Below are 57,509 nucleotides of genomic sequence, written 5' to 3' on the forward strand. Positions count from 1 at the left end.
AATCGATAATTAGATTTGTTAGGTATGTCTATAAAATATAGGTTTGCAAGAATGTGGCGTAGCGCGTCACATCAAATCGTGAGCGCCGATTCTAAAAAGGCGCGTCTGGGAGGACACACATGACACTCAAATCAATTTTACTGTCTGCCACGGCAGCCACACTTATTGCATCGGGAGCATTTGCAGAGGGAAACGTTGGCATCTCAATGCCCACCAAATCTTCTGCACGTTGGATTTCCGACGGTGACTCAATGGTATCGCAACTTGAGGCCGCAGGTTTTAAAGCAGATCTTCAATACGCAGAAGACGACATTCCAAACCAATTGGCTCAGATCGAAAACATGATCACCAAGGGCGTGGATGTGTTGGTGATCGCCGCAATCGACGGGACAACCCTATCGAATGCTTTGGAAAACGCTGATGCGGCAGGCATCGAAGTCATCGCATATGATCGCCTCATCCGTGACAGCGCTCATGTTGATTACTACGCGACTTTCGACAATTTTAAGGTCGGCGTCCAACAAGCATCCAGCCTTGTCTCAGGCCTAAAGGCGCGTTTTGGCGAAGGCCCCTACAACGTCGAATTGTTCGGCGGCTCACCTGACGACAACAACGCCTATTTCTTTTATAACGGCGCGATGTCAGTGCTTGATCCGCTCATCGAAGCGGGTGACGTAAACATCGTTTCTGGCCAAATGGGCATGGAAACTGTGGGCACTTTGCGCTGGGATGGCGCAGTCGCACAAGCACGTATGGATAACCTGTTGTCAGCCCATTACACGCAAGACACCATCCACGGCGTACTCTCGCCATACGACGGGCTATCCATTGGTATTTTGTCGTCATTGAAGGGTGTCGGGTACGGATCTGGCGATCTCAAAATGCCGATCGTCTCGGGGCAAGATGCAGAAGTGCCTTCTGTAAAATCCATGCTCGCGGGCGAACAATATTCAACAGTCTTTAAAGATACGCGCGAATTGGCGCGGGTCACAGTTGGAATGGTCGAAGCATTGGTGAACGGCACAGAGCCTGAGATCAACGACACCGAAACCTACGATAACGGCGTCAAGGTGATCCCGTCATACTTGCTAGAACCCGTGTCGGTTGATGCAAGCAATTGGAACGAAATCCTAGTCGATTCTGGCTATTATTCCGCTGACCAATTCTAAGCATTTTCCCTGACAAAGCTGTTCGTGGTCCCATCCACGAACAGCCCTAAAAACGAGTCCCCACCATGTCCCTTTTGTTGGAAATGAAGTCCATCACCAAGGAATTTCCTGGAGTGAAGGCATTGGACAACGTCAGCCTGACCGTTGAAACTGGCGAAATCCACGCAATTTGCGGTGAAAACGGGGCTGGGAAATCCACCCTGATGAAGGTTCTGTCTGGCGTTTACCCGACGGGTTCCTACGACGGAGAAATCCATTTCGATGGCGCGCACAGTACGTTCAAAGCCACTTCCGACAGCGAAGCCAAAGGCATCATTATCATCCACCAAGAGCTTGCGCTTGTGCCGTTATTATCGGTCGCGGAAAATATTTTCCTAGGCAATGAACGCGCCAAAAATGGCGTGATGAATTGGCACGAAACTTTTGATCGCACCAAGGGCCTACTGGCCAAAGTCGGGCTGTCAGAAAACCCCGCCACCTTGGTCGACACCTTGGGTGTGGGCAAACAGCAACTGGTCGAAATCGCCAAAGCGCTGTCCAAAGATGTGCGTCTTTTGATCCTTGATGAACCGACTGCGGCTTTGTCAGAAGCAGACAGCACTACACTTTTGGACCTGATGCTTGAATTGAAACGCCAAGGTGTCACTCAAATCATCATCAGCCATAAACTGAATGAAATCAAACGTGTGGCCGACAAAATCACGGTTATTCGTGATGGTGCCAGCGTGTCGACTCTTGATCTTGTGCAAGGCGAAGTGTCTGAAGATGACATCGTGCGCGACATGGTTGGTCGCGATATGTCGCAGCGCTACCCCACCCGCAGCCCGCGCGCAGGCGATATGCTGATGGAAGTCAGCGATTGGAACGTCTGGCACCCAGATCACGGCGATCGTCAAGTCATCGAAGGTGCAGGTTTCAATGTGCGTGCGGGCGAAGTCGTGGGTATCGCAGGCCTGATGGGCGCAGGGCGCACGGAACTTGCCATGAGCCTTTTCGGGCGCTCATACGGACAAAAAATTTCGGGGCAGATCAAAATTAGAGGCAAGGATACAGTTTTGAAAGACGTGCCAGCAGCAATTGATGCAGGCTTGGCTTACGTCACCGAGGATCGCAAATCTTTGGGCCTGCTTTTAGATGATACCATTCAGCGCAATACCACCCTTGCGAACCTGCCAAAGATTGCGACGCGCGGTATTTTGGATGAAGGCAAAGAGGCCGACATCGCAGAAGGCTACCGTAAATCTTTACAAATCCGCACCCCATCCGTGCAGCAAATCGTTGGCAATCTGTCTGGAGGCAATCAGCAAAAGGTCGTGTTGGCCAAATGGCTGTTCACCGAACCCGATGTGTTGATCTTGGATGAACCGACCCGTGGCATTGATGTGGGCGCGAAATATGAAATTTACGGTCTCATAAATGATCTATCTGCCCACGATAAAGGGGTTGTGATGATTTCATCTGAGCTGCCCGAACTTTTGGGCATGTGTGATCGCATTTACGTCATGAACGAAGGCAAAATCGTGGGCGAATTATCAGCGCAAGATGCCAGCCAAGAGCGCATCATGTCGATGATCGTGACCAATTGAGGAAAAGAAATGACAGATAAAACTGCACAACCCGCCCAGATGGATGTGAAATCCTATTTGGCCAAACACCTTCGTGAATACGGTCTACTGGTTGCTCTGATCGCCATCATGGGGTTCTTTCAAATCATGACAGACGGCACCATGTTGCGCGCCGTAAATATCACTAACCTGTTCTTACAAAACAGCTATATCATCATCATGGCGCTTGGCATGTTGGTGGTCATTGTCGCGGGGCATATCGACCTTTCGGTGGGATCGGTTATGGGGTTTGTCGGCGCTTTGGCGGCTGTTTTGATCGTTAATTGGGACATGAGCGTTTGGACAACAATTCCCATCTGTCTCGTCGTTGGCGGATTGATTGGGGCCGCCCAAGGCTATTGGGTCGCCTATTGGAAAATCCCAAGTTTTATCGTGACGCTTGCAGGTATGTTGGTGTTTCGCGGCATGTCTTTGTGGCTGCTTGAAGGCCAATCTGTTGGCCCCTTCCCGAAAGAGTTTCAGATCCTGTCCACAGGGTTTGTGCCTGATGTCTTTGGCATTGGTCGCCCGAATGGCACAGCGCTTGCAGCAGGCGCAATCGCGATCAGCGTGATCTTATGGCTGGGCTTGCGCGGACGCGCTCGCAACCGTCAATATGGGGTACCTGATGAACCCATGGCGTTCTTTGTGATACGCAATGCCATCGTGATGGGCGCATTGATGTTTGTGGCGTATAAATTATCCACATTCCGCGGCCTGCCAAACGTGTTGATTTCGATGGCGCTTTTAACCGTGGTCTATGCCTTTATCACAGAAAACACAGTGATCGGTCGCCGCATTTACGCGCTTGGAGGCAATGAAAAAGCCGCCAAACTGTCAGGTACACGCACCGAACGGTTAACATTTTTGGCCTTTGTCAACATGGGCGTTCTGGCGGCCTTCGCGGGATTAATCTTTGCGGCGCGTCTCAACACAGCCACGCCCAAAGCGGGCTTTGCTGTAGAGCTTGATGTGATCGCAGCCGTGTTTATCGGCGGGGCATCCATGTCTGGTGGATCAGGTAAAATTATCGGCGCAGTCGTCGGCGCCTTCATCATGGGCGTGCTGAACAACGGCATGTCGATCATGGGCATCGGCATCGACTATCAACAGATCATCAAAGGGCTGGTGTTGCTCGCAGCTGTGATTTTCGACGTCTACAACAAACGCAAACAAAGCTGAGGCAGAACATGACTTTTACTCCCGCAAAATGGCCTCGCACGCTTCGCAGTCAACATTGGTACGGCGGCACATCACGCGATGCGATTTACCACCGTGGTTGGATGAAAAACCAAGGCTACCCAAGTGATGTCTTCGATGGGCGTCCTATCATCGGCATCATGAACACATGGTCTGATTTGACCCCCTGCAATGGCCACCTGCGCGAGCTGGCAGAAAAAGTCAAAGCTGGCATTTGGGAGGCAGGCGGATTTCCTGTCGAAGTGCCTGTGTTTTCGGCTTCAGAAAACACATTTCGCCCAACGGCGATGATGTTTCGCAATCTTGCGGCGATGGCAATAGAAGAACAATTGAGCGCTCAGCCCATTGATGGGGCTGTGTTGCTGGTGGGCTGCGATAAAACCACACCAAGCCTTATCATGGCAGCGGCCTCCACAGATATTCCATCTATCGTGGTCACAGGTGGGCCAATGCTCAACGGTTCTTTTCGCGGCGAACGCGTTGGCTCTGGCACGCATCTGTGGAAATTCTCGGAAGCCGTGAAAGCAGGCGAGATGTCGCAAGAAGATTTCCTTGAGGCCGAACAATCTATGAGCCGCTCTAGCGGGACATGCAACACAATGGGCACGGCATCGTCGATGGCATCCATGGCCGAAGCTTTGGGCATGGCTTTGTCTGGCAATGCGGCCATCCCAGCCGTGGACAGCCGCCGCCGCGTTATGGCGCAAATATCAGGACGCCGCATTGTGCAAATGGTCAAGGACGACCTGAAACCATCAGACATTTTGACAAAGGACGCCTTTGAAAACGCGATCCGCACCAATGCCGCTATCGGCGGATCGACCAATGCTGTGATCCATCTTTTGGCGATCGCAGGGCGTGTGGGTATTGATTTAACATTAGATGATTGGGATCGCTGCGGGCGCGATGTGGCGACAATTGTGAACCTTATGCCATCGGGAAAATACCTGATGGAAGAATTTTTCTACGCAGGCGGCTTGCCTGTGGTGCTGCGCAATCTTGGCGAAGCAGGTCAGCTGCATAAAGACGCACTGACCGTATCTGGCGATACCATTTGGTCGGATGTCAAAGATGTACAAAACCACAACGAAGACGTAATTCGCCCCGCCCAAAACGCATTGACGCAACAAGGTGGGATCGTCGTGCTTAAGGGCAATCTTGCCCCCAAAGGCGCGGTTCTGAAACCTTCAGCCGCTTCACCGCATTTGTTGAAACACCGTGGTCGTGCGGTCGTCTTTGAAGACATCGATGATTACAAAGCCAAAATCGAAGATGATGATTTGGACATCGACGAGACCTGCATCATGGTGCTGAAAAACTGTGGCCCCAAAGGCTATCCTGGCATGTCCGAGGTCGGCAATATGGGTTTACCCCCCAAGGTTTTGAAAAAGGGTATCACAGATATGGTGCGTATTTCTGATGCGCGCATGTCAGGCACAGCCTACGGCACAGTTATCTTGCATACAGCCCCAGAAGCCGCAGCAGGCGGGCCTTTGGCCGTCGTGCAAAACGGCGATATGATTGAAGTGGATGTCGACGCGCGCAAGTTGCAACTTGATATTTCACAAGCCGAACTTGACGCACGCTTGCAAAACTGGTCACCGCCAAAAGACGTGGCAAAAACGGGCTATGGCTGGCTGCACCACGCCCATGTCGAAGGTGCTGATACAGGCGCGGATCTTGATTTCTTAAAAGGATGTCGCGGCGCCCCAATTCCAAAGGAATCTCATTAATGGAAATCGCATTGGTCGGCATTGGTGAAATCGCTAAGGCACAACATATCCCTTCTATCGCGGCCTCGCCCAATTGGAAATTGGCCGCCACAGTATCGCGCTTTGCAAACTTACACGACGTGCCTAACTTTACGGATTTTGACGAGATGCTCAGCGCTTGCCCAAATATCCGTGTTGTATCTTTGTGCACACCGCCTGTGCCCCGTTTCAACTATGCTTTGGCGGCGCTGAAAGCGGGGCGTCATGTGATGTTAGAAAAGCCCCCAGGCGCGACCTTGAGCGAATGCCAAACATTGCTGGATGTTGCGAAAGACCAAGGTGTGACGCTGTTTTCGACATGGCACTCACGCGAGGCTGTGATGGTACAATCCGCCAAAGAGTGGCTGGCAGGTGCAATAGTGCACGACCTGCAAATCATTTGGAAAGAAGACGTGCGCCGCTGGCACCCCGATCAGGAATGGATATGGGAACCGGGCGGAATGGGAGTGCTTGATCCAGGCATCAATGCCTTGTCGATCTTGACTGAAATCCTGCCTGATCCAATCCATATTCGCGCTGCGCGTCTTGACGTGCCTGAAGGCCGGCAAACGCCAATCGCTGCCTTTTTGGAGTTCGCGCATCCACATGGTGCGACAGTCACAGCGGATTTGGATTGGCGTCAAACTGGACCGCAGACTTGGGATATAAAAGCGCAAACAGACAAAGGCACATTGCATCTTAGCCAAGGCGGTGCGGTCCTTGAAATCAACGGAGCCCCCGTGAATGCACCGCATAATCACGGCGAATACCTCTGCCTTTACACCAAGATGGCCAACCTTGTGGCCAAAGGGGAATGCGATGTCGATCTCGCGCCACTCCGCCATGTGGCGGATGCATTCATGCTGGGACATCGCGCGACGACAGACCCCTTCGACTGGTAAATCTCTTTTCCGAAAAGGACATCTCTATGACCGCAACCTATTCTGGCATTTGGCCCGTTGCGCCCACGCCCTTTCACCCTGACGGCACCCTAGATCTTGACGGAATGAAACGCGCCCTTGATTGCTTGATCGACCAAGGTGCTGACGGCATTTGCATTCTCGCGAATTTTTCGGAACAGTTTTTGATCTCGGATGACGAGCGCGAAATCCTGACCCGTTTGTGCATGGACCATGTCGACGGACGCGTGCCTGTCATTGTCACGATCAGCCATTTTGCAACCCCGATTGTTATTGCGCGCGCGCAGCTCGCAAAGGATTTGGGCGCTCATAGCGTGATGATGATGCCGCCTTACCACGGGGCTTTGCTGAAAGGCACAGCGCAACAAACCTATGAGCAATTCGCAGCCGTGGGCAAAGTCGGCATCCCGATTATGGTGCAAGATGCACCTTTGTCTGGCGTTGATTTACCCACCTCTTTATTGGTGAAGATGGCGCAAGAAATTGAAATGGTAAAACTGTTCAAAATCGAATGCCCACGCGCAGCAAATAAGCTGCGTGATCTTATTGCGATGGGCGGCGATGCCATCGAAGGCCCGTTTGACGGCGAAGAAGGCATTACCCTGCTTGCCGATCTTGATGCGGGTGCGACGGGTTCTATGACCTCGGGCATGATTGTCGATCAAATCAAACCTGTACTGACGGCCCATCGCGAAGGCCGCTTTGATGATGCCACAGCGGCCTACGGTCGTGTTGCGATGGTCATAAACCACGAAAACCGTCAATGCGGCTGGCAATCTTGCAAGGTCGCGATGGTTGCTGGTGGTGTCATCAAATCCGACTTCTGTCGTCACCCGATCCCTCAGCTCCACCCTGATATCAAGGCGCGCCTTATCTCGCTGCTGACACCGCTGGACCCTTTGGTTCTGCGTTGGGGTCGCTGAAACACATATTTTAGGAACATGCTATGACTTTTACACCACACGGAAAATCCCTGATCGCAGGACAGTGGATCGCAAGCAGCAGCCACTTCACAAGCGCGCCAAGCCACGGTGCTGCCCATGTTTTTTCCAACGGCACATCAGAGATGGTGAATGAAGCTGTCGAAGCCGCAGAAGACGCATTTTGGAGCTACGGCTACAGCTCCGCTCAAGAACGCGCCACATTTCTGAATGCGATCGCCGATGAAATCGACGCACGCGCCGATCAGATCACCGACATTGGCACCCGCGAGACAGGCCTGCCTGAGGGACGTTTGCAAGGCGAACGTGGACGTACTGTTGGCCAGTTGCGCATGTTTGCGACGCATATTTTGTCAGACGACTATCTGGATTTGCGTCACGACAAAGCATTGCCTGATCGCACACCTTTGCCGCGTTCAGATTTGCAAATGATCCAACGCCCTATCGGCCCTGTTGCCGTTTTCGGTGCCTCTAATTTCCCACTCGCATTTTCCACCGCGGGCGGTGACACAGCAGCAGCCTTGGCTGCGGGTTGTCCTGTGGTTGTCAAAGGCCACCAAGCCCACCCTGGCACAGGCGAAATCATTGCCGAAGCCATCCATGCGGCCATTCAGTCTTGTGGTGTGCACCAAGGCGTTTTCAGCTTGGTTCAAGGTGACACAATCGAGGTCGGCCAGACCTTGGTGCAACATCCCTTGATCACTGCGGTGGGCTTTACGGGGTCACTGCGCGGCGGGCGCGCTTTGTTCGATCTTTGCGCCGCGCGTCCCAATCCCATCCCGTTCTTCGGTGAACTTGGATCAATCAATCCGATGTTCTTGTTGCCCCACGCGGTTGCAGCACGCGGGAGTGAAATTGCGGCGGGCTGGGCTGGGTCACTCACCATGGGCGCGGGGCAGTTTTGCACCAATCCTGGCGTTGCGATTGTGACCGAAGGTCCAGAGGCCGATGCGCTTGCCGAAACGATGAAAACCGCATTGGCCGAAACTACGCCCCAAACCATGCTGACCTCAGGAATCGCAAAGGCATATGTGAGCGGGCGCGATACCGTGAAAGAAGCAGCACACATTGAAACCCTGTTGACGTCAAAATGCGAAGCGCGCAGCGCAACCCCCAGTTTTTTCAAAACGGATGCGCAGACATGGCTTTCAACCCCTGCAATACAAGAAGAGGTTTTTGGTCCGCTGGCCATCATGGTTACCGTCAAAGATACGTCTGAAATGCAAACAGTCGCCAAGGCGCTACAGGGCCAACTTACTTGCACATTGCATATGGACAGCGGTGACCTTGAAATGGCGACAAAACTGTTGCCAATTTTGGAACGCAAAGCAGGGCGCTTGCTTGCCAACGGGTTCCCGACGGGCGTCGAAGTCTGCGATGCAATGGTACATGGTGGGCCCTACCCCGCATCGACAAACTTTGGCGCAACATCAGTTGGCACATTGGCTATCCGCCGCTTTCTGCGGCCTGTATGTTACCAAGACATGGGTGCGCTCAGTCCGATTACACAGTAAAGGCACAAAGGGCAGCAATGACACCAATAGGCAATTGATCCGTAATGTTCACAAAATCAATCTTAGACATTATATCAATCAATTTCTATGATAGGTATTCGCACTTTAGTCTGCTGCGAAGAACTTTATTGTAAAGGAAATACCATGCCAGCTCCGTCCTCCGTTATCACCCTTGGTACAGCAGGTGGCCCGATGCAGAACCCAGCACGTGCACAGCCTGCACATGTTCTGATGAATGGCCAGAACCCTATCCTAATTGACTGCGGTGAAGCTGCAATGGGGCAGTTGAAACGCGCAGGTATTGAATACCGCGACGTGAATCACATTTTTCTAACGCACCACCATTTCGACCATATCGGCAGCCTTTTCGCCTGCCTTGGCTTGAACATGATGACACAGCGCCGCCAACCGCTTTGCATCTACGGGCCTGCAGGCACGCAGTCTATTGTTGATGGTTTATGCGCGGCTTGTGATGTGCCAAACGCCATTGGTTTCGGAATTCCGGGGCAACAGCTTCCACACCCACGTGACTTTGTGAAAGTGACAGAGATTGCGCCAGGCGATGAGATCACGCTGGACGATCTAAAAATGACATGCTGTGAAAACACACATTACCGCACCGAAGATCAATTCGGCCAAGAAGGTCACGTGTCGCTGTCTTTGCGTTTTGATCTGGCGGATCGTAGTGTCGTGTTTACGGGCGACACCGGCCCTTGCGAGGCACTTATCACGCTCAGTCAAGGCGCGGATCTGATCGTTGGCGAAATGATGGACCTTGATATCACTTTGGGGCGCATTCGCGGCTTGAACAAGGACATGCCTGAAGATCGCATTCAGATGATCAAATCCCATTTGTCAAAGCACCACATCAATGCAGAAGATCTTGCGAATATTGCAAAATCATCAGGCGCAAAAGAAGTTGTCGCTGTGCATTTCCCTCCTGGAATCGCGACTCCAGATACAGCGCAAGGCTATGTTGACCGCGTTGCCGCTATTTTTGATGGGAAGTTCTCAATCGGGCAGGATCTCGCAGAATACTAAGCCCTTCGTGCGAATTTAGTGACCAACGAAAAACACCCGCTCTTTTGGAGCGGGTGTTTCTTTGTGTAATGTCAGGGCGATTTAATTCGCCGTGATAACAACCTCAACCACACCTTCGTCTACAAGCGTGATTTCATTGGTGCCTTCGGTGTGACCGATATCGTAACGGTTCAGCAAAACAGTGCCGCCACCCATTGAGATGTCGTAAACACCAGAAATCACAGAATCACCGTCAGTGTAGTCGCCTTTGGCGTAAAAGCGGATGACGTCACCGAATAGGAACATGTCTGCAGAAGCTGTTTCGCCAGCCGCAATCAGAACACCGGGAGGGCCCGATTTACCAAGAACAGGGCCTGCAACTGCGTCTGGCATTGTGCCATTCATTGGGCGGGGGTCACCTTCAAGGATTGTTGTGACAAACGCCTCGGACAGGCCGCCCTCTGGTGTGAACATGACGGGTGATGCTTTAACTGCGTCAACAACGATCAAGGGCGCAATTACGCCTTCGGCCATATTGTTGGTGACGGAAATATTGTAATCGTTTGCAGTTGCCGCTGAGGCCGCGCAAACAGCCAATGTTGCTGCTGTGATTAACGTCTTCATGATGGTCTCCTCCCATTAGTGAAACTCCTGAGCCAGATTGAATTCTGACCATGAGTTTCTTGAACGCTGCTTGGACGTTATGCCAAGGACAATGCATTTAAAAAACGGAATTGAAAAATACTATTCATTGACATTATCAATAAATAAGAAAGGATAGATATGCATTTACAATACCAATACTATACATTCAATGAATTCAATTCCGAAACATGTGATATGGACGTAGGCTAAAATTCAAAAGGGCGACCCGTGGTCGTTTCAATTATTTCTGGGAGGAAAATATGCGCAAGAATCTAACTGCACTCTGTCTGGCCGCAGCAACGGCACTGACACCACTGGCAACATCAGCTGAGCGCCTTGTGTTTGGCACAGGCAATGTTGTGATCCATCCGCTCAACGAACGCATTATGACCCCGTGGGCAGAGCGCGTGAACGCCGAAGCGAACGGCGCCGTTGACATCAATGTGCGTCACGGTCAGATGCTGGTAAACGGGGGGAACTACGTTGACCGTGTGCAAGACGATGTTGTCCAGATCGCCTTTGGGATGCTGGTTTTCAATCCTGGACGCTTCCCGCGGTCACTCGTTTCAACTGTGCCATTTATCGAAGGGTCAGCCGAAGCCAGCTCATTGGCCTACTGTAATCTATACGAGGCAGGTGCCTTTGATGACGAATTGGACGATTTCCAGCCCCTTATGTTCGTCCCCTTCCCGCAGTCTTCAGCACATACCAATGGCGGCCCCTTGACGACAATGTCCGATCTTGATGGCAAAAAGATCATGGTTGGTAGCCCGATCGCCTCTGAAATCGTTTCAGCCTATGGCGGTGCGCCTTTGTCCATCATCCTGCCCGAGCAATATCAAGCTTTGCAGCGCAGCACTGCGGATGGCAACTTTATGACCTTCACCGCCTTCCCTGCGTTCAATCTTGATGAGGTGACTTCAGATCACCTTTTGGTGCCACTGGGTGGCGCAACTGGAATGGTCTTCATGGATCGTGAACGATTCGATGCCCTTTCAGATGAAGCAAAAACTGCACTTGGCGCGGATTCAGTCTGTGAGAGATCACGCGAAGCTGGGGCGGAAGTTGACCTTTGGGAAGCAGAATCGATGGCCTATGTGAAAGCTCAAGGGCACACAGTCAACGAAATTGATCCTGAAGAATTTGCAGCAATGCGTGACAATCTAGGCGAACGCATTTTCAAAACCTTTGCAGATCGCGCGCCTGATGGCGAAAATTTGCTCGCGGAGTGGATCGATGCAATTGACGCTGCACGTCGTGAGATCGGTGAAATCGAATAGCATCACCTTCAATACATAAACGAGCAAGGCAAGGGCGTTCGAGCAATCGAGCGCCCTTACTTTATGAAACGCGGAGTTGAGAACTCTGAACTGCCCGCCCCGCGCCTGCGGCAGGGCCACTGCCTGAGAACGACGTCTACAAGCGCCAGCCAAGCATAGCACCCCTAACGAGCCCCCCAATCAGCACAGTCCCTTTCGTCAACGCATTGCGCTACCTCCATCGAGGCAAGCACAGGTAAAGACCGCTAAAGGACGACCGCACAGACAACGGGTGGTGTAAAAAAGAAAGGCGCCCCGAAAGGGACGCCAATCAAAGATCCAAGCGGCTAGCAGCCAAGGATCATATTTTACCAAGCTTTTACATGTGCTCAGCTACATCGTTGAAGGCAGCCACAGCGCAAGTGCAGGAAACGCCACAAGCAGAATGATCTTGATGAAATCCGCAACGATAAACGGGACAACGCCTTTCATCACAGTGCCAAGACGCACAGTCGGATCAATGCTTTTTATGATGAACAAGTTCATTCCAAACGGCGGTGTGATCATACCAATCTCGACCACAACCAGCATCAAAATGCCCCAGAACAGCATGTCATAGCCCAGATCTAGAATGATCGGCGTGACGACTGGCAAGGTGATAATCATCACGCCAAAGCTGTCCATGATCGACCCAAGCAACAGATAGATCACAATCAACAAGCCCAGAATAAAGATCGGCCGCGCGTCAATGCTGGCGATCCAAGCGCTGACCATATCAGGCGCGCCCCCGAGGTTGATAAAGAACGCGAACATCAGGCCACCAAAGATCAAGGCATAGATCATCGCAGTGGTTGCTGTGGTTTCCGAAAACACTTGAAGAATTGAATTGCGGTTCAACTTCCCGCGCATGAACGCAAGTGCAAAGGCACTGACAGCGCCAACGGCCGCACTTTCGGTCGCGGTGAACAAGCCCCCGTAGAGACCACCGATGACGATGCCGAACATGGCAACAACAGGGAACGACCCTTTTAGGGCAGGCAATAGATCTGACAGGCTGCCAGAGTCTGCTTCTGGCGCGGAGCCAGGGTTGAGACGCACGACAGCGAAGACAGCAGCGAAATACAAAAACACAGCCAAAATCGCAGGAATCATCGCTGCAACGAAAAGGTCACCGATGGATGATTCAGTGAGCAAAGCGAACAAGATGATCACACCAGATGGAGGCACCAAAGCGCCCAAAGTGCCCCCAGCCGCGACGCTGGCTGTAGACAAAGTCGGCGCATATCCAGACTTTTTCATAGCAGGCAATGCCATGCGGCCAAAGGTGGCAGAGGTTGCGATTGAATTCCCCGAAACGGCACCAAAGCCCGCGCAGCCTGCGATTGTGGCATAGGCTAGGCCTCCACGAAAACGGCCCAGCATCGCGTTGCCAAGGCGGAAAAGGTCATCAGACACGCCCGCCACGACCGAGAAGGCGCCCATAATCAAGAACATCGGTAAAGTTGCTACTTGTTCGTTGCGCAAGAAATCAGCCGCGTCACCTGCGAAGGTATTCATCGACGCAGCTCCACCGACAAAGGCAACTGTACCAGAAACCCCAATCATCGCGGTCACTGTGGCCAAGGGCAGCTGAAGAAGCACAGCCAACCAAAGCAGCACAAAGCCGATAATCGCAGCCAAGCCAGGGTGTGCGAAAACAAAGTCAGAAAACGCAGCAAAATCTAACACAGCCCATAGCGCTGTGCCGCCAGCCAACACGCCAAAGGCGACGACCAGAAACCAAACAATCAGCGAAGAACGCTGTGTTCCTTTTACGACCAAAGCGTCTTCTACATCTTGGATGATGTTGAAAACTTGAACAACAGCAGCTGCCCCCATGGCGAAACAGATGCCAAAATATGTTGGTGCAAGCGGGAGTTGCAGCAAAGATGACGCTCGCCCTTGGTCATGATACCGCAACGCCAACCCGAAAAGTCGCCACGCCAGCATGGCAAAAAAGGTAAACAACATAATCGAGCCTGCGACCTTGAGCCAAGCCGTCAGACGGGCCCCTGTCAAATGCGCCAACAGATCAATTTTAAGGTTCACACGGCTTGCAGCACCAGCAGGCAGGGTCAATGCAATGGCGATTGCGAAAACAGCCGACATGATTTCGTTCAGGGCAAAGACTGAAACGCCGAACAACCAGCGGCCCAAAACATCGGCGACGATTGTCAGCGCGCCAAGCATAGCAACTGTGATGGAAATGATTGAAATCACGCCCGTTATTTTGTGCAACCATGCAAAACGCTTAGGCATATTTTGTTGCGCTTGTTTCATCTGTGATTCTCTTTCTGCAGACATGATCGTTAGCCTTCCAAAATAGCAACGGGTCGGCACCAGCCAGCAGAGCCTTTGGCGACCTTGACAGGTAGGGCGATGACCTCAAATCCAGTAGATGGCAATTGATCAAGATTTGCCAGTTTTTCCATATGGCAATAGATCGCGTCGGCGCCGGCTTTATGGCCTTCCCAAAAGATCGACCAATCGCCCGTTTCACGCGCACGCGCCGCCTGCCCCATCAAGGGCGGATCCCAACTCCATGCGTCAGTGCCGCAAACTTTGACACCGCGATCTGTGAGATAAAGTGTGGCTTCGCGTCCCATGCCGCAGCCTGTAGCAACATAGTCAGGATGCCCGTATCGCGCACCAGCGGCTGTATTGATCAAAACGATATCGCCAGCTTCCAAGGTGTGGCCGATCCGCGCCAGTTCCGCTTCGACTTCGTCTGCTGAAATAGTATGGCCATTGGGGCGATCGCGAAAATCAAATTTCACACCACGACCAAAGCACCACTCTAACGGAACTTCGTCGATTGTGATGGCGCGTTCACCGCCATTCATTGTTGGATGATAATGCCATGGCGCATCCATGTGGGTGCCGTTATGCGTTGTGATAACGCAGCGCTCGACTGCAGCGCCTGCGCCATCGCGCAAAGCCCCATCGGGTAGGCCGAACATCTCACTGAACTCAGCTGCGCCAGCTGCATGATCAACATAGGTGAGTTGCGGCGCCAAGGGTGGTGGATCAGATTGCACCTGATCCGTTAGGCTTACCGCCAAGTCAATAATCTTGCGTGGCATTTTTTCTCCCCCGTAGTCCGCTGTGGCAGACTACTTTTATGCTCTTTCACCAAAGACCTGACCATCCTCCACAGTGATCAGCAGCGGCGTTAGCGCTTGTCCCAAACATGGTCCGATAACGCAAACGCCATCTTCAATCTGAAACAAGGCGCCATGGGCTGCACACATGATGCGGTCCTTGGTGCCATTTAGAAATTCGTCTTTTTTCCAGCCCAGCGGTGCACGGTCGTAATGGGGGCAGTTATTGACATAGCCAAAAACTGTATCCCCCCGCCGTACAAGCAGCCCTTGATCGCGCCCTCGCGGCCCCGGCAAAACACCCTTGGAGCCGCCGTCTGGAATATCCGTCAAGGCGCACAAAAGCTGCATTGCTGCACCTTAACCTTTGCCGGGGGGCGGACCACCTGTTGGGGCCCACTTTTCGACATTTTCAAACAAGAACAACTGAGCGGCTTCTTTGCTCATGGGTACTTCGCGTTCGACCCACTCACCGTCATGTTTATCCATGTCTGCGTCATATTCAACATGTGTGCCCAAAGGCGAGTTGAAGTACCAGAACCAGTTTGACCCGAATTTGTGACGCCCCGGCCCCCAAAAGCTTGCATAGCCTTTTTCGACCATACGCGAGCCTGCCAACATCAATTCTGTTGGGCCTTGCATGTGGAACGCCAAGTGTTCGATGCCTTGCATGAAGGGCGGCGTTTGGATCATGAACAACACGTGGTGGTCGTCATTGGCCTGTGGGCGCAAGAACGGGCCTGTGTTGGTGAATTTATCGGTTACGACAAACCCCAAACGATCCGTATAGAAGCTGGCCATAACATCGATATCAGGCACGAAATACACGATGTGACTTAGGGTGCGTGGTCTTGCCTCTGCATCCTGATTAGATCCGATGACATTCGGAGCACGTCCAGGTGTTGCACCAGGCGAATTGATCAATTCTGCAGGCAGATCCAATTTGATACGCTTCGTTATACGAAACGCGATTTCAAAACCCGCGTCGTCTTTCGTGCGCAACGTGCCGTCTTCGGCCTTTGCAACATCGCGGTCTTTGGACAGCTCTGCCTCGATTTCGTCAAGCGTTGCTTGATCTTCAACACCCCAGATCGTCAAGCGCAACAGGCTGGACGTTTTCAATGGAGCTGGCAAAGACGCGTCGTTTACATCGCGCACTGTCACTGCCGTTTTGTCGAGCGCTTCAAAGCGCCCCTCGCCTGCGTCAATCAAGCCGTAGTCGGCCAAAAACGTTGCGCAAGCGTCGATATTGTCGACTCCAAATACCAATTCATCTGGACCAATTATACGCATTAAGACCTCCCCTGTCGGCTTTTGTAGAAAGATGTATCGAAAGCTAACCCATCCATAAAATTGTAAGATTTGATGCAATGCATTGATTGTTGAAATACATAAACTTTACGCTATTGTCTATATAGCTCACTTGGGAGGACGCAAGAATGAGATTTAAGAAACTCGATTTGAACCTATTGGTCGCCTTGGACCACATGATCGAATTACGGTCAGTATCCGCGGCAGCCGACAAAATGTTCATGAGCCAATCGGCCATGTCCAATGCTTTAACGCGTCTGAGGGATTATTTTGATGACCCGCTATTGGTGCAAGTGGGACGTCGAATGGAAGTCACGCCGCGCGCAGAATCCATGCGCCTTGCGATTCGTGACATTCTTGTACGCATAGAGGCCACGATCGATTCTCAACCTGAATTTCGCCCAGAAGAATCCACACGCACCTTTAACCTGTTGCTGTCTGACTACAGCCTACGGGTTTTGATGCCGACTGTCTTTCGATTGATCGACTCACAAAGTTCGACCATCAAGTTGAATCTGCGCGCCCAAACAGAACTGCCGCAGGTTTTACTCGAGCGCGGCGAAATTGATCTTCTGATCTCTCCCGAGATGTTCATTTCTGATGATCACCCTGCCTCACTGTTATACCAAGACAACTACGTTGTGGCGGCTTGGGCTGGCGGAAAATACGGCAACGTCACGATGGATCAAAAGATGTATGAAACGGCATCCCATGCGGTCATGGTGCCACCGAATGCGGCAAAGTCCTATGAATCCGCCCTTTTGGCGCTGGCTGGGATTGAACGGCAGATCGACGTTAAAACCTTTTCATTCACAAACCTACCGCATCTCATCACCGGCACAGATCGCGTTGCCACCATCCACGCACGCTTGGCCAAACTTGTCGCGCAACAAGCTGAACTGGTTACCTATCCCATCCCTGCCGATCTTCCGCCATTGCGACAAATGCTTCAGTGGCACGCTTACCGCGAGAATGATCCAGGTATCATTTGGTTGCGCGGCCTGTTGGAGCAAGCCGTCGCGGAGCTTGATTAGGTATTCACAGGGTCGATAGTCGGGATTGCACCTTTCAATTTTCAAAATGCATCGCCAACTTCTATTTACCAGTAAAACGGGGAGGAATATTACATGACTGTAACTTCGGCATTGATTATTGGCGGCGGTATTGGCGGCCTAACAGCAGGAATCGCTCTGCGACAAAAGGGGATTGCTGTCGACATCATCGAACGTGACCCCACTTGGTCCGTCTATGGCGTTGGTATTATCCAGCAGATGAACGTTGTTCGCGCCATGAATGATCTCGGTGTTCTTGAGAACTACCTGTCGCATTCCTACGGGTTCGATAGCACCACGCTTTTTGTTGGACCCGCTGGTGTTCAAGAGGCGAAATTCGACACGCCCAAGCTTGCTGGCCCAAACAACCCGTCAAACGCAGGCATCCGCCGCCCAGATTTGCAAAAGGTTTTGGGCGAAGGCGCTAAAGCCAACGGGTGTAATGTGCGACTAGGCTTGACCGTCACAAATATGGATGACGATGGTGCTGGCGTTGACGTGACATTTTCGGATGGCACTACAGGGCGTTATGATATTGTTGTTGGCGCTGATGGTGTCTTTTCAAGCACACGCCAAGCGATCTTACCCGATGCACCAAAACCGAATTACACAGGGCAGTGGGTATGGCGCTACAACCTGCCGCGCCCTGCAGAGGTCGATGGTATTCACATCTTCGCAGGCCCCTTCAACGGTGGTTTCGTTCCCATGCAAGAAGATCTGATGTATGTCTTCTTGCTCAGCGAAGAGCCTGACTCAAAACCCATCCCTGTCGAGGGATCCGCCGCAGCTATGGTTGCGCGCGCAAAAATGCCGCCGCCTCAATTTGCTGCGATTTTGGACCAGATCACGGATGACGCAGGCGTTGTTGCGCGTCCACTTGAAACCATCTTCCTTGAAGGCGATTGGTCCAAAGGCCGTATCGTACTGATCGGCGACGCCGTTCACGCGTCTACACCTCAGCTTGCCCAAGGCGCTGGCATGGCCATCGAAGACGGCCTTGTGCTTGCGGATGAATTGGCAAAAGCCGCAACACCAGAAGAAGCTTTTGCTGCTTACCGCACCCGTCGCATGCCGCGCGTTGCGCATGTCGCTAAGAACTCTATTCGTATCGGCGATATGCAGATGGGCAAGATCGAGCCCTTCAATGTGGGTGAACTGACAGGCCAGACGATCGGCTTGATGGTTCAACCTATTTAATTTTAAGACACATCTGAAAAGGACCAGTTGATATGGCTCTGTTTGAATATTTTCCCAACTATGTTTGGAATCTCTCTGTTTCCATCGCAATGGCCAGTGGCGCAGAGCTGGGGGAAATCATGGACATGTGCCAGCCCCTGCTGGCCAAAGCCGAAGCTGGTGAAGACGCTGGCACCGTTGAGTTCATGCAAGAATGGATGAAAATGGCGGACAAGCTGGTCGCACTGGCCGAAGAAGATGAAGCCAAAGGTCGGATGCTGTCCGCGGGTCCAAAGCGCCAGCGTGCAGCACTTTACTACCTGACCGCAGAGCGGATGCAGGCCCATGGCAGCGAAAACCGCCTTGCGACCTTCAAAAAGGGTATCGCAAATTTCAAACAGGGCACTGAGCAAGCTGGTGAAACTGTGCGCCGCGTCGAAGTTCCCTACGGCGACACAACATTGGCCGCGCTCTTTACCCCTGCTGAGGGTGTCGAAGGTCCGCAGCCTTGTGTGGTTTACCTCAACGGTTTGGACAGCAACAAAGAACTGCTTTACTGGTCCCGCCTGCCCCAAGAATTGGCAAAACGCGGCATCGCATCGCTTTGTGTAGATCAACCTGGCACAGGTGAAAGCCTGCGTTTGCAAGGCCTTCCTGCAATGTGGAAATCCGAAGACTGGGGAACACCAGTTTATGAATACCTTGCAGCGCGCGACGATATCGACAGCGCACGCATTGGTATCACAGGTATTTCCTTGGGTGGCTATTACGCGCCGCGCGTCTGTGCCAACGAGCCACGCTATGCCTCTGGCGCAGTTTGGGGTGCAAACCACAACTGGGCTGAAGTCCAACAGCGCCGGATCAACCGCGAAGGCGAAAACCCTGTACCGCATTACTGGAAGCACGTGCATTGGGTATTTGGGGCGGACGGCCAAGAGGACTTCATCGAAAAGTCCAAGGGCATGAACCTAAACGGTCAAATGGAGAAAATCAAAGTGCCGTTCCTTGTGACGCACGGAGAATTTGACCGTCAGATCAGCCTTGATTACGCGCACCAAAGCTACGACCAACTGGTCAACTCTCCACGCCGCGAGCTTAAGATCTTCACTCCGCGTGAAGGCGGTGTCGAACACGTTGGTGCTGACAACATGAGCTTTGGTCGCCACTACATCGCGGATTGGTTTGCCGAAACTCTTGGTGGACGCTTGGCATGAGCCTAACGTTATATGCAGCACCGGGCGCCTGTTCACGCGTCCCTATGATGACGCTTGAAGAGGCGGGTGCTGACTATGACGTCAAGCTTGTTCGCTTTATGAAAGGCGAACACAAACGGCCTGACTATCTGGCGATGCATCCTGCGGGCAAAGTCCCGCTTTTGATGACAAACGATGGCCCTGTGACGCAGAACGTCGCGATTGCGCGCTATTTGGCAGCGCAATTCGATGGCCTGCTGCCCAAGGCTGCGACAGCTTTTGAAGACGCACAAATCACTGCTGATCTCGCGTTTTGCGCCGATACCGTTCATCCCGTCGTCACGCGGATGCGTATGCCGATGTTTATGGTGGAGGGCGACGAAGCGATGGCCTCTGTGCGCGCCAAAGCGATGGATGCGATGGCACCTTTGGCCCAGCTCATCAACACGCGGCTTGGTAAGGGCAACTGGTGGTACGGTGACGCATGGTCCGTGATGGATGCCTATGTTTACTGGATCTGGTTTCGGATCACAGGCGCAGGCTTTTCTGGCGCAGAGTTTTCCCATTGGGCCGCGCATGCCGCCGCAATGGAGTTGCGCCCAGCGATCCAGCGCGCGCTGGCAAAAGATGCTGAATTGCAAGCGACCCTCGAAGCCGAAGGCCTTGCCCCAAAATTCAAATAAACAAAAGGGCAGCAACGATATCGTCGCTGCCCTCTTCACAGGAGGAATACCATGAAATTCGCCACATTGCCGAACGGAACGCCTGATGGTGCTTTGCATGTTGTCAGCCGTGACCTGACCCGATCGACCCCCGCCAAAGGTGTCGCCACGCTGCAATCTTTGATCGAAAACTGGGAGGCACATGCGCCCGCACTGCAAGAGCAATACGCAGCCGTCAATGATGGCGAAGGCACGCCATTTGATCAGTCTGCGGCATTGGCCCCGTTGCCGCGTGCATGGCAGTGGCTCGACGGGTCTGTCTATGACAGCCATGGCGACCTGATGCAAAAAGTGTTCAAGATGGACCCTGTCCCAAAGGGCCGCCCTTTGATGTATCAGGGCATGTCCCACGAATTTTTGCCTGCGACCGCTGATGTGCCATTTCCCTCGACCGATGACGGTATTGATTTTGAAGGCGAATTCGGGATCATCTGTGACGCAGTGCCAATGGGCGTGACGGCGCAAAATGCCAAAAGCCATATTCGACTTTTGGTACAAATCAACGATTGGTCTTTGCGTACAGTTGCCCCTATCGAAATGAAAACGGGCTTTGGTTGGGTACAAGCCAAACCAGCCTGTTCTGTGGCCCCTGTTGCTGTCACCCCTGATGAATTGGGGGATGCATGGCGTGACGCGCGTGTCGATCTGCCCTTGATGGTAGAACTGAACGGCAATCAGTTTGGCGCGGCAGAAGGCTATCACATGTCATTCGGTTTCGATGATTTGATCGCGCACGCGGCACGCACGCGTAATCTCGCGGCAGGGACAATCATCGGATCAGGCACCGTGTCCAACGAAAACTTCCGCGAGGTCGGGTCATCTTGCCTTGCAGAGCGCCGTGGCATCGAAATGTTGGACACAGGGGCGCCTCAAACGCCTTACATGTCGTTCGGAGACCACGTTAAAATGGAATGTCGCACACGCGATGGACAGCCCATTTTTGGAGAGATTTCTCAAAAAGTGGTACAATAATACAGTCGCCTGCACGCGACGTTTCAATCACGTTGCGTGCAGGCGGTTCTCTTAAACCTGCCTCATGTCTCACGGCTGCGTTGCCGCCGCGCTCTATCAGGTGAAAGACCCGTCGAGACCCAAGGTCAACAGTGCAGGCGCATGTCTTTATTTCTCTGCGCTGCGAATTATTTTTCCCTTTGTTTACAATAAAAAGTGGCGTTTTTTCTATGACGGTCAACGCCGAAGCGGGTGCGTTTCAAGCATTTAGTTGCTAACACAAGTTGCTATAGCAACTAAATTGAGTAAGATGGAGCTTAGTATGGGAGGATACTAATATGAAAAATTGTCTAAAACGCGCAGCTTATGCTGCTGTATTTGCAGCTCTTTCTGGAACGAATCTGGCATCAGCTCAGGAAATGAAACTCGCTGACTTCTTGCCACCACAGCATGCGTATCAAGAACAGGTTTATGGCGTTCTTGCAGAAAAAGTGGCGGAGGCAACGGGGGGAGATGTCACTATCAAAGTCTTTCCTGGCGGTGCCCTTGGCGGCAACCCTGTGGAACAATACGACCGCGCCTTGAATGGTGTTGCCGAGATTGCATTTTCTTTGCAAGGCTACACAGCGTCCAAATTCCCTATGACCTTGATGGTTGAATTGCCTGGCGTTGTGAATGAACAAAACGCGACAGACGCACTTTGGGATAATTTCGAATACATTAAAGACGAATACAAACGGGTGCACTTGTTGTCACTTTGGACCAATGGCGAAAACGTGCTTTATACCCGCGATAAAGCAGTACGCAGCCTTGCCGATGTCAAAGGTTTGAAAATTCGCGTGCCCTCAAAAAATGCGGGTCTGGTGGTGGAAAGCTGGGGTGGCGTTCCGCTGTCGATGCCAATGCCAGAGATTTACAACGCATTGCAAACGGGCGTGATTGATGGCGTTTTGATCGACAGCACTGCGACCTATGCCTTCCGTTTTGGTGAAGTGGCCAAATATGTGACGGCGGGTATGAATGCGTCGATTTCACCATTTGCCTTGTTTATGAACCGCGATGCTTACCGTGATCTGACCGATGAACAACAAGCGGCGTTTGACGAAATTGGCCGCGAAATTTCGACCATCGCCAACAAAGTCCAGCTGGAGGGTGTCGCGTATGGGCGCAAGCTGTTTATCGATATGGAAGATAACGAATGGATCGACCTTTCGCCTGAAGCTGCTGCGGAATTTAATGCGGCTTCTGCACAGGTGATCGAAGATGTGGTCAGCGAAGCCGAAGCCAAAGGGCTAAACGCCCGCGCATTTGTTGCAGCGCTGCAAGAGTAACTGACCATGACACACAAACTTGGTGCTCGGCTGAAATGGATCAGCCGAGCGGATATTTGGTTGGCAACCATCGCTTGTATGGTCTTGGCAGGGATGATGGTTTTTGTCTTTGCTGGAGCCATCATGCGCTACGCATTTAATGCGCCTATTCACGGCGGAAATGAGGTGCTTGAATTGGCATCCGTCGCTGCCGTGATGTTTTCTGTTCCATATTGCACCACACAAGATGCACATGTTCGGATCGATTTACTGGACGGCGCTTTGGGGCGCATTGGTCGCGCATTGACGGACTTTATGTACCGCGCCATCGGTGTTGTCGTGCTGTGGTTTTTGACGAAATCCTACATTGACCGCACGCTTGATGCCTACGAATTCGAAGATGTCACCAATATGCTTGATATCCAGATCTGGCCTTTTTACGCGCTTATCGTTTTTGGCATGGGCCTTTATGGCGTGATCCTTGCGGCGCAAATTGTTTGGTCACTGTTTCCGAAAGGAACCCCATCATGAGCGAAGTCACAATCGGACTGTTTGGCATTGCGGGCATGTTTGTGCTGCTTGCGCTGCGCGTTCCTGTCGCAATGTCGATGCTGGCGGCTGGGTTCTTTGGCACATGGGCTTTGCACGGAGAACGCTCAGCTGTTGCTGTCTTGTCATCTGAGACCTTTTCAGCGGTGTCATCCTATTCCTTGATCGTCATTCCATTGTTTATTTTGATGGGCAACATTGCCTCTGCCGCTGGATTTAGCCGTGGATTGTACGAACTTGCCTATGCATGGGTTGGTCGTTTTCGTGGTGGACTTGCCTCCGCGTCGATCCTCGGCTGTGCAGCATTTTCCGCAGTAAGCGGATCATCGGTCGCAACTGCCGTCACCATTGGCCGCGTCGCGATCCCAGAAATGAACCGCTACAAATATTCCAGCAGCATGGCCACTGGCGCAGTTGCAGCGGGCGGCACGCTGGGCTTTTTGATCCCCCCATCGACTGGGTTCGTGCTTTATTCCATCTTGACCGAGCAATCCTTGGGTCGGTTGTTTATGGCGGGTATTTTGCCGGGTATTCTTTTGACCTTGCTCTTTGTTGGGGCCATTCTTGTGACCACCACATTGGACCCAAAAGCAGGCCCGCACGGTGAAGTCGTGCCGATGAGGCAACGCTTTGAGCGCTTGATTGGTGCCTCGCCCTTGATCTCTGTGATCTTTATCTCAATTGGCGGTATTTATGCGGGTGTGTTCACCCCTGTCGAAGCTGCGGGTGTCGGTGCCTTCCTTGTGCTTGTTTTCGCAGTTCTTGGCCGCAAGCTTGATCTCAAGGGTATTCACACAGCCTTTATGGACACGGTCAAAACCAGCACCATGCTCTACGTGATCGTAATCGGGGCTGGTATCTTTAGCCCGTTTCTTGCGCTTACAGGCATTCCGCAAAGTCTGTCCGATATGCTGTCAAACCTCGGTCTAGGCGCCTTGGGCACATTGATCGTAATCCTGCTCGCCTATGTGGTGCTTGGCATGTTTATGGATGCGCTTTCGATGATCGTGATCACCATCCCTATCGTATTTCCGATTATTGTCTCATTGGGCTATGACCCGATCTGGTTCGGCGTCATCGCCGTGATCGTGATCGAAATGGGCATGATCACACCCCCTGTCGGCATCAACGTATTTGTCGTCAAAGCCATCGCACCAAACGTGCCAATGGGGACGATATTTCGCGGTGTTTTGCCGTTTTGGATCGCGATGCTTGTGGCACTTGTGTTGCTGATCGCCTTTCCAGAAATCGCACTTTTTATACCCAATTCAATGTTCGGCTAGGGCCTTAACATGCAACAGGAGACCTTATCATGGGACTAATTGAAGGCCATCTAGATGTCGGAGCGCCCGAAGGCGTTCCAATCTGGGACATCGATCCTTATGCCACAGATGTCTTGGAAAACCCGATTGAATTCTACCGCGAGATGCGCGCCAAAGGGCCCTTTGTCTACATCCCGCGATATGCCATTTTGGCCTGTGCGCGATATGCACAAACCAAAGAAGTGTTCAGCGATCACGAACGTTTTGTGTCGTCGCGCGGCGTTGGTCTTGTGGATTTCAAGCAAACCACCCCGTGGCGCCCCCCTAGTATCATTTTAGAAGTTGATCCGCCCGAGCACACCCGTGTGCGGCGAATTATGGCGAAAACTTTGTCACCGAAAGTGATGCGCGAACAGGCCAGCCTGCTGCAAAGCATCGCGGATCAAATGGTTGCTGAAGTGGTCGCCATGGGCGAAATTGATGGCGTGGCCGATCTTGCAGAACGCTACCCTACAACCGTCTTTCCGCGTATTCTTGGTTTAAAGAAATCCAACGGTCGTCACTTGTTAGACTACGGCGCTATGGTGTTTGACGCTGTTGGACCTGACAATGAAATTCGTCGCGCCTCTTTGTCGAAAGGCGAAGACGTTGTTCCGTGGATCATGAAGCAATGCGAGCGCGATAACCTGATCGAAGGCGGGCTTGGCGCGGGGATTTATACCTATGCCGACAGCGGTGACATCAGCGAAAAAGAGGCAGGCCTCTTGGTACGTTCCTTGCTGTCTGCGGGTGTCGATACGACTGTGACGGGCATCGGTAGCCTGCTGTATTGTCTGGCTGAGAACCCTGAACAGTTTGAACTGCTGAAAGACAATCCTAAACTGGCGCGCAGTGCATTTGAAGAAGTCCTACGCTACACCGCGCCGGTGCACTCCTTCTTCAGAACTTCGGCAGGCGATACAGAAGTGTCAGGCATTAAAATCCAAGAAAACACCAAGATTTTATGCATGCTGGGCGCCGCAAATCGCGATGAAGATCATTGGCCGAATGCGGACAAATACGATGTGACCCGCGATGTTCAAGGCCACCTTGGCATGGGCGCGGGCATTCATGGTTGCGTCGGGCAAAATTTGGCCCGCGCCGAAGTCAGTGCGGTTTTGACCGCCATCTTGGCGCAAGTCGACAAAATTGAATTCACAGGCACAGCAAAATGGCGTCCTGGAAACTCCATTCGGGCCCTTGCGAGCCTGCCAATAAAACTGACGAAAAAAGAGGCCTAAAAATGGTAAACATACGTATCACGAATACAAACGGAACAGAGCAAAGCATCGAAAGCAAGGCTGGCATGAGCTTGATGGAAGCCTTGCGCGGCGCAAACATAGACGGCATCGTGGCCGAATGTGGCGGGTCCATGTCTTGCGCGACCTGTCATGTCGTTGTGGATACGGATTGGTTGACTGCAACGGGTGAAATATCCGATATGGAAGATGATATGCTTGATTGTACAGCGACAGATCGTGACCCGGGAAGTCGCCTATCCTGTCAGATCGAGTTGTCTGAAGCCTTGGACGGATTGCAGATCTCAATCCCTGACAACCAATTTTAATTTGACCTATGAATAGGGCATGTGACTGAGCGAATGACAAAACCAAACAAAAGCAAACTCACATGTCCTGATGGTCGCATTTCACAGCCCTCAAAATCAGTGGGCGACCGAGAGGTCATTGATCTCGGCACCTATATTCCTGGTTTTCTGAGTTCTATAAACAATGCTTTGTCTCGCGGTGCCTCACAAAGATACCGCGCGCAATTCGGTATTGGCATTGTCGAATGGCGGGTCATGTCCATGTTGGCGATAGAGCCAAATATTCCAGCGGTTCACATCAGTGACGCTATCTCCACCGACAAAGGTCAAGTGAGCCGCGCCTTGCAAAAACTCTGTGATGCAAAGCTGGCCGAAAGCAAAGTGGTCAGTGCGGATGTGCGCAAAAAGAACTGGTGGCTGAATGACGCAGGCTACACGATGCATGAACGTATCTTAAAAATTGCCCTAGAGCGCGAAAGACAATTGATCACTGGCTGCACGCCAGAGGACATCGAGGCATTTTTGCGTGTTGCACGACTTATGGGGCAAAATTTATCAAAGATGTAAGGTATGCATTGCTCGAGCTGGATTACTTTAGCCCTAAAACCTGTACAATTTTGACCAAACGTCTCCGATTACGCCTCGTCTGGCTGGAAACTTAAACTCAGGCCCACGCCCCGCCAACCGAACGGTTAATTTTTCACAATCTTTTAGCACATACACGCACTGGATGTTTTGCGACCGGCTAGAATAAGCCCGTATCCACTGGACTTCCCGCAGGGGCAGTCTGCAATCGTGTTTTGAGCAGAAGTGATAGCGCATGGTATATTGGTCGCGATGAGACGGATACTCACGCTGCCACCTATTGCGCGGCCCGCCAAATTGTCTCCTCTGAGACCTCCTTCACGAGCTCACGTAGTAACTGGGTCACGGCAACGACTGCGGGCGCAGTCTCGCGGATAGGAGATTGCACAAGAACCAAGCGCCTCTCAAGTGCGGGCGAAATAATTTGCCGTACCATAAGCTGATCTTTCAGATCATCATCCATCACGGCTGCGCGTCCGATAATGGTATCCCCCAGACCTGCGACCACAGCCGATTTTAAGATCCACCCCCCCGCAAGTTCATACCGAATGTTCATCTTGAAATCTTGCTGCTGAGCGGCCCAGTCAACGATCTTACGCAATACGTGGTTGCGCGATGGTAAAATTAAGGGACGCATGAGCGCGTCGTGTAGTGTGATATCTCCAGTTTCGGCGCCGGCGGTTTTTTTAGACAATAAAACCAGACGTTCTGTGGCTAGAAATTTTGCCGAACTTTCAGCCGCTTCAGACAGGTTGATTGCCAAATCCAATTCTTGGCGCTGCATCCCCTCATTCAATGATTGGCTTGTACCTTCGGCGATGAACAGGCGAATATTGGGGTATTGTTTCGAGCAACGCTGAAACAGCGGCACTGCCAAGCGCAACGCGACCGTATTAAGCAACCCAAGCGCGACAGAGCCTGCGGGCGTGTCAACGCCATGCCGAGCGGCCGTTTCTGCATCTTCAACGCTGCGCAGGATTGAGGATGCATGTGCAACAAGGATTTTTCCGACATCGGTGGTGATCATACCGCGCGGGGTGCGGTGAAATAGCTCGGTTTTAAAATACTCCTCTAGTGCAGAGATGTGATGACTTAACGCGGGTTGCGCTATGCCAATAGCCTCGGCGGCGCGCGTTAAAGAACCATGCTGATCAATGGCTTGGATATATTTCAGTCTGCGAAGATCAAGTGCGATATCGCGTCCTCCACACATTTTGGTATAAAGAAAACTTATTTCTTAGATATATAATATGTATTTGCCTTATTCCATGCAAGCCCAATACGTTAAGCGTCAACGGCGAATAACAACCGTTTCAGATTTGGGAGGATCAACCATGAAAAATGTAAAAGCGATTTTGGGTCTAAGTGCAGGCATCGCGATTTTGGCGGGGGGGGCATTTGCGCAAGCTGAAATGTCTTGTGAAACAGCGCGTCTTGTTGTGCCATATGGCGCGGGGGGCGGCTCAGATTTGCAGGCGCGCATCATCGCCGAGAGCTACAACAAACTGGGGTATAAACCACAGCTGCAAGTGATCAATATTACGGGGCAAGGTGGTAGCAAAGGTGCGTCCGAGGTGCAAAAAGCTGATGCGGATGGTTGCACGATGTTGTTCCAACACGAGGCAATTCTCGCCAGCTATTTGACTGGCCGTGTTGATTTTTCGTGGGATGACTTCGCGCCGGCCGCAATGATAAATGTTGAGCCTGCAATTTTTGCGGCTTCACCTAATGCGCCTTTCAAGGATTTCGCGGGCATGGTCAGCTATGCAAAAGAGCATGAAGGCGAGGTGCTTGCTGCGGCGAGTATCGCATCCAATACGCATTTTATCCTATTGCAATTGCAAGATGATCTGGGGATCAACTTCAACATCATCGGATATGAGGGCGGGCGCGAACGGGTCACGGCTCTGCTGTCTGACACAGTGCATGTCGGTCAGGTTGGCGAGTCGGATGCGCGCCAGTATTTCCCCGATCAATTGACGGCTTTGGCAATCTTCTCAAAAGAGCGTTCAAAGACCTTGCCTGATGTTCCAACAGCGGTAGAGCAAGATTTCGACATCGAAATCAATGTGACGCGGGGCATTATGATGCCAAAAGGTACGCCTGATGACATCCTTGCAGCCTATAGCGAGCGGTTTGAACAGGTCGTTCAAGATCCTGCCGTTGTTGAAGCGATGACGAAAATGGGCGCATCTGTCCGCTACATGGGCAGTGAAGACTATTCCAGCTGGTGGGCTGAGCAAGGCGATCGTTGGGAAACTGTCGCAAAAGAGATCGGTATCTATCGCGCCAAATAAGGCACTTTCTCGGCGGCTCGCATGCGAGCCGCCCTTTATTTGATCTCGGAGTGAATACCATGAGCAATCGCGGCACCGCTGTTTTGCTGGCAGCCTTTTTGTTGGGGCTATCTGCCTTACTTTTTCTTCAGACATTTCAGGTGCGAAACTTTCCCGGCACCCGCTTTGGTGCGGAAATTTGGCCTCGCGCCATTCTCATCTCAATGGGGCTTTTGTCGGTGATTTTACTGCTTCAAAGTCTGCGAAAATCTACTGTGCCTCTTACTCAGGAAGCCCTGAAAGCCGTCTTTGAGCGCGAAGGCATCGCATGGTCGGTCTTTGCCTGCTTTTTTGCGTTTCTCTGGCTGCTTCCGCGGCTCGGAGCCTATCCTGCCGGGGCATTATTCGTTTTTGCGACACTGACAATTCTCGGCCCCAAAACCCTGCGATCTTCGCTGCTGCATCTTGGTGTCGCAGTGGGATCATCAGTCGTGTTGTGGGTGCTATTTTCGCAAGTCCTCAAAGTCATCGCGCCTTCTGGGCGCTGGTGGGCATTGCTATAAGAAAGGCTAAACGATGACTTTATTCGATGGCTTCCTATTGGCGCTGAGCCAAATGACCGAACCCTACAATCTTCTTTTACTTGGCGCGGGTGTTCTTGCAGGCCTGCTCGTTGGTGCAATTCCCGGATTTTCGATCACAATGGCTGTCGTGATTGTGCTGCCATTCACATATGGCATGGAAACGACACCGGGCCTTGCAATCATGTTGGGCGTTATGGTGGGCGGAATTTCCGGCGGCCTCGTGTCCGCCATGTTACTGGGCATTCCTGGCACCCCTGCCTCGGTGGCGACAACCTTTGATGGTTTGCCCATGGTGCGCAAAGGCGAGCAAGGCTATGCACTTGGCCTTGGCCTTTGGGCATCCTGCATCGGCGGGTTTGTGAGTGGCGCCGTCCTCTTCGTGCTGGCCCCTCCCTTGGGGCAGATCGGTTTGGAAATCGGGCCGTGGGGGTATTTTTGCCTTATTCTCTTTGCTTTAACGATCACAGCAAGTCTTTCAGACGGGAATATGATCAAAGGTTTGATTGCTGCCTGCATCGGCCTTTTGGCAACGGCTGTGGGTGAAGATCAGGTCAATGGCATCACGCGACTGACCTTTGGCAATGGCGATCTGGATGGCGGTTTTGCCTATCTTCCTATCTTGATCGGCGTTTTCGCATTCTCGCAATTGCTTTCTGATATGCCGACGCGTGCTGCGGCACGGCGCACCCTGAGCGCCGACGCTGCTACCAATGTCCGTATTCCGCACCTGCGGGTTCTCAAACAAATTGTAAAGCACTGGCTTTTGACATTGCGATCCATCGCAATAGGCGTGTTCGTTGGTGTTTTGCCTGCTGCAGGTGCGTCGATTTCTAATCTGATCTCTTACGATCAAGCGCGCAAAAATTCAAAAAACCCTGAAGCCTTTGGCACTGGCACCGAAGAAGGCATCATCGCACCAGAAAGCACAAACAACGCAACAATGGGGGGCGCTTTAATGGTACTCGTCGCCCTAGGAATCCCAGGGGACGCGGCGGCGGCGGCGGTGCTTGCAGCACTTCTTGTCCATGACGTAGCCCCTAGCCCGACCTTTATGACCGAGCGCCCAGACGTGGTTTACGTCATTTTACTCGCTTTTGTTATCGGGCATATTTTCGTGCTTTTACTGCAATCTGCCGCGCTAAAAATATTCATTCGGATCGTAGGCATTCCGATCTACATCCTTGCAGGTGTGATTTTGCTCTACACTGGCATGGGCGTTTTTGCGATCAACAACACCACCTTTGACATCTGGACAATGTTCTTATTCGGCATGGTCGGATACCTGATGATGCGCTTTAACTTCCCGCTCGCGCCATTGATCCTTGGGACTGTGCTAGGCCCAATTGGCGAAGTGAACTTGATGCGCGCGATGCAAATCTCACCCGATTTGATGAACTTCATCACCCGTCCTTGGGCTTTGCTTTTTCTCACAATGGCAATTCTATCCTTGCTGTTCCCTTTTGCGAAAGCGCGGTCCAAATCCGGCTACTGGAAATACTTCGGCGCAGTGTCATTCCTGCTCATAGCCATTCCAATGTTCATGATGCAAGGCAGCCTGCGCCCCATTGTCGGCGCAGCGCTCATCGTCGCCGCAGTCTGGACAGCTTATCGTAAATTTTCAAACACATCCCACACTCATGAGGATCTTCGACATGGTTAACATTATTACTGAAATCACCCGCCCAACGGCAGCACAGGTTGCTTTGGCGCAATCCGTCACCCCAGCGACAATTCACGAAGCTCAAGGACGCACAGGCGCAGTTGACCCCGCGATCCAGCCTATCAAGCCGGGCCTCTCAGTTTGCGGCCCCGCTGTGACCGTGAGCTGCACGCCCGGAGACAACATGATGCTGATCGCCGCGATCAATGTTGCAAAGCCCGGAGACGTTCTGGTCGTTTCCGCTGGCGGAAATCGCCTCCAAGGCGGTTTTGGTGAGGTTCTGTCGACAGCCTGCGCCTCGCGGGGAATTGCGGGTTTGGTTATTGATGCCTGCGTACGCGATGGTGCGGCCATTCGCGCTATGGGATGGCCCGTTTTTTCCACTGGGCTCGCCATGCAAGGCACAGTGAAAGAAACACTAGGCTCGGTAAATAAGCCAATTATTGTTGGTGGCATTCTAATCAACCCCGGCGACATCGTGTCTGGCGACGATGATGGCGTTGTCTGCCTCAAACGTGAAGACATTGATCGCATTGGCGCTATATCTGTCGAGAAAGAACAAAAAGAAGCTGAAATGATGGATGCGTTGCGCGCAGGTGCCGATATCCTTGAACTAAGCGGTATGGGTCAGCGCTTGAAAGATAAAGGCTGCATCTCTGTTTAATCCCAGTCAGGCTTTTGCGCCCGTGAGCAATTGATTTCTGATGAGACCCTAAAAGACGGCCTGCGGACTTTGCCAAGAAGAATAAGTTTGCAGGCCACTTAGCAAAATCTGAACAGTGGACAGTATAGAGGCGGATCACTCCAGCAATTGATCTTGCATGCTAGAAAACCGGTTGGGAGGCAGTTTTCGAGCTCAATCAAACTAGTCTACACGCCACGTCACAGTCAGTAGATATTGCGTTGCGGGATCGTGGTGTCCCCATGATCTTGATCGAAGCCAAGCGTGCGGGCACAAAGCCCCAAGAAAACACAGGCCGCTTCTCGCAAGAGCTATGCCGTGGAGCAGATCGAAAATAGTGAGGCTCTGGTAGAATTTTTGCGAAAAACAGCCGGCTGACAGAGCATTCTTGGATAGTTTCTCTATGTTACTGAGTTCAGGAAGGCGGGCACAGGCGGAAATCTGACATTCGCTGCGTCTGCACGCATCTTGCTGCAGATCGAAGAAAGCGGTCATTCAAGACCGCGAAAGCCTAACCAACCATGCTGCGCCAGCCGTCATGGTCAGCTATGCGCAGTTGCGCCAAAGCCGCCATTCGGCAAAGATGCAGCGCAGGTCAGCAAAGAGCCCATTTTACCGATTTTCTGCAACGCAGCCAAAGTCTGCTTTCAGGAAACAGGAAAATATAAGCCTGAATTCACGGTTCATAACCGACCTTCAGCAACTTTCCATATGCTGCGATACAGCTTACCAAAATCGGACCTTCATGCCTCTCGGTGCGGTCGGTCCGACTGAGCCTCGCTTTGAATTCAACTTAGCTTCACGCGCACTGAAAATAGAACCACTTCGGTTTGCCGAAACACGGGAACAGGGCATCCTAAGGCTGGGTATTCATGGCGCGCAACTTTGATCACTTGGGCAGGTCGTATCCCATGAGATCAAAGGCTTTATCGGCTATTTACCAAGTCTGATCGAACAGACGCATCCAATTTCCGCCCAGAATTTTGACAATGCGCTCCTTACTCCAACCTCGGTTGTGCATTTCCTCAGTGAGGTTGCCGAATTCACGATTATGGCGAATGCCTTCGGGTTTTGAAATCTTAGCAGACCCGAAATCGGCGAGCGTGCTTCCGGTTCCTTTGTCTTTGTTGGCCCAAAGCAACCAAGGGCCCGGACGCGCGCGGTTGTGGTTGAAATCGGTGCCGATGGCCACGTGATCTTCCCCAACAAGATCCAAGGTGTGTTCCATCGCATCAATCACATGCGCAACCGTGGCATCATTACCGGCAGCCAGTCCGGGCGCGAACAATGATGTTCCAATAACACCGCCTTTGGCCGCACAGGCCTGAAACACCTCGTCGGGTTTATTGCGTGGTACATCGTAAAGCGCGCTTGGCAGACAATGGGTGATTGCGACCGGTTTTTTCGAATATTCTATGGTATCCAATGACGTCTGAATACCAACGTGGCTCAGGTCGATCAAAATGCCGGCCTCATCCATTGCATCAACAGCTTCATGGCCGAAACGGGTCAACCCGCTGTCTCTCGTTTCCAGATACCCAGCGCCAAAGAAGTTCTGTGTATTGTAGGTCAACTGCATGATGTTCACACCGAGGTCCTTGAAAAGCGCGAAGTTATCAAGGCGATCTTCGATGGGGGATGTGTTTTGCCAGCCCATTATGATCCCGACCTTGCCCTCTGCTTTCGCACGTCGAATGTCGTCCGTTGTACGAATGAGCATGGCGATGTCGGCGTTTTCTGCCAGCTTCTCGCGCCACATTGTCACGTAATCCATACCACCACGAAAATTCTCCCAGAGCACGGAGGACGCGTTGATTGCGCTGACACCTCCTTGTTGCGCATCGAGGAGGATTTCGCGGTTGAAATCGGAACTTTGCAAAGCATCGACAATGATGGAACTGGAGTGGAGATCTTGAGAGGTCATAAAGGAGCCTTTTGAAAGAGGGTCTAGTTGGCCGCAGCTAATTCAGAAGCGGGCCAGATATCAGGTTCGAAATCTGGGGTGTCATAGGTCGCAAAACGATCAAGATGGAACGCCGCGTCTTCAGCAAAGAATGACCGCACCAAACCGCTCGAAAGCCTCCGTGCGCCCTCCGTTGCAGATGGAATGCCCGATGTGACTTTACCCTGACTTGGCACAGCCGCGTAAGCAAAGCAGCACAGCCGCGCGAGGGCGGGGCATGTCCCTGCCGTGCGCTCCGCGAAGGTGAAGTCAGCGTTTAGATACGGGTGCGCGGCAAGAACTGGGTTCTTTGCAGCCTTGTCCGCCCCAACAACATCGGCCCAGGTGCGCCAGTGCCCAAAGAATTGAGAGAGTTCGGGGCGGCTCTGTTCTGAGATACCAAACCCTGTTGCAAAGATGGCGACATCGGCCTCGATAACGCCTTTCGGTGTTTCGACGGATAGACCGTTTGCACCATGTGACATTGCATTGATTGGTGCGCCAAGGTGCAGGTGGGCATTTTTATGCCGCGCGACGCGTGCAACGGAATGGGCAGGGGGCGGCACAGGGAACTTGTCGCCAAGGTCCATGATCTCCCATTTTTGGGCATCCGTCAGCGCCATATAGCCCGCAGTCATGCCGCGTGACCCTGTGCCAGTGAATTTGTCGATGGCAGGAAGTGCTGGGCGGCGAATGAGGAGATCAAGCCGCGCGCATCCCGCTTCAAGGGCGGCAGCGGCATTGTCCATTGCAGAGGCCCCTGCCCCAACCACAATCACGCGTTTGCCTTTTAGGCTATCGACATCAAAAACATCGGCGGAATGGTACACGCTCCCCTGTGGCAATCCTTGGGCGACAGGTGGCAGTTTGGGGGCGCCTAATGCGTCCAAACCCGTCGCCAAAACCACGCGACGCGCCCAGATTTCGCCTGTGCTGGTCGAGAGGCGAAACAACGCGCCCTCGGGAACGATCTCTGTCACGTCGCAGTCGTTAATGATGTCTGGTTTGGTCATCTTGCGATACCATTTCAGGTAATCCATCCACATTGTGCGCGGAGCGAGGGTCATGTCGTCCCAAGCGGCGACACCCCATTGCGCTTCGAACCAAGCCCTAAATGTTAACGCAGGTATGCCCAAAGCCGGCCCTGCGGCTTCTTTAATAGTCCGCAGCGTTTCCATGCGCGCAAAAGTAATCCAAGGGCCTTCTTGGCCGGCAGGGGCGCGATCCAAGAGGCGAACATTGCTAATGCCGTCCATCCCTAGGGCCGCATTCGCCACCAAACCGCAAAGCCCTGCGCCGATAATTGCCACATCCAGTACGGGGTCTCCGCTTGGGCCCTTGGTGACGGGCATCCAAGGCTTCGGTGGTAGGTTTAGAAGGGTGCGCTGGCGGGTGAAGTCGGCCTCCAACTCTGTCAGGTTCGTCGCGTCTGTCATGGTGCAGTCCCCAGTAAGGTTTTTTGACTTTGTGGAAAGGATGTCACGCCCTCGGCCATTTTCACGGCGCAATCGCGCACAGTTGCCAAGCAGGCTTTGTAAAAGGCATCAACGAAGGCGCTGGAATGTTGTGCCAATGTATGGCGTATGCGAAACGCACTCCTCACTGTTATGAAGCGTTGGTTTGCGAAGACCGACAGCGGCAGAGCTACGCGTGATTGCGCCAGTGGTGATACGTCTGACACCACACCTACAAGACGGGATTCACGGACGACACGGCGCACCATGCCCGCGTGATCAATTGGACTGGCAGCTATACCAAAGTCCGCAGTTCGGCTGCGCAGAGCCCCGATAACGTGCTCAGCATTCATGGTTTGGACATTGATCTGCTGTGGAAGCTGTTCACCTAACGCTGTCAATGTCGCACCAGTCAAGCCTGCGGCCATAGCGGGTGTCGCGGCGATGTCGATAGACGCAACTTTTTTCGTGCGAATTGTTTCGGCGCGCTGCCCGATTTGGCGCAGGCCAGCAACACCACGTTCAACTTTATCATGAAACCGCATGCCGCGATCTGTAGGGGAAATGCGAGGGCCGTTGCGATGGAACAACTGAAAACCGACAGACAGCTCCAATTCTTTGATCATGCGAGTCACCGCAGGCTGCCCAATGCCTAAATAAACAGCGGCTCCCGTCATGGACCCGCAAGACATGGCCGCCAGAAAGGCTTCCAACACCTTGAGGTCAAACTTTTTATTGTTTTCTATTGACATCATAGGCTCATCATTATGCTATGTTTGCATAATTGCAAGTCCATAAAGTAAAAAACCAACGGGAGTCTCTAATGAATCGTTTTACTCGCTTAGCTGTTACCGCCCTTTTGAGCGCAGCCGCGCTTCCGGTTGCCGCCGAAACATGGCGCCTTAGTTCCATGGTGTCGCCTGACAGCATCGAAGGTCAGGCCTATGAAATCCTCGCCGAGAAGACTGCGGAATATTCGAACGGCGATCTGACCATCCGAATTTTCCCGAACTCGCAAATTGGTGAAATGGACGCGGTCGTCGAGCAGCTTAGCGCGGGTGTCATCCAGCTCGCGCCGTCCGCCATGACGTTCCTTGCACGCTGGGAAGATAACATTCGTTATGCCTCTGCACCCTTTCTGTTTGACGATTATGACCATTGGGCCGAATTCATACGTGGCGATATGGTGCAAGGCTGGCTTGGTAAAGTAACTGATGCATCCGGCATTTCTGTTTTGGGCGATGCACCTGCCTTCCCACGTGGTTCGTTCCGCACGCTGCTGTCTGTCGATCCAATCACCAGCGCAGAAGACATCGCTGAACTTCGCATTCGTCAGTTCAACAGCCAGCTGGTGATTGATGTGTGGGAAAACCAAGGCGCCGAAGTTGTCGTGCTTTCATGGGGCGAAGTCTACGATGCAATCAACCGCAATATCGTAAATGCCGTGACATCGCCGCTGGAACTGATTGAAAGCACGCGTTTCTACGAGGTTGCGCCCAATATCGTGCGTACAGATGAATACCCACAGGCAATCGCTTTCATGATGAACCAAGAGGCATTCGACGACCTTTCCCCCGAAAATCAGGATGCCTTGCTGCGCGCCCATGCAGATGCGTCCGCCTTCGCTTGGGAAACCGTTTTCTCAGGCGCCGATGAAACTGTTGAACGGATCAAAGCCCTCGAAGGCGTGACATATTCTGACAGTTTCGACACCTCTGCGATTTTGGCGACAACGTCCGAATTTTACGCGGCGCGTGAGGCGGCTGGAGAATTGCCAGAAGGCCTGATGGACGCCGTCGAAGCCGCACGGGAAAGCGCGAAGTAATGAAAAGCACGTTCTCCGTTCTCGGAACGAGTTTGGACGCTATCGCGGCTGCCTTCAAAGCCGCGATAGCTCTATTATTGCTCATCATGTTGGCGATCAATGCCTTTAACATCGCAAGTCGGTCTATTATCGGCGAGGCTTATGACGGAGTTTTCCATTGGACAATGTTGATGTTCATTTGGGCGACTTGCTTGGGTGTTTTCGTTTACATGCGAGAAAACCGAGATGTGGTTGTTGACCTGATTGCGGCGCGTATGCCGTTGCCTATCCGCAAAGTGCTTGGCGTTTTTGCGGACATGATCGGTGTATTATTTATGTACATGGTTCTGTCGCCAGCGATTGAATTGATTGGCTTACAGACGGGTCATATGGAGACAATCGCGCTCCCCATATACGTCAATAGCCTGCCATTGTTCTTGTCTGCGCTGTGCCTTGTGGCTCATTTTGCCTTGCATGCCTTGCAGGTTTTGACCGGCGACATTGAGCCTTTTCCAAAGTCCGATCCACTTGAACATCTTGATAAAGGAGCCGCAAAATGACGCTTGGCTTTGTTGTAATCGGCTCTTTTATGCTGCTGATGATGATTGGTGTTCCCGTTACAATCGCCATTGGCGCGGGAACTGTTGCTGGCTTGTATTGGGCAGGCTTGATGGATTTTGCCCTCGTCTTCCCGCAGCAAATTATCGAAGGCGCGAGCAAGCCTGCCCTGCTTGCGATTCCGTTTTTCATCCTTGCGGGTAATTTGATGAATGCTGTCGGGATGACGGATAAAATATTCAATTTCGCGCTGGCGTTGATCGGCAGTGTGCGTGCTGGTTTGGCTTATGTGAACGTGATTGCCTCGCTCATTTTTGCCGGTGTTTCTGGCGCCGCGACTGCTGATATTGCGGGTCTTGGACAGATCGAGGTGCGCGCGATGCGCGAACGTGGATATTCCCATGAATTCGCAGCGGCTTTGACCGTGGCGACATCTCTGGTTGGTCCCATCGTACCACCGTCAATCAGCCTGATCGTCTATGCCTGGCTGGCGAATGAGTCCGTCGCCCGTCTTTTCCTGGCGGGGATCGTGCCCGGCCTTCTCGTGGCGGCCTCCTTCATCGCCTACATCCGCGTGATGTGCGAATTCCAAGACATGCCGCGCGAAGAACCAAAAAATCTGACGCAGATCAGGCACGCCATCCTTGATGGCATCCCAGCGCTTATTGCGCCTTGTATCATTTTGGGGGCGATCATTTTCGGGTTCGCGACGGCGACAGAGGCCGGCGTGATTGCCTGTGTTTACACGCTTATCGTCGGGGTATTTTACCGCGCCGTTAGTTTCAGTATGCTTTGGACCGCACTGAAGGAAAGCGCATTGCTGTCCGCGCTCATCATGATGATTATCGGCGCTTCGCAGACGATGGGGTGGTTGTTTGCCTTTGAACAAGTACCCCAAGCCTTTGCGACCGGATTCTTGGACGCCATCGACAGCCGCGCAATGTTCCTCGTATTTGTCGTGGTTCTGCTGATCGTGATTGGCTGCTTCATGGAGGCGACACCGGCCAAGATCATTCTTTTGCCGTTGCTTTTGCCCGTTGCAGATGCCTTTGGCGTCGACCGCGTGCAATTCGGCATGATCATCACACTGGCACTTCTGATCGGGATCGCGACACCGCCGATGGGCGTCGGACTGTACCTGATGTCTGCAGTGTCCGGTGTGAAATTCGAACGGCTTTCGATCGCTATTCTCCCGCTGTTAATCCCGCCTTTCGTTGCCTTGATCTTGATCTCTGTATTTCCGGCAATAACGCTCTGGCTGCCCGATCTGGTGATGGGGCCTGCAGCCCCATGATCCGAAGAATGTTCATCCCCGTTCAGGACAGCATCCGTGCTGGCTGTAAACCACCGAAGGTCTGACATGAAAACGAACAACGTCATACACACAACACTTGGGATTTCTCCGAACGAGCTTTGTACGTGCTAAGAGCGTTTCGGCCGAATTTCGTTGACGGTGCGTTGACGGTGCGGAGGTTTGCCGTGCGGCTGTTCTGCATCCAGATGACACTCGTGGCTTGTCCGACCTTTCGCCGACTGCGCGCCGATATCTTCGTGGTCAGGATGGTGCCAGGATCATCGCTCCAAACTGGCTCTGGCAATGCATACCGCCACTGGTGAGTTGTTCGAAGATGCGATCTCGGGCTGCCACAGGCTGTGATCGAAGTCGCGTTCTTTGAGAACACAACACCAAAGCTCACCAAAACGCTGGCTTGGACCTGCCGCGCTTTAGTGTCGCCCCAAGTGCTCATTTAAGCCAGCTTGCATTCGAAAGCGACTGGGCTTTTCCAACCCAATGCTGAGTGGCGGCTGCGCGGAGTGTAAAAGCCGTTTATGTATTTCGCTGCACGGCAATCGTTTGTTTGCAAATGATGTGAGTGGAGGATTGCCGTCTCAGCCTTCCTGCGGGTGTCCCATGAATTGCGCCAGATCGGCTATAGCTTGATCTCTTACCGGCAAGTGAAGCTTGCATCCCCGAGAGACATTTCTGGTTCGGCGCGGTGAAGTCACGCTCCAGCAGGTTCGGCGCAATGTTGAACTTGTGATCGCTACCCCTCTCGGCAGATTGCTTTGCCACCGCCTGCCGTGACGCCAACTTTCGTCTGCTTTGTTGCAGTAAATGCTATCAACGGAGCGGCATCAAACCGCGACGGGTCTAGGGCATATCAGCGCGCGTCTCTTGAACGCGACCTCAAAAAGGTCAGCGCTCAGATTAACAAAATCGTAGAAGCGATCACGGCGGGATGTTTCACGCGTCGATGACGACAAGGATGGAGGAATCGGAGGCGCACAAGGCGGAGCTGGAAGCCCAACGCGCCGCTCTGCCCGATCAGGGCCCGATTGTTCTGCATCCTACTCTTGCAAAGACCTACCGTGGGAAGATCGCCGCTTTGTCTGATAACCTCAATGACGAAGCCTGCCGTTTTGAGGCTTCAGAGCTTTTGCGGGGGCTGATTTCTGCGATACGGATGCTGCCCGACGAGACCGCACTAAACGGGCAACGCATTAAACTCGTTGGTGAATTGGCTGCAATCTTGGAATTATCGCCCCCCCAGAAACGAGAACACCCGCTGTTTTACGGGCGGGGTGTCGGTTACGTTGTTTTGGGGGTTATGTTTAGACCCTCCGACCCTAGCGTATGCTTGGATGCGTGTTGGTCTGCGATTGGCAGAGTTCAGTCGCCGGCTTGAGAGTTTTAGGATTTGGTTGCGGGATTATGATTTGCCTGGACGCCCCCGAGTGCATGATTTTCATGCACGGGGCATTGCGTTAGCAATGTTCAGTAATCAAGAAGTTTTTATAGTGAAGTTGGTTGCGGGAGCTCGACTTGGACACTGTTTCACAGGCTTAAGCGACATTAAGATTGAACGATAACACGCATATGCATTCAAGGGCAAAATTCGTCGGTCGTGTCGAACGGCCCTTATGTATTTACTAGCTGTTGAAGTCGGCCGTGGAGTGATCCGAATGTAAGCAGACAAACCGCAGGCCCTACTCACAAAGCTTCAACTGCCCCTCAGCAAACTTTTCAACGACGCTAAGCGCCTCCACAGCTGCTTCTATGATTTCGGCTTCTTGGTGGGGTGGATCGCTGAACTTACCTCCGTGGCAAAGATCATTAAGTAAAACGCTTTTGATCTCGATCTTGTGGTCGCTGATCAAAATTTTTACAAACGCTTCGAAGTCTTGGATGTCTGGTCGGCAAAACTTCCACATACCCTCAATCACTGATCTGATCGAGTTCGGCGTAGTGTGGTCTGGGGGTTTATTACCTTTGCTTACTTCATAGATGTCGCGCAACTGAAGAACGTGCGGAGTTGCAAACGCTTTTTGATTGCTCAGTTGGTGCTTTGGATTTCCAGCGAGCAGTTGGAAAAGTCCATTGCTCTTGACGACGTTGTTGGTGCTGATCACGTTGTAGAAATAGTTGTTATGGGTCAAGATCAGCATCTTCGGACGTGACAGCTGCGGCTCCAAGCTCATCAAAACTTGTCCATCGTCAGCGAGACGAAGGTATTTCAAGCATTGAGCGATGCTGTAAATGTAATCAAAGGACAAAGACGATACCGGGTCATCGACGATAAGGAACAACTTTTTGTAGTCTTCAATGCTTTCAACCCGAAGGTGAATGCGGGCGATGTAATAACAAAATGCAATGACTGACTTTTCGCCATCACTCAGTGTTCGATCTGGACCGCGTGCAATCTCAGTGTCTTTCCGACGAACAGAAAATGAGGTTTCATCGAAAGTATAAGTATCAGCGAAAAAATTTCTGAGCAAAAGCTTGAATGTTTCAATCACTCTCGCCTTCGCTGACCCACTATCACCGTGCGTTTTTTGGAGAATTTCAATTTCAAAGAAGAGCGACGTTACTTCAACATTTAATTGCCGGATTTCCTGAATAGCTGCGTCATTTTTTTCCGCAAAATCGGATGTAAATGCCGCACAGCTACCATTTTGGATCAAAAGGCGTTCTGAGTTTGAGTTAGACACAAGCGAAGATATTGATCTGTAAAGCTTGGCATTTTCTTCTACGGCTTTGGTAAGAACTGCCTCCAGCATCGTGAAATTTGATGGTGGAAGGTCAACTTCGACGCCGAGGCCCGTAAGCTTTGTTTCGACAACCGCTTTAACACACTTCAAAGTTTCGATTAGTTGGTCCAGCAGGGTGGACAAGTCCACTGATGTTTCGTCCGAAACCGAAGAAAAGAACTTTTTAAGTTCGTTGAACCGTAATTTCTCTTTCAGCGTCGCAGAGCGCTTTTGCTGAATGATGTCTGTTATTTGGTCCAGCTGTTTCCTGATGCGGTTTAATTGATTCGTGTGCTTAGCTTCCTCGTCATTGAAAAACTGGGTGTAGGCATCAATGGCCTGCAACGCAGTTTCATTGATGCCTTGCGTGCAAAATGGGCAACTTGTGTCCTCAGTTTTTAACAATTCAAGGCCACTTTGAAAAAAATTAGGATTGTGTTGAATACGTTTTTTGAACTGTGCTGCAACACTGGACGGAGAGGTTACTCGATGTAGAGCCTCGCCGATCTCTGCCAGGTCAGGAAATATTCCTGTTACCTCGATTTCCTGAGGAAGTTCAGGATCAGTAGGCAAGGATTTATAGAGATTGTATTGCTTTAGAAGTCCCGATAGGTCTTTCGCGTTTTCCGACCCAACGTATTTATTTTCAGAGAAGTAAACCTCAGAGTTAAGTTGTTTGAATGAACCAAGAGAACCTGTGATATTGAAATCAGATTTGAGTTTGGCCTTGCCCGCATCAAACTTTGCAACAAGATTGGTTCGCTTTTTTTCCACTTCTTCCTGCAGTTCACTAAGGTCTTTGTTTTTAGCGTCTATCTCTGTATTTTCCTTACCAACGATAATCTCGTGCGTGATGTTTCCATCCAAGCCGTGTAACCGATTGCGGACATGGGCTTCGATAAAGTCTTCAGAGAAAACATGATAAATGTATGATGGCTTAGATCGATTAACCGATCCAGCGTGAGCGTTTAGCCCAATGCTCCCGATACACTCATTTCCTTCAAAAAGCGCAAAGGTTCCTTGATGATCTACTGCTTCCTCTGATACCAGAATGGATGGGATTTCAGCCTCATCTTCACTTTCGTTCTTAACTGGATCGAGCAGCCGAAGTGCTCGCGCCATGAAAGATTTCCCCGTCCCGTTGCGTGCAAAAATTAGATGTTGAGGGCGGTCGGAAAGCTCTGCCTCAAGCTCCATAATAGGGCCAATATATTTTGCGCTAACGCGTAGCTTCGGCTTTGCTGCCTTAATAGTGCTCATTCTGAAATACTCTAAAAATATCTTAACTATATTCAGAATGTGAGCCGAGTGGCATTGACCTGTCAAGTGGCAGTCCAATCCTTAGCCACCGAACCCCGGCGCATCATCATCGTCTTGCAGTTCTGGCGCGTCACTGTCCTGCTGGCGCTTTGACAAGCGCAGCACAAGGCCGACAAAGCCGTTGATCAGTTTGCGGATTGGCGCGGAGACGTCATCGCGATCTGCCCCCTTCATGCGCGCGATGATATCGGGCCAGCGCGGCAGAAAGATATCGCCGTTTTCAACCACAGCCTCGCCCGCTTCAACGGCTTCAAAAATCTCACTCATGGCGTCAACGGCCTCGGTCAGCTCTGCTTCACGATGGGTGATGCTTGCTTCTTTGTCAGCAAGCTCTGCAGCTTTGTCCTCACGTGCCTTCCTGTCTGCAAGTTTAGCACGGCGGATGGCGGCATGCTCACGCTCCAAGACCTGCGCTGCGTCAGCGACGTCAGCCGCATGAGCCTCCTCCCGCTTGGCGATGTCGGCTTCAGCCGCCGCCAATTCACTGGCCCGTGCGACAAGGTCTGCATCGATCACGGCATGCTCTGCACTCTGGGCTTCCAGCTGCGCCATGTCATCGGCCATGCGCTTGGCTTGCTTCTTTTCTGCCGTGTGTTGTTTGGTCGATTTGCGCGCCAAACGCGGCCCGTGGCGCAACAACCCGCAGGGTTTGCCAACCGCTTCAAAATAATCATCCTGCATCTTAATGAGGGCCGCGCCATAGACTTTTTGAACCGTTGAACGGCCACGTTTGCGGCGCTTCTCTTTCAAATGCTCCTTATTTCCCTCTTCCCACTCAAGCAGCAGTTTCGCATTTTCAGCCTCAACTTCTGCGCAATCTGTCTCCCAAGCGCTCAACGCCTTGCCATGCTTTTCATCATGCTTCTTTTGGGTGACGCGGTTTTTGGATGGGCGCGGTTTTTTAGGCTTACGAGGGCGCTTTGCCAGTTCAGGCTTGTCCAGCGACACAATCACATCAGATTCATGTGTCTCCCTGAAGGCTGCAGCCGCGGCTTTTGCCGCATGAAGCTTGTTTGCGTCGAGTTTAGGGTCCGGCGTATTCATCGCCAAAATGTGGATGTGAACATGCCCTTCATCGAGGTGAAGCACCGACGTATAATCGATGCCCTCAGGCATGCGCGCTTTAAAATCAGCCAGCGCACGCCTCACCCAATTCACAATTGTAGGAAAATGCTCGTCCATATTGGCAAGGTATTCTGCCGACGTCAAAGGATGGGAATGGATCTCAGTATAAAGCGTGGCGGCATCTTTGCGTAGCGCGCGTGTATAAGTGGTGCCAGTTTTACTGGTCACAGTCTCACGAATCTCAGCCAACATTTTCGCGCGCTTTGCCCTAAAATCTGCGATCGTAAGGGTGCCTGACAATTGTTGCGGAGGGCGGGGCATATCCACATGCTCAGAATAATACGGATCACGCTCAGCCTCGGCCTCAACTTGCGCCGCACTGTTGAATTGATGAGGTGCGCCTTTCACTGGCTTTGGTTGCTCGCTGTATGTCTCAGCATGGAAAAATTGATAGCTCATAGTAAATTCCCTTGATGTTAATCTTTAGGAGTCTCCTATGTTTGGATTTTGCCAAATCCAGTGTTTGGCCGATGTGCCACGTCGTTTTCTGGGGATTACTCATTTTTTTACCCCCTGCCCCAAGGCAACCACGCGTCGCCACCACCCTCTTCATGCCGTGTCAACACACCAGCCGCCTTCTTTGAGTCCCTACAGTCCCCACCAAACTGCCGCTTATTTTTTGATGATTTTCTGTGACAGACCTTGCTTGCAAGGTTTGTCAATTTTCATGCGCAGACCAAAGCTCTGCGCTCAAACTGGGCGTGGCAACACGCCGTAAAACCGTGCTTGTGGCACGGCAAAAACGCCAATCAAATGTATTGAACCGCGTGGCTCTAAGAACAGAGTTTTGGGATTTGTTTGGCGCATTATCATGCGCCTCGACCCCAAAAATGGTAGCTGGGAGGCTACCTATAAAGACAGACTGTAGGTAACTTAAGCTACCTCATCTGCCCCTTGCGCCGGGGAGGCGCTCCGTCTGATCGTAAAACCATGCGTGGCATGTGTTTTGCGATCAAACTGCGCGGTTGGCGTTGCCAACCTTGCATGACACCCTTGAGGGCGGAAGGGAAGAGCTTCACGATGCTCAAACGGTCAGGCGTGACAGCCGTTGATCTGGCCGCATCACGGGCGGCCACGGCAATCGACTGATCGCCTCTGCCTTTGTCGCAAGCGGAGTCGTCTCGCTGTAGCGCTCCGCTGTGATCGATCCACCGGCATGACCCATAATGTCCTTCCGGACGGCCTCCGGCAGTTCAGCGTTACGGCCAAGCTGCGTCGCCACTTAGTGCCGAAAGCTGTGGAAGACCTTGCCCTCTGGACTACCGTCGAGCTGGGTCTGAACCAACTTCCGGAAGCGATAATCGACCTGACCTCCGAACCCCGTTCGCTTACGGGGGCGAAGGTCGGGAAGGAGGTCCGCTTGCGGTCCGTGGCGGTCGATCTGGCGGGCGGCGTGGTCATTCAGGCCAAGCTCCACCAGCTGTGGATGCAGGGGCAGGTCGCGTTTGGCCGTGAGCAACTTGAGCCCGCGATTGGCGTTCGGCGTGATGATCAGGGCGGGCAGGCCGTCCATCACCGTGATCTCGGCGGCTTTGAGGGCCGCGATTTCCTCGCGCCGTGCCCCCGTCAGCGCGGCGATCAGCGGCACCCAATAGAACCCGTCTTGCACCAGCCGCGTTCCCGGCTCCTGCAAGTGGGTTTTGCTCTTCCAGCCATGCCAAACGGGATGGGCGAAGAGATTTTGCACATCATCGGCGGTAGCCTTTCGTCTTGATGGATCTCATACGGCTTTCACTGCTTGTTGCAATCCCTGTGCTTTCTATAGGATTTGTTTGAACGCTTTCGGGCCATTCTGGAGTTTGTCGACCAAAAGACCAAGCGCCATGCAAAAACGCGTTAGATCGTTTTGCCAGAACTATCGTGGTCTCACGCGCACCGATAGCCGTTTTCCAGTCAATGCCGACGAATCGACTTTCGCGCAGGCGCAGCGCATTCACGCTTGCGCCCCAATGCTGTCGTTCAGGAGCATCGGAATGCTGCACGAAGCACCAATGACAGCACTCGCCCGCTGCCCCACTTTATGTCAGACAGGATTGTTGCACAAAGGTCGTTATCTGCCTCAAGGCGCGCTCAATTTCTGTCCATGGTTTTCCGTATGTCATGAAGCCATGAATAGTGCCCGGACATTCAAGAAAATGCGTTTCAACCCCCGCAGAAATGAGCTTTTCGGCATATTCGCGCCCGCCATCCCGTATTGGGTCGTGTTCGGCGGTGATGACGAGCGCAGGGGGGAGACCTGAGAAATCCTCGAAAAGCAACGGGCTGACCCTTGGATCCGTGAGATCAGCTTCGTTGCGCAAGTAATGTTCAATGGTGCGTGCCAAAGACGCTTCGCCGATGAGATACCCCGTTGGATAGGTCTTCCATGAGGGATAGTCTCGATGCTTTGACAATGCTACGCTGGGGTAAATCAATACTTGGCCTATGGGCATGTCCCCATGACGGCCTTTTAATTCATGCGACAGAACTGTGACCAAATTTGCGCCAGAACTATCGCCGCAAAGTATGATCTTTTCCGGTTTGATGCCGAAGTCCGCGGCCTTAGACAGCACCCAGTCGTAGATGCAAATGCAGTCTTGCGTTTGATGCGGGAAGGGATTTTCTGGCGCCATTCCATAATCTGCACTGATGACTTTTACCCCAGTAGCGGCACAGATTTGACGACACAGGTTGTCGTGACTCTCGACATTTCCGACGACCCAAGCCCCCCCGTGGGCAAAAAAAATAGCCGCGCCATCACCACCAGTACAGGTTTCAACAGGGTCGTAAATCCGAATTGAGGCGGGTTGGCGGGTGTTCGGAACCGTATGATCCGTCGTGCTGGCAACATGCGCGGGAACAACATCGAAAACGGCAGCCATTTCAGTATGACGCCTGCGCAGCTCTGCGACGCTTGCATTGTGGGGAGCCGCATTCTGCGCGTTCCATTCCAGTATTTCGCGGACGTCAGGATCGAGTGTGGCATAGTGGTCTCGCAGATGGCTTGGCAGCTTCATTTTGACTCCAACAAGATACAGGCAGCAGAGACCTTTGGGCCCACGCTGCGAAGTTTAGGGATGGTCTGCGCGCATTGATCTGTCGCAACGGGGCAACGTGTTCTAAACGCACATCCGCTTGGCGGATTAAGCGGGCTTGCGACTTCGCCTGACAAAAGCGTTTTGCTGCGGCGTTTGGATGGGTGGTCAATCGGAACGGAATCCAACAAGGCCTTGGTGTATGGATGCGAAGGGGTGTCGAGCACGATGTCAGCGGGGCCTTCTTCGACGATACGACCCAGATACATCACAATAACACGGTCGCTGATATGTCGGACCACAGACAGATCATGCGAGACAAACACGATAGATATTCCAAGATCGGCTTGTAGGTCCATCATGAGATTCAAAACCTGCGCTTGAATTGAAACATCCAAAGCGGACACAGGTTCATCAGCGACCAGTACCTTAGGGTTCAAGGCCAACGCGCGCGCAATCCCAAGCCGCTGACACTGCCCACCTGACAGTTCATGCGGATACCGCTGGCCAAAGTCAACGTTCAGCCCGACACGATGCAACAGATCGTGGGCCTTTTGGTTGCGTTCTTGTTTGGTACCCTCAGCGTAATTATCCAGTGGTTCACGGATCGCATCATGCGCGATCATCCGAGGATTTAACGACGTATATGGATCCTGAAAAACCATTTGCACATTGCGCCGCCACTGCTTTTCGACCGCGCCTGAGATTTCGGAAATGTCGTTTCCATCAAATTCTATGCCGCCAGATGTCGCTTGTTCGAGACGCAACAAAAGTCGCGCCAATGTCGACTTTCCGCAACCGCTTTCCCCAACGATGGCAAGCGTTTCTCCCTTATTGAGCGTCAAAGATACATCGCTCACCGCTTTCAGAGATTTCCCTTTGCCTATATTGAACGTTTTTGAAAGTTCTTTTGTTTCCAACAATGCTTCAGACATGTGTCTCTCCTAGCAAAGTGCCCAATTCATCACGCCGAATGCAGCGACTTAAATGCGTGCCAACCTGCACTGTTTTTTCAGCGCCCAATTCTTGGCAGGCGGGGGTCATAAATGCGCAACGTGGCGCGAAGGTGCATCCGAGCGGGCGATCACGCAGCTCAGGCACAGAACCCGGAATATCATTCAAACGTCGTTGCCTTGCCGCCGTGCGAGGGCTCGCACGCATCAACCCGACTGTATAAGCGTGCTGAGGATTATCGAACACTTCGGCCACTTGGCCAGCTTCGACCATGCGCCCTGCATACATAACAGCAACGCGATCGGCTGTTTCCGCGACAACACCCAGATCATGGGTGATGAACAAAACAGCTGTGCCCAGTTCCGTCTTGATGTCATCAATCAAAGCTAAGATTTGGGCTTGGATCGTAACATCAAGCGCTGTGGTCGGTTCATCCGCGATCAACACTTTGGGATTGCGAGACAAGGCCATCGCGATCATCACGCGTTGACGCATCCCCCCCGAAAGTTGATGGGGGTAGCCATCCATCCGCTTGGCGGCATCTGCAATGCGGACCAATTCAAGATAGTGGATCGCCTTCTGTCTCGCCTCTTGTTTGCTAATGTTTGGCGCAAGCCGTATTGCTTCGATCATCTGGTAACCGATGGTAAAGGCAGGATTCAGCGACGACATGGGATCTTGAAAAATCATCGCAACACCTTCACCGCGCAATGCCTTCAAAGACTTTGTGTCTTTAGGGTCAATTTCGACCCCGTCAAACATGAACTGGTCCGCTGTGGCATGAGCGCTTTCAGGCAAAAGACCTAATAAGCTTAGGGCGCTGATTGACTTTCCAGATCCCGATTCTCCGACAAGACACAGGGTTTCCCCTGCCCTTAAATCAAATGACAGATCTTCAACTGTGGGGGCCGCCGCAGCAGATCCGAACCGGATGTTTAGCCCCTTCACCTCTAGAATTTTCTTATTCACACTCATCTCAAGACCTCCGACGCGCAACACGGGGGTCTAGGACTTCTCGCAGCCTGTCTCCCAGAATGTTCACAGACAAAACAAGCAACGACAGCATCAAACCCGGAAATCCAATGGCCCAAGGCGCAATTTGAAAAAAGACTCTGCTTTCGGCAATAATGCCCCCCCAGCTTGGAATATTGGGCGGCGTGCCAGCGCCAAGAAAACTTAAGATTGCTTCGGTCATAATGGCAGATGCACAGGTTGCCGTTGCCTGCACAGACAAGGCGCCAACAGTGTTTGGCAGCAAATGACGTAGCAAGATTTTCCATTGCGGTGTGCCCATCGTCACGGCGGCATCAATGAATGGCATTTCTTTAAGCGACACCACAACGCTGCGCACAATCCGCGCCATGCGTGGGATTTCAGGCACGGAAATGGCAATGATAATTGTCAGCAGGCTGGACCCCATCAAAGCCACAAGAGCAATGGCCAGTAACACGTTTGGAATGGCCATAAAGCCGTCCATCAAGCGCATGATGATCTTGTCACCGAAGCTGATAAAGCCTGACACCAATCCAAGAATACAACCGATTATCGTGGTTGCGATGGCAACACTGAAACCGATGATCAGCGAGTTTCTTGTGCCGACCATCGTGCGTTCAAATACATCACGACCAAGATGGTCTGTGCCGAAAAAATGGTCAGCACTTGGCGGTTTCATCCTGTCCAAGGGGTTGATGTCAGAATAGCTGTGGTAAACCATCGGAGCGATAACTGAGATTAAGAGCGCCGCAATCAAAATCAGAACGGCGGATTTTTCGACGCGGCCATCTGTAAATTCACTTAGAAACCGTCGAAAATCCACCATGCGGGATCTTTGAACGTGTTGGCGTGGTACGGTTTGAGACGTATTCATGATGTAACCCTAGTACCGGATCCGTGGATCAAAGAGCACGTAACTCAGATCCACAAGAAGATTGACGACGATCAAAACCACTGAGAAAAAAATCATAGTGCCTTGGACGACGGGGAAATCGCGCTGGGTGATTGCATCGACCACAAGCCGACCAATTCCAGGGATGTTGAAAACGGACTCGGTGACAACGACGCCTGAAATCAGGATCGCGATCCCGACACCTATGACAGTCGAAATCGGCACCCCTGCATTTTTGAGCGCATGGACAAATAGAACTTTTCCTTCGCTCAGCCCTTTTGCACGGGCGGTTCGTGTATAGCCTTCTTGCAAGATCTCGATCATCGCGGCACGCGTGATGCGCGCGACGAGAGCCCAAAACACCAAGGTTATTGTGAATGCGGGAAGTGCAACAGAGCGCAATGTGCCCAAAACACCATCACTCAGGTTGGCGTAGCCTTGCACAGGAAACCACCCCAGTTTGAGCGCAAAGACATACATATTGGCATAGCCGATCAAAAAGGCAGGCACAGAAAACCCAAGCACTGATAGGATCATGATCGAACGATCTGACGTGGAATTGACCTTCCACGCGGCAATCACCCCTGCGGGAACAGCCAGAAAGATTGTCAGTACAATCGTCAAGCTGGTCAGCACCAAGGTTGGTTCCAAACGCGCGGCAATTAATTCAGTGACCGGCCTGTTTGAAAAGATAGAGTTGCCTAGATCAAAGCGCAGGATATCGGAAAACCAATATCCGAATTGCGTCACAAGCGGTTCATCCAAATGCAACCTGTCTCTGATTTGCGCGATTTGCTCAGGCGTGGCGTTTTCACCTGCAATCAGGGCAGCAGGATCGCCTGGGGCAAGATGGCTCAGCAGGAACACAAAAATGGCAACAAACAAAACGATCGGAACTGAAGCCAAAAGTCTACTTGAGATATACTTAAACATAAGTGTCTTCTTTTTCTGTGGGGATTATCGGGGCACGAGATTGTGGACCCAGCCAAATATGAAAACGGCTGGGTCAAAGCGCTTGTGTCTACTCCGCCTTCGAGACACCCCAAAGGTTCGTTGTGACTGTCGCTTGCCGCATCCCTTCAAGGTTCGCAGACCACGCACTGGCCTGAGTGTATTGTCCCATCATAATCACTGAAACAATCTCATAGGCCTCTTGCTGCATGGCCTCTCCGATTGTTTTTTGTTCATCGACCGAAGTGGCATTAATATAATCTTGCTTCAGTCTTTGTAATGTTTCGGAACAGTTCCAGCCGTACCATGCATCATCACAAGCGCCGCTCACATAGACGTTTGTCAGTGGGCTCTGCAGCGCCATGCCATCCCAACCCGTTTGAAAAATATTCCAGCCGCCTTCAGCAATGGGCGCCTTATTTGCACGACGTTGGGCAATGGTTGCCCAATCCGAAACGACATCATCCACCACAAACCCAGCTTCACGAAGACGCTGCGCTGTGACAGAACCGCCAGTGCGTTGATCGCTAACGTCGGTAGCGTGCAGCAAAGTGAGGGGCGTTCCGTCATAGCCGGCCTCAGCAAGCAAAGCCTTCGCAGCCTCGACATCTTGCGACATCTGCCGTTCGCTGTTTGCGTCGTTTTCCAGCGCCGTTCCACACATAAATATCGATGGGCAATAGCTGTACAATTCGTCATATGACCCCAGAATAGCGGTCATGTAATCTTCTTGCCCCAACGCCAACTGCATGGCCTGACGGATCCGCACATCATCGGTTGGCGGCTGCAAAAAGTTCGGGATAATCTGGATGGTCTGACCAAGTGGATTGTGCGGCTGCACCACCACATCGCTTGCCCCGGAAAGAATAGGGATCAGGTCTGGTTGAAACTGCGGGATATAGTCTATTTCACCCGTTGCAAGCGCATTTACGGCAGTGATGTCATCAGGAAAGAACACACGTTCGATCCGATCAACCATTGCAACCTTACCGCCAGCCAAGCCCGAAGGCGCCTCGTCGCGGGGCACATATGCCTCGAATTTCTCGTAGACGGCTTTGACGCCAGGCTGCCAATCGTCCAATATGAACTTAAATGGCCCCGATCCAACAGGATCAGAAATTTGATCATCGACCGCACCACTGGCGATCCGCGCAGGCATGATAAATGGAACATTAGAGGCCGTTTTTCCAAACGCGTCTACAACCAATCCAAAAGGCTCTGTCAGCGACAGGGTGAAGATTTTGTCATCCACCACATCCATCGAAGAAAGTCTGTTTTTGATCTCGACGCCAAACGTATCCTTGTGCATCCAGCGTTCCAGTGACGCCACGACGTCTTGACTGGTGACGGGGGCACCATCATGGAACATTAGCCCATCGCGCAGTGAAAACCTGTAGGCCATTCGATCCTCACTGACTGTCCACGTATCAATCATTTGAGGTTTTATATTGCCCTCAGCATCTTGGGCAAACAATGTATCGTAAATTAGGTATCCGTGATCGCGCACGCCGTAATTGGTTGTCCAAATCGGATCCAACATGTCCAATTTCGACAGTCCCATATAACGTATAGTGGTTTCTGCTTGCGCTGCAGGCGCAACCAACGCCATCCCAACGATGGCCGCGCAAAGGCTCTGCTTAGTATAGAAAAACATCATTTCCTCCCATGTGTTCGCTATCCTCACATAAACAGCTGTCACTGAAAGACATATTAATCTACAAAAATATTCAAAAAAAACCTCATTTGATGTATCATTTACATCAAGATAGAAATATGCCTATCAAATGAACGAAAGGACATAGCGTGAAACACAAACTCACAACGCCTGCGATCAAGCAAATTGCCTTTACTGCAGATGTCAGCACGGCAACTGTTGATCGGGTTTTAAACAAACGTCCTGGCGTTCGTGACAAGACACGGCAAAAAGTCGAAGCCGCAATCGAGATGCTAAATGAAGGTGCCCGCAAAACTGGTCCAATCGATATCACAGACCTACGCGTCGGCTTTGTTCTAAACTCAACAGAAATGCTGAACAAAGCGTATCAAGACCTCGTCCCGCGTTTTGCAGCTCGCTTTGGGCTAAAACACACACCGAAAGTTATGCAGTTCAATTCGGAAAGCGTTCTCGAAGCCGCCAGCGAAATGCGTGATGTTGCGCAAGGACTAGACGGAATCATTTTGGTTGCGCGCACAAGTGCTGCAATGGTCGGGCAAATTAATGAAACTGTTGGCGCAGGAACCGAAGTCGTTTGTGTCACCACCGACTTTCCCGGTTCTCGGCGGCTCGGCTATGTTGGCATGGACCAAGTCGCAGCAGGACGGCTGGCGGCACGCTTGGTCGCCTTAAGGTCAAACAGCGCGGATCAACTGGTTGCGCTGCACATCGGGCGAAACTGGCGCTGTGAGGGCGAGCGCGAGATGGGGTTTCGGTCGACATTGCGTGACTTGAACTTCAAAGGGCGCATTGTAGAGCTGCCGACAATGTCAGGTCGCAACGAAGAAGCACAGGCGCTGCTTAACGGCCTATTGAAACAAGGCCACCACGTCGACGCTGTCTACTCCCCCTCCTCAGGTGTGGTCGGCCTGACGAACGCAATCAAAGACCAAGACCCCGAGAACCGAACGTTCATTATCGGTCACGAACTTTTCAATCCACTTAAAGATCTGCTGCAACGTGACCTTGTTGGGGCGCAGATCGGAACGAATAGTTATGATGTGCTCTCCGAGGGGTTAAAGGTGATAGCCCTGAAACGCGCTGGCCGTTCGGTGCCGTCATCTGTATTTCTTCCCGCTCATATCATCATGAAAGAAAACGTTTCTGAACTCGATTGGTATTAACGTGATTGATACAGGCGAAACAGCTGACATATCTGCACACCCTGATGGCGGCACCTAGACCCCCATTAAGAGAGCCCCAAGCAAAACACCTAGAGCACGCACGCTGTGCATCGCCAACACCCGCACAAAATGAACGGCTTTCCTCCGGTCACCCCCAAACGGCCACACCGTGGAAGCCAAATGAGCGTGTCTGTAAATCTCTTAAGGAATTTACACACAGAATGAAGCGTGCCCCTATCGATAGATGAGTTCTGGCAGCCACATCGACAACGCAGGCACGAAGGTCTGCAAAAGCAACACCGAAACCAACGGAATGAGGAACGGCGCGGTTGCAGTCACACAGCGCTCAAACGGCACGTCCGAAACTTTGGCCAACACATAGAGCACCAAACTGAGGTGTCCCTAGTTTCCTAGACACCTAGCTTGTTCATTTTCCTTTGTTTGATTTCATAGTCAACTGGCGATAACATGCCATTGCTGGTGTGCTTGCGTGTTGGGTTGTAAAACATCTCAATGTAATCGAACACGTCCTGCCTTGCTGCGCCACGTGTCAGATATGTCCGCCGCCTGATCCGTTCTCGCTTTAGGGGGTGGAAGAAGCTCTCAGCAACGGCACTCGTCCATTGTTCTTTAACCAATGGCGGACAATGGCCACGCCCTTTTTTAAGATTGTGCGTTCCTCGGTGACGCGCGCCAGCTCTCGCTTCAACCGCCGGATCTCAGCAGCCTGATCGGCCACCTCTGATCTGGCGCGTGGCGACTTCGCAAACTGCGACTTCCACGTGTACAGCGACTTGGTGCTGATCCCCAGCCGTTCTGCCACCTCGCTGACCGCGTAACCACGCTCAACAACCTGCGCCACGGCGTCCTGCTTAAACTCATCCGTAAACCGTATTCCCTTGTTCATATCAGTCTCTCCTTGGTTCCAAAATTACCAAGCAAACCGTCTACAAATCTAGGGCCACCTCAGTCTCGTTCTTCGTTGGTCATGGAAACCTCCTCCATCCCAAATCAGGAAGTTTTTAGGAAGTGTCCCGCGAGTCCGTACATATCTAAACCATAACCCGTGCAACAACTTGCTTTCACTGATATTCAAGGCGAGACCGTTGCCCCCGCAAGCCTGTGCCATCGATAGGGCTTCAGGTCGCGGGGGCAGGGCTCTTACGATTTACTCGATTGTGGTTACGAAGGTCATGACGGCATCCGACAAAGTTGTGTCGTTGGTGTTGATGGCATAGATTTCGGAAATGTGGCTGTGATCCCTCAGCTGCAAACGTGTCGCACATTTTCCGGCATCACAGAGTTCTTGCTCAAGTAGTGCCGTTTGGGCGCTGAACGTTGGTGGATCAAGCTCCGCATCAACCAGCAAAACCGGCACGTCGCTCTCAATTAGTCCCGCAAGCGAAGAGACCTCTTCAGTGCCCGCCTTGTCGCCGAAATACGCAAGCTCGTTGGAGCTGTTTTCCATCTGCGTGAAGTCAAACAGACCTGAAACAAATACCGCTCCTGCAAGGCCCGATCCCTCGGCTGCGTGATGCTCGGGAAACGCAACGTAAGAGGCGACGTGGACTGCGCCAGCCGAGTGGCCCATCAACACAATCCGGTCGGGATCGCCGCCGTAATCTGCGATATTCTGGATCACCCAGTCGATGGCTTGACCGACGCTGCGCGGACCGGCGGGCCATTGGTGTTCAGGCGCCAGCGGATAGGTCATGTTTACGCCAATGGCCTCGTTGCGGGCGGCCATCAGCATGATATTGTCCAGAAATGGCGATCCAGGAGTGTATTTATTGCCGGCTTGGAAGGCACCGCCGTGGACAAAGACCAGAACAGGTAGATTTTCCGCGCCGTCCGTCGTGAACACATCCAGTAGGTTGCGTTCATGGGGGCCGTAGGCCACGTCACGCGTGATCGAGACATCCGTATAGGGTTCGGATTCGTGAAGGGGTTTGTAAATCTCCATGACCGGAGGCGGTGCGATCGTGCGCCCCATCGCACGGATCTGTTCTGCGATTTCTGAGGCCATTTGTGCCGAAGCATTCTGTGCGCCCAGCATCAGGACCGTCACAACACCGAAAGCGCGACAAGTTGTTGAAAGTAATTTCATTCTTCTCTCCCTTATTTGACCCGTAGGTCTTGCATTGCAGGCTTATAGCGCCCGCAAATTTCGTGCGGCCCGTCTTGGCCAAGCGCCGTCACGCGGGTGCTGTGCGGCGCGTTCCGGTCGCAATATCTGTGAGATTTTCTGCTGCCGCGAAGAGCGCGGGAAGGGTCGTCGAAACCATGTCGTCGGTGAAACGGCCCACCATACCAAAGGCGCTGAGGGTCAGGATGGTTTCCCCGCCCCCTGACAGGACCGGAACCGACACAGCACCAACGCAAGTTTCGTTTTCACCGCGGTTGCGGGCGTAGCCATCTCTGCGAACCTGGTCGAGATTCAGCGCATCCAGCGTTCCTGGATCGTCTACCCAGTCAGTCAATTCGGGCGACGTCATACTGGCCAGCCACAGTTTTCCCTGGGCCGTCACTGTCATGGGTAAAACCGTCCCGATGTTCATCGTCACAGAAAAGGGCCGATCCGAGGCCTCGACAGCAACGCAGGTCGGGCCTTTGCGGCTGAGGCGACAGATCATCACGGATTCGTTCAGGGTTGCGGCTAGGTCTGCGATGACGGGGCGCGCCTGCGTGATCAGCTGGTCGCTCTGTTCTGCCAGAGCACCTAGTTTCTGTAGGGACGGACCCAATGAAAAGTAGCCGCGACGGTAACAGACCAACGCGCCGGCCTCTTCAAGCGTCAACAACAGCCGATGCGCCGTTGCATGGTTAAGGCCAAGGTCGGCCGCGACGTTTGTGGCGGAAATTTCGGATCGTTTTGACGTTAAAAGGCCGAGTATCGCAAAGCCTTTTAGAAGCGAACCGTTCAGAGGGGTGGTCATGGCCGTTCTCTTTTCACTTAATTCTAGGCAACAGGGGAAATGCAGATCGAAGAGTGGCCACAGCTTTCGAATCAGTCAAGATAGTCATCTCAATAATTAAGATTTGTGAAGTGGACGAACAGCGCGGCGCAGCGTCAAATCTGCGCTTGTGCAAAATTTTTAGGGCTGGTGTAGATATGTACGGCCTCTCGGGACACTTCCTGTAAATTACCCAATTTTGGGTGGAGGAAGTTTTTATGACGAACGAAGAACGTGACATTCAACGCAAGCTGAGAGTGCTCCAGCATGCTGAGAAGATCGGCAATGTACGCAAAGCATGCCGGTATTTTGGGATTGGGAGCTCCAGCTTTTATAGATGGCGGGATGCCTATCAAAAGCATGGGGAGGCTGGCTTGAAGAATGCCAAATCAATTCCGAAGAACCCGGCCAATCAAACACCTGCTGAAATCGTCGAGAAGGTTCTGTATCTGCGCCGCAAGTATCACTTGGGGCCCATAAGGATCGTCTGGTATTTGGCACGTTACCACGGCATCAAAATCTCAGATGCCGGGGTCTACCGTATCCTCAGACGCAACGGTCTTAACCGGTTGCCCAGAGGCACACGAATGCGCAAGCTGCATACCAAGCGATATCAGAAG

At 52.3% G+C, this 57,509-nt stretch carries 51 protein-coding genes and 3 pseudogenes (1 of these 54 running past the window's edge); 30 read left to right on the top strand and 24 right to left on the bottom strand.

Features of this window, described 5'->3' with window-relative positions:
• The first annotated feature begins 119 nt into the window (after positions 1–119).
• From chvE to EDD53_RS06195, 8 genes are all read left to right on the top strand, one after another.
• Positions 120–1,169, top strand: coding sequence for a multiple monosaccharide ABC transporter substrate-binding protein (chvE, locus tag EDD53_RS06160; protein ID WP_123792268.1), 1,050 nt, complete (start codon positions 120–122; stop codon positions 1,167–1,169).
• Between the two features lie 65 nt (positions 1,170–1,234).
• Positions 1,235–2,755, top strand: a complete 1,521-nt coding sequence (gene mmsA, locus EDD53_RS06165; RefSeq protein ID WP_123792269.1) for a multiple monosaccharide ABC transporter ATP-binding protein — start codon at positions 1,235–1,237, stop codon at positions 2,753–2,755.
• A 9-nt stretch (positions 2,756–2,764) separates the two neighbouring features.
• Positions 2,765–3,955 (top strand): multiple monosaccharide ABC transporter permease, encoded by a 1,191-nt coding sequence (mmsB, locus tag EDD53_RS06170; RefSeq protein ID WP_123792270.1) that lies wholly within the window; start codon positions 2,765–2,767, stop codon positions 3,953–3,955.
• 8 nt (positions 3,956–3,963) lie between these two features.
• Entirely contained in the window at positions 3,964–5,706 is a 1,743-nt protein-coding gene (gene araD, locus EDD53_RS06175) for an L-arabinonate dehydratase (protein ID WP_123792271.1), read from the top strand.
• The gene (locus EDD53_RS06180; RefSeq protein ID WP_123792272.1) at positions 5,706–6,626 is read left to right on the top strand and encodes a Gfo/Idh/MocA family protein; all 921 of its coding nucleotides are present in this window, start codon (positions 5,706–5,708) and stop codon (positions 6,624–6,626) included. The genes araD and EDD53_RS06180 overlap by 1 nt, the downstream gene beginning before the upstream one ends.
• 26 nt (positions 6,627–6,652) lie before the next feature.
• Complete coding sequence (locus EDD53_RS06185) at positions 6,653–7,567, top strand: dihydrodipicolinate synthase family protein (RefSeq protein ID WP_123792273.1); 915 nt, start codon at positions 6,653–6,655, stop codon at positions 7,565–7,567.
• Positions 7,568–7,590: 23 nt separating this feature from the next.
• Positions 7,591–9,099, top strand: coding sequence for an aldehyde dehydrogenase (NADP(+)) (locus tag EDD53_RS06190; protein WP_123792274.1), 1,509 nt, complete (start codon positions 7,591–7,593; stop codon positions 9,097–9,099).
• A gap of 144 nt (positions 9,100–9,243) precedes the next feature.
• Complete coding sequence (locus tag EDD53_RS06195; RefSeq protein ID WP_211331587.1) at positions 9,244–10,140, top strand: MBL fold metallo-hydrolase; 897 nt, start codon at positions 9,244–9,246, stop codon at positions 10,138–10,140.
• Positions 10,141–10,221: 81 nt separating this feature from the next.
• Here EDD53_RS06195 and EDD53_RS06200 read toward each other — a convergent pair whose 3' ends face one another.
• Entirely contained in the window at positions 10,222–10,743 is a 522-nt protein-coding gene (locus EDD53_RS06200) for a hypothetical protein (protein WP_123792275.1), read from the bottom strand.
• A 281-nt stretch (positions 10,744–11,024) separates the two neighbouring features.
• Here EDD53_RS06200 and EDD53_RS06205 point away from each other — a divergent pair, with 281 nt between their 5' ends.
• Positions 11,025–12,044 carry a TRAP transporter substrate-binding protein gene (locus EDD53_RS06205; protein ID WP_123792276.1) on the top strand — a complete coding sequence of 340 codons (1,020 nt, stop codon included), beginning with the start codon at positions 11,025–11,027 and terminating at the stop codon, positions 12,042–12,044.
• Positions 12,045–12,416: 372 nt separating this feature from the next.
• Here EDD53_RS06205 and EDD53_RS06210 read toward each other — a convergent pair whose 3' ends face one another.
• The 4 genes from EDD53_RS06210 to EDD53_RS06225 are packed head-to-tail and all read right to left on the bottom strand — an operon-like array spanning position 12,417 to position 16,456.
• The gene (locus EDD53_RS06210; RefSeq protein WP_170162693.1) at positions 12,417–14,342 is read right to left on the bottom strand and encodes a TRAP transporter large permease; all 1,926 of its coding nucleotides are present in this window, start codon (positions 14,340–14,342) and stop codon (positions 12,417–12,419) included.
• Between the two features lie 29 nt (positions 14,343–14,371).
• Positions 14,372–15,145, bottom strand: coding sequence for a cyclase family protein (locus tag EDD53_RS06215; protein WP_123792278.1), 774 nt, complete (start codon positions 15,143–15,145; stop codon positions 14,372–14,374).
• A gap of 36 nt (positions 15,146–15,181) precedes the next feature.
• Complete coding sequence (locus tag EDD53_RS06220) at positions 15,182–15,514, bottom strand: Rieske (2Fe-2S) protein (RefSeq protein WP_123792279.1); 333 nt, start codon at positions 15,512–15,514, stop codon at positions 15,182–15,184.
• Between the two features lie 9 nt (positions 15,515–15,523).
• A complete protein-coding gene (locus tag EDD53_RS06225) occupies positions 15,524–16,456 on the bottom strand; it encodes a VOC family protein (RefSeq protein ID WP_123792280.1) in 933 nt (310 codons plus the stop codon).
• Positions 16,457–16,602: 146 nt separating this feature from the next.
• Between EDD53_RS06225 and EDD53_RS06230 the strand changes: the two genes are divergently transcribed.
• From EDD53_RS06230 to EDD53_RS06280, 11 genes are all read left to right on the top strand, one after another.
• Positions 16,603–17,508, top strand: a complete 906-nt coding sequence (locus EDD53_RS06230; protein ID WP_123792281.1) for a LysR family transcriptional regulator — start codon at positions 16,603–16,605, stop codon at positions 17,506–17,508.
• A 93-nt stretch (positions 17,509–17,601) separates the two neighbouring features.
• Complete coding sequence (locus EDD53_RS06235) at positions 17,602–18,723, top strand: FAD-dependent monooxygenase (RefSeq protein ID WP_123792282.1); 1,122 nt, start codon at positions 17,602–17,604, stop codon at positions 18,721–18,723.
• A 32-nt stretch (positions 18,724–18,755) separates the two neighbouring features.
• On the top strand, positions 18,756–19,916 hold the full coding sequence (locus EDD53_RS06240; RefSeq protein WP_123792283.1) for an alpha/beta hydrolase family protein: 1,161 nt from the start codon (positions 18,756–18,758) through the stop codon (positions 19,914–19,916).
• A complete protein-coding gene (locus EDD53_RS06245; RefSeq protein ID WP_123792284.1) occupies positions 19,913–20,578 on the top strand; it encodes a glutathione S-transferase family protein in 666 nt (221 codons plus the stop codon). The genes EDD53_RS06240 and EDD53_RS06245 overlap by 4 nt, the downstream gene beginning before the upstream one ends.
• Positions 20,579–20,629: 51 nt before the next feature.
• Complete coding sequence (locus EDD53_RS06250) at positions 20,630–21,589, top strand: fumarylacetoacetate hydrolase family protein (RefSeq protein WP_123792285.1); 960 nt, start codon at positions 20,630–20,632, stop codon at positions 21,587–21,589.
• A gap of 317 nt (positions 21,590–21,906) precedes the next feature.
• Entirely contained in the window at positions 21,907–22,899 is a 993-nt protein-coding gene (locus EDD53_RS06255; RefSeq protein WP_123792286.1) for a TRAP transporter substrate-binding protein, read from the top strand.
• Between the two features lie 6 nt (positions 22,900–22,905).
• Positions 22,906–23,409 carry a TRAP transporter small permease gene (locus tag EDD53_RS06260; protein ID WP_123792287.1) on the top strand — a complete coding sequence of 168 codons (504 nt, stop codon included), beginning with the start codon at positions 22,906–22,908 and terminating at the stop codon, positions 23,407–23,409.
• Positions 23,406–24,710, top strand: a complete 1,305-nt coding sequence (locus tag EDD53_RS06265; protein ID WP_123792288.1) for a TRAP transporter large permease — start codon at positions 23,406–23,408, stop codon at positions 24,708–24,710. The genes EDD53_RS06260 and EDD53_RS06265 overlap by 4 nt, the downstream gene beginning before the upstream one ends.
• A 29-nt stretch (positions 24,711–24,739) precedes the next feature.
• Positions 24,740–25,969 (top strand): cytochrome P450, encoded by a 1,230-nt coding sequence (locus EDD53_RS06270; protein WP_123792289.1) that lies wholly within the window; start codon positions 24,740–24,742, stop codon positions 25,967–25,969.
• Between the two features lie 2 nt (positions 25,970–25,971).
• Complete coding sequence (locus EDD53_RS06275) at positions 25,972–26,295, top strand: 2Fe-2S iron-sulfur cluster-binding protein (RefSeq protein WP_123792290.1); 324 nt, start codon at positions 25,972–25,974, stop codon at positions 26,293–26,295.
• Between the two features lie 33 nt (positions 26,296–26,328).
• Positions 26,329–26,841, top strand: a complete 513-nt coding sequence (locus tag EDD53_RS06280; RefSeq protein ID WP_123792291.1) for a MarR family winged helix-turn-helix transcriptional regulator — start codon at positions 26,329–26,331, stop codon at positions 26,839–26,841.
• Between the two features lie 295 nt (positions 26,842–27,136).
• On the opposite strand, the gene EDD53_RS06285 is transcribed toward EDD53_RS06280, so the two are convergent.
• Entirely contained in the window at positions 27,137–28,072 is a 936-nt protein-coding gene (locus EDD53_RS06285; protein ID WP_123792292.1) for a LysR family transcriptional regulator, read from the bottom strand.
• 121 nt (positions 28,073–28,193) lie between these two features.
• Between EDD53_RS06285 and EDD53_RS06290 the strand changes: the two genes are divergently transcribed.
• The 4 genes from EDD53_RS06290 to EDD53_RS06305 are packed head-to-tail and all read left to right on the top strand — an operon-like array spanning position 28,194 to position 32,043.
• Complete coding sequence (locus EDD53_RS06290; RefSeq protein ID WP_170162694.1) at positions 28,194–29,156, top strand: Bug family tripartite tricarboxylate transporter substrate binding protein; 963 nt, start codon at positions 28,194–28,196, stop codon at positions 29,154–29,156.
• 59 nt (positions 29,157–29,215) lie between these two features.
• Positions 29,216–29,698, top strand: coding sequence for a tripartite tricarboxylate transporter TctB family protein (locus tag EDD53_RS06295; RefSeq protein WP_123792294.1), 483 nt, complete (start codon positions 29,216–29,218; stop codon positions 29,696–29,698).
• 13 nt (positions 29,699–29,711) lie between these two features.
• Complete coding sequence (locus EDD53_RS06300; RefSeq protein WP_123792295.1) at positions 29,712–31,379, top strand: tripartite tricarboxylate transporter permease; 1,668 nt, start codon at positions 29,712–29,714, stop codon at positions 31,377–31,379.
• Entirely contained in the window at positions 31,372–32,043 is a 672-nt protein-coding gene (locus tag EDD53_RS06305) for a 4-carboxy-4-hydroxy-2-oxoadipate aldolase/oxaloacetate decarboxylase (protein ID WP_123792296.1), read from the top strand. The genes EDD53_RS06300 and EDD53_RS06305 overlap by 8 nt, the downstream gene beginning before the upstream one ends.
• A gap of 955 nt (positions 32,044–32,998) precedes the next feature.
• Here EDD53_RS06305 and EDD53_RS06310 read toward each other — a convergent pair.
• The 3 genes from EDD53_RS06310 to EDD53_RS06320 are packed head-to-tail and all read right to left on the bottom strand — an operon-like array spanning position 32,999 to position 36,209.
• The gene (locus tag EDD53_RS06310; RefSeq protein WP_123792297.1) at positions 32,999–33,985 is read right to left on the bottom strand and encodes a membrane dipeptidase; all 987 of its coding nucleotides are present in this window, start codon (positions 33,983–33,985) and stop codon (positions 32,999–33,001) included.
• A 23-nt stretch (positions 33,986–34,008) separates the two neighbouring features.
• Complete coding sequence (locus EDD53_RS06315; RefSeq protein ID WP_123792298.1) at positions 34,009–35,439, bottom strand: flavin-containing monooxygenase; 1,431 nt, start codon at positions 35,437–35,439, stop codon at positions 34,009–34,011.
• Positions 35,436–36,209: a LysR family transcriptional regulator gene (locus EDD53_RS06320; protein WP_211331588.1), complete on the bottom strand. Its 774-nt coding sequence runs from the start codon at positions 36,207–36,209 to the stop codon at positions 35,436–35,438. Before EDD53_RS06320 ends, EDD53_RS06315 begins: the two co-directional genes overlap by 4 nt.
• Positions 36,210–36,280: 71 nt before the next feature.
• On the opposite strand from EDD53_RS06320, the gene EDD53_RS06325 reads away from it, so the two are divergent.
• From EDD53_RS06325 to EDD53_RS06335, 3 genes are read left to right on the top strand one after another with little or no spacing between them, the layout of a single operon-like run.
• Positions 36,281–37,282 carry a TRAP transporter substrate-binding protein gene (locus EDD53_RS06325; RefSeq protein ID WP_123792300.1) on the top strand — a complete coding sequence of 334 codons (1,002 nt, stop codon included), beginning with the start codon at positions 36,281–36,283 and terminating at the stop codon, positions 37,280–37,282.
• The gene (locus EDD53_RS06330) at positions 37,282–37,821 is read left to right on the top strand and encodes a TRAP transporter small permease (RefSeq protein ID WP_123792301.1); all 540 of its coding nucleotides are present in this window, start codon (positions 37,282–37,284) and stop codon (positions 37,819–37,821) included. The genes EDD53_RS06325 and EDD53_RS06330 overlap by 1 nt, the downstream gene beginning before the upstream one ends.
• The gene (locus EDD53_RS06335; RefSeq protein WP_123792302.1) at positions 37,818–39,113 is read left to right on the top strand and encodes a TRAP transporter large permease; all 1,296 of its coding nucleotides are present in this window, start codon (positions 37,818–37,820) and stop codon (positions 39,111–39,113) included. Before EDD53_RS06330 ends, EDD53_RS06335 begins: the two co-directional genes overlap by 4 nt.
• Before the next feature lie 454 nt (positions 39,114–39,567).
• Here EDD53_RS06335 and EDD53_RS06340 read toward each other — a convergent pair.
• Positions 39,568–39,747 (bottom strand): annotated as a pseudogene (locus tag EDD53_RS06340) (hypothetical protein); the annotation flags it as partial.
• Positions 39,748–40,086: 339 nt separating this feature from the next.
• Here EDD53_RS06340 and EDD53_RS06345 point away from each other — a divergent pair.
• A complete protein-coding gene (locus tag EDD53_RS06345) occupies positions 40,087–40,506 on the top strand; it encodes a hypothetical protein (RefSeq protein WP_123792303.1) in 420 nt (139 codons plus the stop codon).
• A gap of 301 nt (positions 40,507–40,807) precedes the next feature.
• Here the strand turns inward: EDD53_RS06345 and EDD53_RS06350 are convergent, their stop codons facing one another.
• The 9 genes from EDD53_RS06350 to EDD53_RS06390 all read right to left on the bottom strand — a co-directional run bounded on the left by EDD53_RS06350 (position 40,808) and on the right by EDD53_RS06390 (position 52,751).
• Positions 40,808–43,108, bottom strand: coding sequence for an AAA family ATPase (locus EDD53_RS06350; RefSeq protein WP_123792304.1), 2,301 nt, complete (start codon positions 43,106–43,108; stop codon positions 40,808–40,810).
• 81 nt (positions 43,109–43,189) lie between these two features.
• Positions 43,190–44,692 (bottom strand): plasmid recombination protein, encoded by a 1,503-nt coding sequence (locus tag EDD53_RS06355; protein WP_123792305.1) that lies wholly within the window; start codon positions 44,690–44,692, stop codon positions 43,190–43,192.
• Positions 44,693–45,515: 823 nt separating this feature from the next.
• On the bottom strand, positions 45,516–45,980 hold the full coding sequence (locus EDD53_RS06360; protein WP_123792306.1) for a site-specific integrase: 465 nt from the start codon (positions 45,978–45,980) through the stop codon (positions 45,516–45,518).
• A 331-nt stretch (positions 45,981–46,311) separates the two neighbouring features.
• Complete coding sequence (locus EDD53_RS06365) at positions 46,312–47,289, bottom strand: alpha/beta hydrolase (protein ID WP_123792307.1); 978 nt, start codon at positions 47,287–47,289, stop codon at positions 46,312–46,314.
• On the bottom strand, positions 47,286–48,242 hold the full coding sequence (locus tag EDD53_RS06370; protein WP_123792308.1) for an ABC transporter ATP-binding protein: 957 nt from the start codon (positions 48,240–48,242) through the stop codon (positions 47,286–47,288). The genes EDD53_RS06365 and EDD53_RS06370 overlap by 4 nt, the downstream gene beginning before the upstream one ends.
• Complete coding sequence (locus EDD53_RS06375; protein ID WP_123792309.1) at positions 48,235–49,236, bottom strand: ABC transporter ATP-binding protein; 1,002 nt, start codon at positions 49,234–49,236, stop codon at positions 48,235–48,237. Before EDD53_RS06375 ends, EDD53_RS06370 begins: the two co-directional genes overlap by 8 nt.
• Position 49,237: 1 nt before the next feature.
• Positions 49,238–50,128 (bottom strand): ABC transporter permease, encoded by an 891-nt coding sequence (locus EDD53_RS06380; RefSeq protein WP_123792310.1) that lies wholly within the window; start codon positions 50,126–50,128, stop codon positions 49,238–49,240.
• A 9-nt stretch (positions 50,129–50,137) separates the two neighbouring features.
• Positions 50,138–51,079: an ABC transporter permease gene (locus EDD53_RS06385; protein WP_123792311.1), complete on the bottom strand. Its 942-nt coding sequence runs from the start codon at positions 51,077–51,079 to the stop codon at positions 50,138–50,140.
• An 88-nt stretch (positions 51,080–51,167) separates the two neighbouring features.
• Positions 51,168–52,751 carry an ABC transporter substrate-binding protein gene (locus EDD53_RS06390; RefSeq protein ID WP_170162695.1) on the bottom strand — a complete coding sequence of 528 codons (1,584 nt, stop codon included), beginning with the start codon at positions 52,749–52,751 and terminating at the stop codon, positions 51,168–51,170.
• Positions 52,752–52,900: 149 nt separating this feature from the next.
• On the opposite strand from EDD53_RS06390, the gene EDD53_RS06395 reads away from it, so the two are divergent.
• Positions 52,901–53,935, top strand: coding sequence for a LacI family DNA-binding transcriptional regulator (locus EDD53_RS06395; protein ID WP_123792313.1), 1,035 nt, complete (start codon positions 52,901–52,903; stop codon positions 53,933–53,935).
• 234 nt (positions 53,936–54,169) lie between these two features.
• Here EDD53_RS06395 and EDD53_RS06400 read toward each other — a convergent pair whose 3' ends face one another.
• From EDD53_RS06400 to EDD53_RS06415, 5 genes and pseudogenes are all read right to left on the bottom strand, one after another.
• Entirely contained in the window at positions 54,170–54,322 is a 153-nt protein-coding gene (locus EDD53_RS06400; RefSeq protein WP_342772295.1) for a hypothetical protein, read from the bottom strand.
• Positions 54,323–54,345: 23 nt separating this feature from the next.
• Positions 54,346–54,609, bottom strand: a pseudogene (locus tag EDD53_RS15110) (IS3 family transposase); the annotation flags it as partial.
• Positions 54,594–54,842 (bottom strand): annotated as a pseudogene (locus EDD53_RS15115) (transposase); the annotation flags it as partial. The pseudogenes EDD53_RS15110 and EDD53_RS15115, both read right to left, overlap by 16 nt.
• A gap of 261 nt (positions 54,843–55,103) precedes the next feature.
• The gene (locus tag EDD53_RS06410) at positions 55,104–56,042 is read right to left on the bottom strand and encodes an alpha/beta hydrolase (RefSeq protein ID WP_123792315.1); all 939 of its coding nucleotides are present in this window, start codon (positions 56,040–56,042) and stop codon (positions 55,104–55,106) included.
• Positions 56,043–56,130: 88 nt separating this feature from the next.
• Positions 56,131–56,871, bottom strand: a complete 741-nt coding sequence (locus tag EDD53_RS06415; RefSeq protein ID WP_123792316.1) for an IclR family transcriptional regulator — start codon at positions 56,869–56,871, stop codon at positions 56,131–56,133.
• Between the two features lie 236 nt (positions 56,872–57,107).
• On the opposite strand from EDD53_RS06415, the gene EDD53_RS06420 reads away from it, so the two are divergent.
• Positions 57,108–57,509: the 5' end (the start) of an IS481 family transposase gene (locus EDD53_RS06420; RefSeq protein WP_123792317.1), read on the top strand. The gene runs 495 nt beyond the window's last position; only the first 402 of its 897 coding nucleotides appear in the window; its start codon is at positions 57,108–57,110; its stop codon lies off the right edge, out of view.

Source organism: Pacificibacter maritimus (assembly GCF_003814915.1).
Classification (GTDB): Bacteria; Pseudomonadota; Alphaproteobacteria; order Rhodobacterales; family Rhodobacteraceae; genus Celeribacter; species Celeribacter maritimus.

What these genes read in the sequence shown, in the direction of transcription:
- EDD53_RS06285 (WP_123792292.1), bottom strand. Translation starts at nt 28,072, where the DNA reads ATGTGTGGAGGACGCGATATCGCACTTGATCTTCGCAGACTGAAATAT.
- EDD53_RS06240 (WP_123792283.1), top strand. Translation starts at nt 18,756, where the DNA reads ATGGCTCTGTTTGAATATTTTCCCAACTATGTTTGGAATCTCTCTGTT.
- EDD53_RS06380 (WP_123792310.1), bottom strand. Translation starts at nt 50,128, where the DNA reads ATGAATACGTCTCAAACCGTACCACGCCAACACGTTCAAAGATCCCGC.
- EDD53_RS06415 (WP_123792316.1), bottom strand. Translation starts at nt 56,871, where the DNA reads ATGACCACCCCTCTGAACGGTTCGCTTCTAAAAGGCTTTGCGATACTC.
- EDD53_RS06325 (WP_123792300.1), top strand. Translation starts at nt 36,281, where the DNA reads ATGAATCGTTTTACTCGCTTAGCTGTTACCGCCCTTTTGAGCGCAGCC.
- EDD53_RS06290 (WP_170162694.1), top strand. Translation starts at nt 28,194, where the DNA reads ATGAAAAATGTAAAAGCGATTTTGGGTCTAAGTGCAGGCATCGCGATT.
- EDD53_RS06235 (WP_123792282.1), top strand. Translation starts at nt 17,602, where the DNA reads ATGACTGTAACTTCGGCATTGATTATTGGCGGCGGTATTGGCGGCCTA.
- EDD53_RS06305 (WP_123792296.1), top strand. Translation starts at nt 31,372, where the DNA reads ATGGTTAACATTATTACTGAAATCACCCGCCCAACGGCAGCACAGGTT.
- EDD53_RS06250 (WP_123792285.1), top strand. Translation starts at nt 20,630, where the DNA reads ATGAAATTCGCCACATTGCCGAACGGAACGCCTGATGGTGCTTTGCAT.
- EDD53_RS06280 (WP_123792291.1), top strand. Translation starts at nt 26,329, where the DNA reads ATGACAAAACCAAACAAAAGCAAACTCACATGTCCTGATGGTCGCATT.
- EDD53_RS06345 (WP_123792303.1), top strand. Translation starts at nt 40,087, where the DNA reads ATGGAGGAATCGGAGGCGCACAAGGCGGAGCTGGAAGCCCAACGCGCC.
- EDD53_RS06275 (WP_123792290.1), top strand. Translation starts at nt 25,972, where the DNA reads ATGGTAAACATACGTATCACGAATACAAACGGAACAGAGCAAAGCATC.
- EDD53_RS06410 (WP_123792315.1), bottom strand. Translation starts at nt 56,042, where the DNA reads ATGAAATTACTTTCAACAACTTGTCGCGCTTTCGGTGTTGTGACGGTC.
- EDD53_RS06310 (WP_123792297.1), bottom strand. Translation starts at nt 33,985, where the DNA reads ATGACCTCTCAAGATCTCCACTCCAGTTCCATCATTGTCGATGCTTTG.
- EDD53_RS06200 (WP_123792275.1), bottom strand. Translation starts at nt 10,743, where the DNA reads ATGAAGACGTTAATCACAGCAGCAACATTGGCTGTTTGCGCGGCCTCA.
- EDD53_RS06370 (WP_123792308.1), bottom strand. Translation starts at nt 48,242, where the DNA reads ATGTCTGAAGCATTGTTGGAAACAAAAGAACTTTCAAAAACGTTCAAT.
- EDD53_RS06230 (WP_123792281.1), top strand. Translation starts at nt 16,603, where the DNA reads ATGAGATTTAAGAAACTCGATTTGAACCTATTGGTCGCCTTGGACCAC.
- EDD53_RS06205 (WP_123792276.1), top strand. Translation starts at nt 11,025, where the DNA reads ATGCGCAAGAATCTAACTGCACTCTGTCTGGCCGCAGCAACGGCACTG.
- EDD53_RS06225 (WP_123792280.1), bottom strand. Translation starts at nt 16,456, where the DNA reads ATGCGTATAATTGGTCCAGATGAATTGGTATTTGGAGTCGACAATATC.
- EDD53_RS06390 (WP_170162695.1), bottom strand. Translation starts at nt 52,751, where the DNA reads ATGTTTTTCTATACTAAGCAGAGCCTTTGCGCGGCCATCGTTGGGATG.
- EDD53_RS06350 (WP_123792304.1), bottom strand. Translation starts at nt 43,108, where the DNA reads ATGAGCACTATTAAGGCAGCAAAGCCGAAGCTACGCGTTAGCGCAAAA.
- EDD53_RS06185 (WP_123792273.1), top strand. Translation starts at nt 6,653, where the DNA reads ATGACCGCAACCTATTCTGGCATTTGGCCCGTTGCGCCCACGCCCTTT.
- EDD53_RS06335 (WP_123792302.1), top strand. Translation starts at nt 37,818, where the DNA reads ATGACGCTTGGCTTTGTTGTAATCGGCTCTTTTATGCTGCTGATGATG.
- EDD53_RS06260 (WP_123792287.1), top strand. Translation starts at nt 22,906, where the DNA reads ATGACACACAAACTTGGTGCTCGGCTGAAATGGATCAGCCGAGCGGAT.
- EDD53_RS06255 (WP_123792286.1), top strand. Translation starts at nt 21,907, where the DNA reads ATGAAAAATTGTCTAAAACGCGCAGCTTATGCTGCTGTATTTGCAGCT.
- EDD53_RS06245 (WP_123792284.1), top strand. Translation starts at nt 19,913, where the DNA reads ATGAGCCTAACGTTATATGCAGCACCGGGCGCCTGTTCACGCGTCCCT.
- EDD53_RS06215 (WP_123792278.1), bottom strand. Translation starts at nt 15,145, where the DNA reads ATGCCACGCAAGATTATTGACTTGGCGGTAAGCCTAACGGATCAGGTG.
- EDD53_RS06365 (WP_123792307.1), bottom strand. Translation starts at nt 47,289, where the DNA reads ATGAAGCTGCCAAGCCATCTGCGAGACCACTATGCCACACTCGATCCT.
- EDD53_RS06195 (WP_211331587.1), top strand. Translation starts at nt 9,244, where the DNA reads ATGCCAGCTCCGTCCTCCGTTATCACCCTTGGTACAGCAGGTGGCCCG.
- mmsA (WP_123792269.1), top strand. Translation starts at nt 1,235, where the DNA reads ATGTCCCTTTTGTTGGAAATGAAGTCCATCACCAAGGAATTTCCTGGA.
- EDD53_RS06295 (WP_123792294.1), top strand. Translation starts at nt 29,216, where the DNA reads ATGAGCAATCGCGGCACCGCTGTTTTGCTGGCAGCCTTTTTGTTGGGG.
- araD (WP_123792271.1), top strand. Translation starts at nt 3,964, where the DNA reads ATGACTTTTACTCCCGCAAAATGGCCTCGCACGCTTCGCAGTCAACAT.
- EDD53_RS06270 (WP_123792289.1), top strand. Translation starts at nt 24,740, where the DNA reads ATGGGACTAATTGAAGGCCATCTAGATGTCGGAGCGCCCGAAGGCGTT.
- EDD53_RS06265 (WP_123792288.1), top strand. Translation starts at nt 23,406, where the DNA reads ATGAGCGAAGTCACAATCGGACTGTTTGGCATTGCGGGCATGTTTGTG.
- EDD53_RS06330 (WP_123792301.1), top strand. Translation starts at nt 37,282, where the DNA reads ATGAAAAGCACGTTCTCCGTTCTCGGAACGAGTTTGGACGCTATCGCG.
- EDD53_RS06210 (WP_170162693.1), bottom strand. Translation starts at nt 14,342, where the DNA reads ATGAAACAAGCGCAACAAAATATGCCTAAGCGTTTTGCATGGTTGCAC.
- EDD53_RS06180 (WP_123792272.1), top strand. Translation starts at nt 5,706, where the DNA reads ATGGAAATCGCATTGGTCGGCATTGGTGAAATCGCTAAGGCACAACAT.
- EDD53_RS06355 (WP_123792305.1), bottom strand. Translation starts at nt 44,692, where the DNA reads ATGAGCTATCAATTTTTCCATGCTGAGACATACAGCGAGCAACCAAAG.
- EDD53_RS06385 (WP_123792311.1), bottom strand. Translation starts at nt 51,079, where the DNA reads ATGTTTAAGTATATCTCAAGTAGACTTTTGGCTTCAGTTCCGATCGTT.
- EDD53_RS06375 (WP_123792309.1), bottom strand. Translation starts at nt 49,236, where the DNA reads ATGAGTGTGAATAAGAAAATTCTAGAGGTGAAGGGGCTAAACATCCGG.
- EDD53_RS06300 (WP_123792295.1), top strand. Translation starts at nt 29,712, where the DNA reads ATGACTTTATTCGATGGCTTCCTATTGGCGCTGAGCCAAATGACCGAA.
- EDD53_RS06320 (WP_211331588.1), bottom strand. Translation starts at nt 36,209, where the DNA reads ATGTCAATAGAAAACAATAAAAAGTTTGACCTCAAGGTGTTGGAAGCC.
- EDD53_RS06190 (WP_123792274.1), top strand. Translation starts at nt 7,591, where the DNA reads ATGACTTTTACACCACACGGAAAATCCCTGATCGCAGGACAGTGGATC.
- mmsB (WP_123792270.1), top strand. Translation starts at nt 2,765, where the DNA reads ATGACAGATAAAACTGCACAACCCGCCCAGATGGATGTGAAATCCTAT.
- EDD53_RS06315 (WP_123792298.1), bottom strand. Translation starts at nt 35,439, where the DNA reads ATGACAGACGCGACGAACCTGACAGAGTTGGAGGCCGACTTCACCCGC.
- EDD53_RS06220 (WP_123792279.1), bottom strand. Translation starts at nt 15,514, where the DNA reads ATGCAGCTTTTGTGCGCCTTGACGGATATTCCAGACGGCGGCTCCAAG.
- chvE (WP_123792268.1), top strand. Translation starts at nt 120, where the DNA reads ATGACACTCAAATCAATTTTACTGTCTGCCACGGCAGCCACACTTATT.